The sequence below is a fragment of the Micromonospora sp. WMMD712 genome (genome assembly GCF_029581295.1).
In the GTDB taxonomy this organism is placed as follows: domain Bacteria; phylum Actinomycetota; class Actinomycetes; order Mycobacteriales; family Micromonosporaceae; genus Micromonospora; species Micromonospora carbonacea.
Genome location: NZ_CP120743.1, coordinates 3121828 through 3178795, shown reverse-complemented (window position 1 = coordinate 3178795; position 56968 = coordinate 3121828). Strand labels below are relative to the sequence as shown.

The following is a 56968-nucleotide window of genomic DNA, read 5'->3' as shown; positions in this document are numbered from 1 at the left end:
CTGGTCGCGCAGCGCGAGGGCCACCTGGTGCGCGGTGGGCCGGTCCCGTGGCTGCCGGGACAGGCAGCGCAGACAGATCCGGACCACCTCGGGCGGCAGGCCCGGCACCTCCAGCGGCGGGGGCTCGTCGCCGCCGGCCAGGGCCGCGCCGAGCTGCTCCCAGGTGTCCGCCGGGTACGGCACCTGCCCGGTCAGGGTCTCGTAGAGCAGCACGCCGAGCGAGTAGATGTCGGTGGCCGGCTGCGCCGGGGCCCCGTCCAGCCGCTCCGGCGCGACGTACGCGGGCGTGCCGAAGGTGCCGCCGTCCTCGTCCTCGTCCGGTGCGCCGACGTGGGTGGCGATGCCGAAGTCGAGGACCTTCGCGCCGACCGGGGTCATCATCACGTTGGCCGGGGTGATGTCCCGGTGCACGATGCCGAGCCGGTGCGCGGCGGCGAGCGCCTCGGCCACCTGGGCGCCGATCTCCACCGCCTCCGGCCAGGGCAGCGGGCCCTCGGTCAGCCGGTATTCCAGCTCCTCCCCGGCGAGCAGCTCCATCACCACGAACGAGGTGATGCTGCCGTCCGGGGCGAGCGTCTCGCCGTAGTCGTGCACCGACGTCACGTGCGGGTGGACGAGCTGCGCGGCGGATCGGGCCTCCTCGCGGACCATGTCGCGGAACCGGGCGTCCGCCGCGAGCGAGGGCGCGAGCACCTTCAGGGCGACCGTGCGGTCGAGAACCTCGTCGCGGGCCCGCCAGATGACCGACATGCCACCCGCGCCGATCTGGTCGATGAGTCGGTACCTGCGGGCCAGCAGCCTGCCGGCGTGCAGTGTTGCCATGACGGATCGCACCTGCCTGAGGTCGGGGCGGTATCAGGTTGCGCGAATGTGTCCGGCCTGTCAACGCCCGTCCGGTCTCACCCGACCGGCGCGTGGACGGGCGCGCCCGGGCACCGGACGGCCGGCGTGACCCCGCGTGCCAGGATGAACGGCATGGTCAGCGGTCCGGTGGCGTTCGTGCTCGGCGGCGGGGGAGTCCTCGGCGCGGTCGAGGTGGGCATGCTGCGCGCCCTGTTCCGCGCCGACGTCCGCCCGGACCTGGTGCTCGGCACCTCGATCGGGGCGGTCAACGGGGCGCTCGTCGCGGCCGATCCGACCGAGGCGGTCACCGACCGGCTGGTCCGGCTCTGGGCGTCCCCCGAGGCCAGCGAGGTGTACGGCGACTCCGTCGCCCGGCAGCTGCGCCGCTTCGCCGCCCGCACCCACCTGCACTCGCCCCGGCCGCTGCGCCGGCTGCTGGAGGCCGAGCTGGGCGAGGAGACCACCTTCGCCGACCTGCGGGTGCCGTTCCGCTGCTGCGCGGCGCACATCGAGCGGGCCGCCGAGCACTGGTTCGACGCCGGCCCGCTGGTGCCGGCGGTGCTCGCCTCCGCCTCCGTGCCGGGGCTGCTGCCGCCCACCGAGATCGACGGGCAGCACTTCATCGACGGCGGGATCGTCAACTCCATCCCGATCGGCGCGGCGGTCGAGGCCGGGGCGCGGGAGGTCTTCGTGCTCCAGGTGGGCCGCATCGAGCGGGAGCTGACGCCGCCCCGGCGGCCCTGGGAGATCGCCCAGGTGGCGTTCGAGATCGCCCGCCGGCACCGGTTCTCCCGGGAGATGGCGGCGCTGCCCGACGGGGTGCGGGTGCACGTGCTGCCCACCGGGGGGCCGGGGCCGCGTGAGGACAGCCCGTGGGCGTACCGGGACATGGCGGCGGTGGGGCGGCGGATCAGCCGCGCGTACACGGCCTCCCGCCGCTACCTGGCCACCCACCTGGACCGCTGATGCCGCTGCCGCCCCGATGGGTCCGCCGGTTGCTGCTGGCGCCCGGTGTGGTGCTGCTCGCCGTGGCCGTGGTGACCAGCCTGCCGGTCTGGGCGTTCGCCGCCCTGGCGCTGTCCCCGCTGGTCCCCGGCCGGCTACGGCCGCTGCGCCTGCTCTGGATCGGCTGCGTCTACCTGGTCTGGGACGCGGCGGCGCTGTTGGCCCTGTTCGTGCTCTGGGTGGCCTCCGGCTTCGGGGTGTGGAAGCGGACGCCGCCGTTCCAGCGGGCGCACTACGTGCTCGCCGGTCACTTCCTCCAGGTGTTCTTCTGGCAGGCCCGGTGGACGCTGCGGCTGCGCATCGACGTGGTCGGCACCGACCCCGACACGGCGCTGCCCGGCCGCCCGGAGCTGGTGCTCTGCCGGCACGCCGGGCCGGGCGACTCGTTCATCCTGATCCACGCGCTGGTCAACTGGTTCCACCGGGAGCCCCGGATCGTGCTCAAGGAGAGCCTCCAGTGGGACCCGGCGATCGACGTGCTGCTCAACCGGCTGCCCAACCGGTTCCTCGCCCCGGCCTCCGACCGGCGCGAGCCGGTGACCGAGCAGATCGGCCACCTGGCGACCGGCCTCGACGACGACGACGCCTTCGTGATCTTCCCCGAGGGGGGCAACTTCACCCCGCGCCGCCGGCTGCGGGCCATCGCCCGGCTGCGGTCGCGCGGCCTGGAGCAGATGGCGCTGCGGGCGGAGCGGATGCGGCACGTGCTCGCCCCGCAGCCGGGCGGGCTGCTCGCCGCGCTGGACGCCGCCCCCGACGCCGGGGTGATCTTCGTGGCGCACACCGGCCTCGACCGGATGCTCACCGTCGCCGACGTGTGGCGCGAGCTGCCGATGGACAAGCGGATCATCATGCGGTTCTGGTCGGTGCCCCCGGAGGAGATCCCCGCCGGCCGCCAGGAGCGCGTTGACTGGCTGTTCGACTGGTGGTCACGCATCGACGAATGGATCGCGGCGCACCACGACGGGGACGTCGACGACGCGTAGGGTGCGCTCGTGGAGCAGATCAGCGTGGTGACGACCGTGGTGGACAGCCGCTCGGTCGCGGACGTGCTCGCGGCGGCCGCGGTCGCCGGTCGGCTGGCCGCCTGCGCGCAGGTGGGCGGCCAGGTGGACAGCACCTACTGGTGGCGGTCCGCGGTGGAGACGACCACCGAGTGGTCGGTGCTGTTCAAGACCGCCCCGGACCGGGTTCCGGCGCTGGTCGACCACATCCGCCTCAGCCATCCGTACGAAGTTCCGGAGGTCCTGGTGACCCGGGTGGACAGCGGCAACCCCGACTACACGGCCTGGGTGCACGAGCAGACCCGGCCCTGAGTACGCGCACTCTGGGTGGGTCTTGACCAGGGCACCATGATGGCCGGGTGGAAACGAGTGGCTACCCCTGCCCGGCGTGCGGCGCCCCGGCCGACCTGAGCGTCGGCTGCCGGCGCTGCGGGCGGGCACCCGACCCGACCGCCGCAGAGGTGATCCGGCTCGACCGGGAGATCGTCGTGCTCTCCGGGCAGGCGGAGCAGGCCCGGCGGGCGTACCTCGACCTGGTCGGGTCGGTGCGGTCGGCGCAGGCCCGCCGGGCGGACCTGGCGGCCCGGGTCCGCGCGGCGACCCCGGTCGGCGCCCTGCGCCCGGCCGGGCCGGCTGCCGTGCCGCCGCCCCCCGTCGCGCCGGCCCCCGTGCCGGCGGCCGGGCCTCAGGTGCGGCTGCCCGGCCCCGCGTCGCCGGTGTCCGGCGGACAGGTGCGGCCGCCGGGCCCCGCGGTGCGGCTGCCCGGCCCGGTGCCGGCCGCGCCGGTCGGGCCGGTGCCGCCGCAGCGGCCGGCGTCGGTCGGCGGGGCGGAGACCTCCACCCGCACGGTGCAGGGGCTGCTCTTCGTGCTCGGCGGCCTGCTGCTCGGCACGGCGGCGGTGGTCTTCACGGCGGTCGCCTGGGCCACGGTGGGCGTCGCCGGCCGGGCGCTGATCCTGCTCGCGTTCACCGCGCTCGCCCTGGCCGTGCCGCCGATCGCGGCGCGGCGCGGGCTGCGCGGCACGGCGGAGACGTTCGCCGCCGTGGGGCTGCTGCTGGTGGTGCTCGACGGGTACGCCGCCTGGTCGGTGGACCTGTTCGGGGTGGCCGGCTGGCCCGGTGCCCGCTACGCCGCGCTGGTCGGGGGGGCCAGCGCGGCGCTGGCGGCGGGCTACGGACGGCTGACCCGGCTGACGGTGCCGTGGTTCGCGGCGCTGTGCACCGTGCAGCCGGTGCTGCCGCTGCTGGCCGGCCCGGCCCACCCGTCGGCGGCCGGCTGGACGGTGGTGTTCGTCGGCGTCGCGGCGCTGAACCTCGCCGTGGTCGCCGCCCTGCGCGACCGTGCCCCGGTCTCGACGCCGGCCCCCGCCCCGATAGCGGCCCCGGTTCCGCCGGGGGCACCGGTCCAGCCGGCGGCGGTGTCGGCGACAGCGCCGGTCGGGGGAGCGCCGGTCGGGGCGGGGGCCGCCGGGGGGTCGGCCCCCGCCGCCGGCCGGGTGCTGGCCTGGCTCGGCTACGGCGGCGCGCTCCTCGTCGCGGCCGGCTGTGCGCTGGTGCCGCTCGCCGTGGGCCGGGCCGCCGGGTCGCCGCTGCTGGCCGGCGGGCCCCTGCTCCTGGTCAGCCTGGCCCTGCTCGGCGCGGCGCTGGTCGCCGGTGGCCGGCTGTTCCGGGTCGCCGCGGCCGGGGCGCTGGTCCCGGTGCTCGGCCTGGCGCTGCTGCGGCCGGTGGCGGAGCTGCGCCCGGGGCTGCTGACGGTGGCCACGGCGCTCGTCGCGCTGGCGCTGGCCGGGGCGGTCCGGGCGCTGCCCGGCCGGGTCGGTGCCGGGCCGAGGGCCGGGGCCCTGGTGGTCGCGGCCGGGGCGGCGCAGGTCGGTGCCGTGCTCGCCGTGGTGCTGGGTGCGGTCGCGGTGGGTCGGGTGCTGCCGCCCTGGTCGGGCGTCGCCGTCGGCCCGCACCTGCCCTGGGGGTGGCAGGTCCCGGTCGCCGTGGCGGCGGCGGCCCTCGCCCTGGCGGTGCTGCTGCCCCGGGTGGCGTGGCCGGTGATCGGGGTGGCCGCCGTCGCGTTCGCCACCCTCGGCGTGTCGGGCGTCGGGCCGGTGCCGTGGCCGGTGGTGCCGGCTGCCGGCCTGGTCGTCGGCGCGGGGCTGCTGCTGTTCGCCGTCACCCGGGCCCGGCCCTGGTGGGGCGTGCTGGCGGCGGCGGTCGCCGGCGCGGCGCTGGTCGGGCACGCGCTCCTGGTCGGCCTGGCCTACCCGGCCGGGGAGGCGGCGTTGCTCGGCGCGGTCGTGCCGCTCGGGGCGGCCGTCGCCGCCGTGGGCCGGCGGGCCGGCGGCGTCCGGCGGGGCGTCGCGGGGGTCGCCCTGGCCGCCGCGCTGCTGGCGGTGCCGGCGGCGGTCACCGTCGCGCTCTTCGCCGTCGGGGTGCCGCCCTGGTGGCAGGCGCGGGCCGCCCTCGCCGCCGTCGGGCTGCCGTTGGTCGCGCTGGTCGCCGTCCGCCGCCGGTGGCCCGAGCTGACCGGGTACGCCTCCGTCGCCTTCGCCGCCGGGTCCGTGCTGGTGGCGCTGGCCCCCCTGGTCGTACCGGTCGACGAGCCGGTGGCGCTCTACGCCGCCGTGGCGGTCCTGCTGACCGTGCTCGCCGGGCCGGGCACCCGGCCTGCGGGAGCGCCGCTGGTCAGCGGCCTCGGGCTGCTCGCGGTGGCGCTGTCCGCCTCCGCCGGGGTGCTCGCGCGGGTGCTCGTCGCCCCGTACGGCGAGGTGGCCGCGCCGTGGTCGGGCGCGCCCACCGGCGGCCCGGTCCCGGGGGCCACCCCGGCCGGCGTGGCCCTGCTCGTGCTGACCCTGGCCGCCGCGCTGGCGGGCCGCGCGCCCGGCCGGGCGACGGTCGATCCGGCCGGCGGGCCGCCGCCCCGGGTGGCGGGGCCGGGCGACGCGGTGCTGTTCGCGCTGCCGTTCGCCGCGGCGGCGACGCCGGTGCTGCACGCCGCCGCCGGTGCGCCGTGGCCGGTGGTGCCGGCGGTCCTGCTGGGGATCGGGGTGGCCGCTTTGCTGGCTGCCGCGCTGGCCCGGCCCCGGCCGCTGCTCGTCGCGGTCACCGTGCCGGTGGGGCTGGTGGCCACGGTGGCCGGGCTGGTCGGGCTGCTCGCCACCCGGGCCGGCACGCTCACCGGCCTCGGGACGCTGGTGGTCGCCGCCGTGGTGGCCGCCGTCGCGGGCCGCACGGGCGTGGCCCGGCTGGCCGGTGCCCTGGTGGCGGTCGGTTCGGCGACCGGGTTCGCGGTCACCGCCGCGCGGGCGGCGGGCCTGCCGCTGCGCGGGGCCTCCTTCGCCGTCCTGGCGGTGGCGGTGCTGGTCCTGGCCGCCGCCGCCCTGCCGGCCGCCGACCGGCTGCGGGGCCGGGTGCTCGACGTGGCCGCCCAGGCCGTCGCCCTGCTGGCGGTGCTGCTCGCCGTCGGGTCGCCCCGTTACGCCGCCGCGGTCTGCGTGCTCTGGGGGGCCGCCGTGGGGCTGCGGCTGCTGCGCCGGGGCGAGCCGGTGGGCTGGCGCTGGGCGTTCGCGGGCGTCGCCGGGGGCAGCGAACTGCTCGGCGCCTGGCTGCTGCTGGCCGCGGGCGGGGTGGTGCTGCTGGAGGCGTACACCCTGCCGGCGGCGGGGCTGGCCCTGGCGGCGGGCGCGGTGGCGCTGCGCACCCGGCCGGGCCTGAACAGCTGGCTCGCGCTGGGCCCGGGGCTGGTCGCCGCGCTGCTGCCCAGCGGGGTGTCGGTGCTGTTCGCGCCCGACCCACAGCCCTGGCGGCGGCTGCTGCTCGGGGCCGGCGCGCTGGCCGTGGTGCTGGCCGGCGCGGCCCGCCGATGGCAGGCCCCGGTGCTGCTCGGCGGGGTCACCCTCGTCCTGCTCGCGCTGCACGAGCTGGCCCGCGGTTGGGACCTGCTGCCCCGGTGGATCTTCCTGGCGGTCGGCGGGCTGGCGCTGATCGGCCTGGCCGCGACCTACGAGCGGCGTCGCCGCGACCTGGCCCGGTTCCGGGCGGCGGTGGGACGGATGAGCTGACGGCGGGGCCGGCGGGGGTGGGGAGCACCCCACCCCGGATGCGGGTGCTGCCCGGATTACCCAGAGCTACCGTTGCCGCGAGACTCGACATCAGGGCCCGCCGTCCGGCGCAGCCCGGGTGTCGAGATGCGGGGAGCTCCCATCATGCTTGCAGCGACAGCGGACCCGCCGGCGCGGCGGGGCAGCGACTACGCACGACTGTCCAGACGGATCAACGAGGCGGGCCTGCTCGACCGCCGGCCCGCCGGGTACGCCGCCCGGATCGTCCTGACGCTGGCCGCCTTCGTCGCCGGCTGGGTGGCGGTGCCGCTGGTCGGCGACTCTTGGTGGCAGCTCGCGGTGGCGGCCGGCCTGGCCGTGGCGACCACCCAGGTGGCGTTCCTCGGGCACGACGCCGGCCACCGGCAGATGTTCCGCCGCCGGGGCCCGAGCGAGGTGGCCGGGTTGCTCGCCGGCAACCTCGCGGTCGGCCTCAGCTACGGCTGGTGGGTCGACAAGCACAACCGGCACCACGCCAACCCCAACCACCACGACGAGGACCCGGACGTCGGGGCCGGGGCGCTGGTCTGGTCGTACGAGCAGGCCGCCGCGACCCGGGGCATCGGCCGGCGGCTGGCCCGGCGGCAGGCGTGGCTGTTCTTCCCGATGCTGCTGCTGGAGGGGCTGGCCCTGCACGTGGCGAGCGTGCGGGCGCTGCTGGGGCGCACGCCCGACGGCCGGTACGCCACCCCGGTGCGGCACCGGGCCGTCGAGGGGCTGTTGCTCGCGCTGCACGCGGCCGGCTACCTCGGCCTGCTGTTCGCGGTGCTGCCGCCGGGGAAGGTGCTGGCGTTCGTCGCCGTGCACCAGGGGCTGTGGGGGCTCTACATGGGGTGCGCGTTCGCCCCGAACCACAAGGGCATGCCGATGCCGAGAGCCGGCGAGGAGCTGGACTTCCTGCGCAAGCAGGTGCTCACCTCGCGCAACGTGCGGGGCGGCCGGTTCGTCGACGTCGCGCTGGGCGGGCTCAACTACCAGATCGAGCACCACCTGTTTCCGAACATGCCCCGGGGCAACCTGCGCCGGGCCCGGCCGATCGTGCGGGCGTTCTGCGCCGAGCACGGGGTGCCGTACGTCGAGACCGGGCTGGTCGAGTCGTACCGGCAGGCGCTGGCCCACCTGCACGAGGTGGGCCGCCCGCTGCGGGGCTGAGCCGCCCGGTCGGCCCTGGCAGGTAGGGTCTGGCCATGGCAGACGTGCTCACCGCGGAGGCGGTGCGAGACGGGCTGGGCGGGCTGGCCGGCTGGACGGGGGATCCCACCGGGATCGGTCGCACCGTCGAGCTGGCGAGCTTCCCGGCGGCCGTCGCGGTGGTCGACCGGGTCGCCGAGGTGGCCGAGGAGCTCGACCACCATCCCGACATCGACATCCGGTGGCGGACCCTCACCTTCCGCTGCGTCACCCACTCGGCCGGCGGGGTGACCCACCGGGACCTGGAGCTGGCGCGGCGCATCGACGACATCGTCCGGAGTGCCCGATGAGATTCGAGATCAGCAAGGTGCTCGACGCCATCGAGGGGCGGGTCTGCACCGACCCGTCGCTGGCGCGGGCCGTCCTCGACCTGGCCGAGGTGATCCGCTACCAGGACCTCGACGGCGGCCGTCCGGCGAACCTGCTCCGGCTCGGCATGGTGATCGACGCGCTCGCCCGCGACCTGGAGGAGGACAGCGTCCCGGTGTACGCGATCGTGCACCGCGCCCTGCTCTCCGACCCCGACCTCACCTCCAACGAGCGGATGGTGGTGCGCCGTTGGGCCGACGACGGCCTGGTGGAGGTGCTCGACCACCCGGGCGACCGGATGCTGGAGGTCGCCGACCTGCTGGGGCTGCCGGTGCTCAGCCGGGCCCGCTTCGACGGCCTGCGCGGCCGGTTCCCGTGGACCGTCGAGCAGCCCGGCCGGGTGCTCGCCCCGGTGCCCGGCGCGGGCGGGCCGGTGTTCATCGCCCACGTCGGCGGCGGCAACGTGCCGGTCGCCGGCACGCGCTCGGCGACGGGGGAGAAGCTGCTCGCCCGGCAGTGGCGCTGCCCGGAGCCGGGCTGCGCGCTGTTCGGCGGCGGGGGCGGCGGCGCGTTCGCCGACCTGGCCCGGGTCGAGCGGGCCCCGGCCGGGCAGCCGCCACCCGCCCTGCGCGGCGGCGTGCCGACCTGCCCCCGGCACGGCGCGCGGCTCGGCGACGCCGGGCCCCGGCCCCGCACGGAGGTGCTGGCCGTACGCATCGGCGGGCTGATCCGCCGCCGGTTCGTGCTCACCGAGGAGCAGCCGGTGCTGGTCGGGCGCGCGCCGGAGGAGCGGGGCGGGATCGTGCTCGGCCAGTGGCTCAACGACGAGGCGCGGCGCTGGATCAGCCGCGGCCACGTCCGCTTCGAGCTCCGCGTCGGCGAGGTGATCGTGACCGACGTGAGCACCAACGGGTCGGGGGTGCGCCCCGGCGGCTCGATGGCGGAGGCGGACCGGATCGCGCTCAAGCCGCAGCAGTCGCGGGTGCTGTCCGCCGGCGACATGGTCGAGCTCTATCCGGGGGTGCAGGTCGGTCGCGCCGACGAGCTGCCCTCGGGCGCGCCGTTCACCCCGACCTCGGTGATGGCCGAGGCCCCGACCATGGCGATGCGCCTGCCCCGGCCGTGAGCCGGGCGCGTCGCGGGGGCGTGGGGCAGTGGCCCGGCGCCCCCGCGACGTCGTACGGTCAGTCGGTCAGCACGGCGGCGAGCTGGGCGACCGCGTGGTCGATCTCCTCGGCGGTGACGACCAGCGGCGGGGCGAGCCGGATCGTGGAGCCGTGGGTGTCCTTGGCCAGCACGCCGCGGGCCATCAGCCGCTCGCACGCCTGCCGGCCGGTCATCAGCGCCGGGTCGATGTCGAGGCCGGCCCAGAGCCCCCGGCCGCGCACGGCGACGAGGCCCCGGCCGACGAGGCCGTGCAGCCCGGCGTGCAGCCGCTCGCCCAGCTCCGCCGAGCGGCGCTGGAACTCGCCGGTGGCCAGCAGCCGGACGACCTGGGTGGCCACCGCGCAGGCCAGCGGGTTGCCGCCGAACGTCGAGCCGTGCTGGCCGGGCTGGAGCACCCCGAGCACGTCGGCGTTCGCGGCGACCGCGGAGACGGGCACGATGCCGCCGCCCAGCGCCTTGCCGAGCAGGTACATGTCGGGCACCACGTCCTCGTGGTCGCAGGCGAACGTCGCCCCGGTGCGGCCCAGGCCGGACTGGATCTCGTCGGCGAGGAACAGCACGTTCCGCTCGGTGCAGACCCGCCGTACGCCCGGCAGGTAGCCGGCCGGCGGCACCACGACGCCCTGCTCGCCCTGGATCGGCTCCAGCAGCACGGCCACGGTGTCGTCGTCGATCGCCGCCTCCAGCGCCGTCAGGTCGCCGTAGGGGACCACGGTGAAGCCCGGCGTGTACGGCCCGAAGTCGGCCCGCGCGTCCTCATCCGTGGAGAAGCTCACGATGGTGGTCGTACGCCCGTGGAAGTTGCCCTCGGCCACCACGATGTTCGCCCGCCCGGCCGGGACGCCCTTGACCCGGTAGCCCCACTTGCGGGCCACCTTGATCCCGGTCTCGACGGCCTCCGCGCCGGTGTTCATCGGCAGGACCAGGTCCTTGCCGCACAGCTCGGCCAGCTCCCGGCAGAAGTCGGCGAACTGGTCGTGGACGAACGCCCGGCTGGTGAGGGTCAGCCGGTCGAGCTGGGCGTGCGCGGCGGCGATCAGCCGGGGGTGCCGGTGACCGAAGTTGAGCGCCGAGTATCCGGCGAGGCAGTCCAGGTAGCGCCGCCCGTCGACGTCGGTGAGCCAGGCGCCCTCGGCGGAGCTGACCACCACCGGCAGCGGGTGGTAGTTGTGCGCGGTGTGGCGCTCGGCGTCCCGGACCGCCCCCGGCGTCCGCAGCATGTCTTCCACGATCACTTGCTCGCCTTTCCCTGACGGAGTCGCAACGTGCAGCACTTCGGTCCGCCGCCGGCCTTGCGCAGCTCGGACAGGTCGACCCCGATGGTCTCGTAGCCCCGGTCGCGCAGCCGCGCGGCCAGGTCGGTGGCCTGCTCCGGCAGCACCACGTGCCGGCCGTCGCTGACGGCGTTGAGGCCGAGCACCTCGGCGTCGGCGGCGGTGGCGTGGACGGCGTCCGGGAAGAGGCGGCGCAGCGCGGCCCGGCTGCCGGGCGAGAACGCCTCCGGCAGGTACGCCACGGTGCGCTCGTCGAGCACGGTGAGCGCGGTGTCCAGGTGGTAGAAGCGGGGGTCGACCAGTTGCAGGGTGACCACCGGGTAGCCGAAGACCTCCTGGAGCTGGGCGTGTGAGGCGTGCGCCGTGCGGAACCCGGTGCCGGCGAGCAGCACGTCCCCGGCGAGCAGGACGTCGCCCTCGCCCTCGTTGACGTGCTTCGGGTCGTGCAGCTCGAAGCCGGCGGCGGCGAACCAGGCCCGGTAGGCCGGGGCCTCGTCGGCGCGCTGCGGGTCGCGGAACTGCACGGACATCGCCTTGCCGTCGATCACGGTGCCGCCGTTGGCGGCGAAGACCATGTCGGGCAGGCCGGGCACGGGCACGATCTCCTCGACGGTGTGGCCCAGCTCGCGGTAGACCTGCCGCAGCCGCTCCCACTGCCGCACGGCCAGGCCGGCGTCGACGGGGGCGGTCGGGTCCATCCAGGGGTTGATCGCGTAGTCGACGGCGAAGTACGTCGGCCGGCACATCAGAAAGCGCTGGCTGGTGGCGTCCATCGTCACTGTCCTGCTCCCATGGGTCGGGCGCGCCCGGCCACCTTCGGCCCACGGGCTGGCGCCGTTGCCCAACGGTATGCGGGGGCAGCGACGACATCCACCGCCGGAAGTTGCGTCGCCCGACGATTCGTTGCGTCTCGGATCCCGACGTCGGCGATGTGTTGCGTAGTCGCCGCCCCCGCGCTTGTCCGGCGGTCTCCTCCCCGCCGCTGGCGACTACCGCCGTCACACGTGGGGCGTCGTGCCCTCTACGCCCAGGTGCACCCGGTGATGGCGGGGCGCGTCGATCTCGTCGAGCAGGGCGAGGGCGAGATCGGGGTAGGTGATCCGGCTCGCGCCGTCCGCCGTGGCGAACCGGTAGCCCCCGGCGGGCTGGCCGGTGTGGTCGAAGTCGCCGGCCGGGCTGAGCACCAGCCAGTCCGGCGCGTCCCCGGCCCGGCGCAACTCGTCGGTGCCGGCGCCGTGCCCCAGGCAGAACGACCGGAACTCCGGCGGGAAGCCCGGGGTGTCCAGCAGCGGGGTCCCGGCCGCGGTGGGCAGGACGGCGGCCAGCCCGACGACCACCAGCCGGCCCACCCCGGCCCGCCCCAGCCCGGCCGCGAGCGCGCGGGCGGCGGCGGGGAAGAAGACGTCGGCCGGCACGCCGAGGTCGACGGCGGCGTGCACCGCCGCGTCGTGCCCGGCCGCCAGCTCGGCGACCTGTCCCGCGTCGGTGACGTCGCCGGTGGCGACCCGGACGCCCGGCTCGGCCGCCAGGGCGGGGTGGCGGGCCGGATCCCGCACCACGGCGGTCACCTCGTGGCCGCGCGCCCGCGCCTCGGCCAGCACGGCCCGGCCGGCCCGGCCGCCGGCCCCGAAGACGACGATCCCGCTCATCGACGTACCCCCTCGCTCCGGTCGCCCCGTCGGCGACCCCGCGGCGACGCTAGCCGGGGGGCCGGTTACCGCCCGGATACCGATTACGGTGAGTGCCATGGTGACGCCGCTGGATCCGGAGATGTTCGATCCGCTCTGCCCGTCGGACCTGTCGCCGTTCCGGTTCGGCGACAAGTGGGGCGGCATGGTGATCCGCTGCCTGGAGGGCGGCCCCCGGCGCTTCTCCGAGCTGCGGGTGCCGCTGCGCGGCGTCAGCGCCAAGGCCCTCACCGCCTCGCTACGCCGGCTGGAGGCCAGCGGCCTGGTGCGCCGCGCGGAGCAGCCCGGCCCGCCGCGCCGCGTCGAGTACGCTCTCACGCCGCTCGGCCGCAGCATGCTCGGCCCGATCGAGGCCGTCTGCGCCTGGAACCGCGAGCACTGGGACGAGCTTCTCGACGCCCGGGAGGGCGTCGCCCGACCGGACTGAGGCGGGACCGAGGGCGGGGCCCACCCCCGGAGACGCCACCCGCACCTGCTCGCCGGACCGGCTCGCCGGACATGCTTCGGGGGCGGCGAATCGCCGCCCCCGAAAAGGGTGTGCCCGGCCGGTGAACCACCGGATCCGTCGGGCTGCCGGCGGGTTCGCCGGGTCGCACAAGTCCCGGTGCACCACCGGGTTTCACCGCCCCGGCGCACCACCGGGGTCGAGCAGCCCGGCGAACCGCCGGGTCGATCAGGGCCGGCGCATCGCCGGTTCGAGCGGTGCCGGCGAACCGCCGGCGGGGTCCAATGTGCCCGTCAGAGGCGGTCGACAAACTGTGAGTCGAGCCACTCGCGCAGCCGCTGCACCCAGTCGCCGTCGGTGGTGGGCCAGACGAACTGCCCGGTCATCGCCAGCACGCCGAGCACCACGGCGGCCACGCCGAAGGCCATGCCCAGCAGCGCGTCCGTCTTGCCCGCGATGTGCCGGCGGCGGGTGGCGAGCAGGCCGAACACCGACAGCACCGCGCCCAGCGCGCCGACCGCGATGCCGTAGCCGGCGAGGGTGCCGGTCAGCACGGCGGCCAGCCCGGCGACGCCGACGACCAGGCCGAGGCTGGCGAGCAGGCTGGCCCGTGGCTTCGGCCCGGCCGGCACCGGCACCGGCTCCCGCCGGGCCTCGTCCCCCGCCTCGACCCGGCCGGCCGGCAGCGGGCGTTCGGCGGCGCGGTCCCGCTCGGCCGGCAGCGGGCGCTCGGCCGTCCGGTCCGTCGCCGGTGCGGCCGTGCGGTCCGTTGCCGGTGCGGCCGTGGGGGCCGCCGGCAGGGTCCGGGTGACGCCGTGTTCCCGCTCCGGGCCCGGGGAGTCGACCGTGGGCGCGGCGGTGGCCGGGCGGCGCAGCTCGCCGTCCGGGGTGCGGGCGGTGGCCGCGCGGGCGGTGGCGGCGCGGGCCAGCGCCCCCCGCTCGGCGGCCCGGCGCTCCACGTCGGAGGCACGCTCGCCGTCGGTGGCGGTCGCGCTGCTGCGGTACGTCGTCTGCTCCCCGCCCCGGTCGGTGACGACCGGCTGCCCGTCGGGGCGGCCGTCGGCGCCGGACGCGACAGCACCGTCGCGCTCGTCGACCCGGCCGTCGCCGTTGCTGTCGTACGTCGTCGCCGGCTCGTTCCGGCGGGACAACAGCGAAGGAATCTTCACCTCTTCACCTCCTGATGAACGCGTGGAGACCTCGGAAGCGCCGGCGGCAGCCACGCGGTAACGCCACCGAGGTACCCAGCCGCCGATCCGGCGACACCCGGTTCACCCGATCGGGGGCCGCGTGTGCCCCCGGTGGCCCGCCCCCGCCGTTGTCTATGCTTGGCGCCCGTGCCAGAGGGACACACCATCCACCGTCTCGCCGCCCGGCACGCCGAGCTGTTCGCCGGGGCCGAGGTGCGGGCCACCAGCCCGCAGGGCCGCTTCGCCGACGGCGCGGCCCGGCTCTGCGGCACCGTCCTGGAGAGCACCGAGGCGTACGGCAAGCACCTGCTGCACCACCACGCGAACGGGCTGACCCTGCACGTGCACCTCGGCCTGTACGGCAAGTTCGCCGACGGGTCGGGCGAGCCCCCGCCGCCCGTCGGTCAGGTGCGGCTGCGGCTGACCGGCGACGGTTCGCGTACGCGCTCCGGGCCGGCGGCGTCGCACCACGCGCACTGGCTGGACCTGCGCGGCCCGAACGCCTGCGAGCTGCTCACCCCGCCCGAGGTGACGGCGCTGCGCGACCGCCTCGGCCCCGACCCGCTGCGCGCCGACGCCGACCCGGCCCGCGCTTACGCCCGGATCTCCCGCAGCGCGACCCCGCTCGCGGCGCTGCTGCTCGACCAGTCGGTGGTGGCCGGCACCGGCCTGATCTTCGTCACGGAGGCGTTGTTCCGGGCCGGCCTGTCGCCGCTGCTGGCCGGCCGGGAGCTGACCCCGGCCCGGTGGCGGGAGCTGTGGGCGGACCTGGTGCACCTGATGACCCGGGCCGTCGAGGCGGGCCGGATCGACACCGTGCGGGACGCCCACCTGCCGGAGGTCACCGGCCGCGCGCCCCGGGTGGACCGGCACGGCGGCGAGGTCTACGTCTACCGCCGGCCCGGCCAGCCGTGCCACGTCTGCGGCGACGAGGTGCGCCGGGGCGAGCTGGCGGGCCGCAACCTCTACTGGTGCCCCAGCTGCCAGCCCGGTCGGCCCTGACCCGCCGGCAGCTCAGGCGAGGTCGAGCAGCCAGCGGACGGTGTCGGCCTGGCCGGCGAACACCATGTCGTCGGTCATGCTCCAGGCCAGCGTGTGCCCGATCGCCCAGCCCAGCACGCGTTCGCGGTCGAGGCTGAGCGCGTCGGTGAGCCGGTCCAGCCGCCGCCGCACCGCCGCCGGGGAGTGGCCGAGCTCCTGGCCCCGGACGATCGCCACCACGCCGAACTCGCGCTCCCCGGCCAGCGGCTTCGGGTCGATCACCAGCCACGGCTCGCGGGTGGCCCGCAGGATGTTGCCCGCGTGCATGTCCTGGTTGACCAGCACCTGCTCGCCCTGCGTGTCGACCAGCTCGGCGAGCCGGCCGAGCGCGGCGTCGAGCAGCCGGCGCTCGAACGGCCGCCCGAGCCGCTCCCACCGCGCCGGCAACTGCTCCGACCAGACGGCGGCCTCCTCGGCCAGCGGCGTGAACGGCGCGCCGACGGGCCGCCACAGCCGGGGCAGCAGCCCGGCGACGACGTCCAGCGCCTCGTCCAGCGGCACCGCCGGCGCGCCGTCCCGACCGGGGGCGTGCAGCTGCGTGCCCGGGTCGCAGCGCTCCACCAGCAGCGCCCGCCGGCCCGGATCGTGCGCCAGCAGCCGGGCGGCCCCGTCGCCCGCCCAGCACGCCAGGGCCGTGGCCTCGTGCACGCTGTCGGCGTCGGGAAGCGGGAGCTTGAGCACCGCCCGGGTGCCGTCGGGCAGCTCGACCGGCCGCGCCAGCGAGGCGAACGCGTACGGAAACGGCGGGCCGGTGAGCCGCAGCCCCCACTGCGCGACGCAGTCGGTGAGCCGGCCCGGCAGCGCCGCCAGCCAGGCCCGGCCGGCGGGTGTCCGCCGCACCCAGCTCAGCCGCTCGGGGATCGCCAGCTCCGTCTCCATCGGACCATCCTGCCGCAGCGCGGCCGCGCGCCGCGGACCGCTCAGCGCAGCCGGCGGATGTCGCCGTACGCCCGGTAGAAGCCGCCCCGGCCCGCCTCGCGGACCTCGGTGACCAGGTAGCGCGCGCCCGGCTCGCGGATGCCCTTGGGGAACTGCACCGACCAGTCCCGCCGGTAGCCGTCGGAGAGCACGCGGACGCGCAGCCGACCGCCGTCGTCGCGCCAGCGACGGAACCCCCGCCGTCGCGCCCAGCCGCCGTCGCGCCCAGCGGTGTTAGGAAGGGGCCCTTCCTATACAGAAAGCGTTAACAGGGGGCCCTTCCTTACCCCTGGTGCAGGGCGTCGACCGCCTTGCGGGCGGCGATGAGCACCGGGTCCCACACCGGCGCGTACGGCGGGGCGTAGCCGAGGTCGAGGGCGGTCATCTCGTCCACCGTCATCTCGTTCCACAGCGCCACGGCCAGCGTGTCGATCCGCTTCGCCGCCTCCGACCAGCCGACGATCTGCGCCCCGAGCAGCCGCCCGCTGGACCGCTCGGCGATCAGCTTCACCGTCATCGTCCGCGCCCCCGGGTAGTAGCCGGCCCGGTTCGTCGACTCGGCCCGCACCGACACGAACTCGAAGCCGCTGGCCGCGGCGTCCCGCTCGCGCAGACCGGTGCGCCCCACCTCCAGCTCGCAGACCTTCGTCACGGCCGTGCCGATGACGCCCGGGAAGGTGGCGTACCCGCCGCCGATGTTGATCCCCGCGACCCGGCCCTGCTTGTTGGCGTGGGTGCCGAGCGGCACGTGCACGGGCAGCCCGCTGACCCGGTGCAGGGTCTCCACGCAGTCGCCGGCCGCCCACACCCCGGGCGCCCCGGGCACCCGCATCCGCCGGTCCACCCGGATCCCCCCGGAGAGGCCGACGGGCAGGCCGGCGGCCTCGGCGAGGGCGGTGTCGGGGCGTACGCCCAGGCCCAGGACCACGACGTCGGCCGGCAGCGGCCCGTCGGCGGTGACCACCGCCGACACCCGCCCGTCGCGGCCGTCGAGACCGATCACCTCGACCCCGGTGCGGATGTCGATGCCGATGCCGCGCATCGCGTCGGCGACCAGCGCCGCCATGTCCGGGTCGACGGTCGACATGGGCTGGTCGGCCTGCTCGACGAGGGTGACGGCCAGCCCGCGCTGGATCAGGGCCTCGGCCATCTCCACCCCGATGTAGCCGCCGCCCACCACCACGGCACGGCGGGGCGCGGGCTCGGCGTCCAGCCACTCGCGCAGCGCCGAGGCGTCGCCGAGGGTCTGCACGCCGAAGACGCCGCGCACCGCGGGGTCGGCCCAGTCGGGCTGCTTCGGCACCGCGCCGGTGGCGTATACCAGCTCGTCGAAGCGCTCGCGGACCTCGCCGCCGCCGTCGAGGTCGTGGGCGACGACCTCCCGGCGGTCCAGGTCGATCGCGGTGACCTCGTGCCGCAGCCGGACGTCGATGTCGAAGTCGGCGCGGAAGGTGGCCGGGTCGCGGGCGATGAGCTGGTCCCGTTCCGGGACCAGCCCGCTGATCCAGTACGGGATGCCGCACGCCGAGTACGACGTGAAGCACCCCCGCTCGAACGCCACGATCTCCAGGTCGGACCGGTCGCGGCGGCGGCGCGCCTGGGAGGCCGCCGCCATGCCGGCGGCGTCCCCGCCGACGACGATCAGCCGTTGCGCCACGCCGACCATCCTGTCACGCCGCGCCCCGCCCCGGGCCGGTCCCGGCGGCGCGGGCGGCGGGCATCCCGGCGCGGGAGAAGCGGGCGTTCACCCTGGCCGGGGGCGGGAGCCCGGCCGCCGCGCTCAGCCACGGGTCTGCCGGGCCACGTCCCGCACCACGTCGACCAGGCTGCCGGTGCGCGCGAAGACGGCCCGCTGCCGGGCCGCCCCGGTGCCCTGCCGGCGTAGCCCGCCCAGCAGGTCGGTCACCTCGGCCAGGTCGCCGTGCCGTTCGAGGGCGGGGGAGAGCCGCTCGACGAGGGAGTCCAGCAGCTCCCACGCCGGGCGCAGCTCGCCGTCGGTCAGGTCGACGCCCTGACCCTCCAGGCCGTCGTGGGCGGCCCGCCAGTGCGCGGCCACCAGCAGGTGGTGGTCGGTGCGGACGGGCGGTCGGCCCGCGGCGATGTCGGTCATCGCGGTCGCCACCAGGGCCCGCACCAGGGCGGCGATCAGCACCGCGTCGTCCACCGAGGGGCAGACGTCGCCGATGCGCAGCTCCACCGTCGGGTACTTCGCCGACAGCCGGGCATACCAGTAGAGCATCCCCTCGTCGAGCATCACCCCGCTGGCGATGAGCTGCCGGATCAGCCGCTCGTAGTGCTCGTGCGACTCCAGGTACGGCGTCGGGGCCACCGAGGGCCAGCGCTCCCACTCCACCGAGCGCCAGCTCGCGTAGCCGGTGTCCGCCCCGGCGGAGAACGGGGAGTTCGCCGTGGCCGCGTGCAGGATCGGCAGCCAGGGCCGGACGTGGTTGAGCACCCGCACCCCGGTCTCCGCGTCCGGCACCCCGACGTGCACGTGCATGCCGTTGTTGCCGGGCCCCGGCACCAGCAGCCGGAACCGCTCGATCATCCGGTCGAAGCGGGGCTTGTCGACCACCGGTGGGACGGGACCCTCGACCGGGCCCGTGCCGATCGCCAGCACCCGTACGCCGGCCCGCTCGGCGGCGTCGGCCAGCGCCCGGCGCAGCACCCCGAGGGAGTGCCGGATCGACGACAGCTCCAGCCCCGGCGGGCTGCCGATCTCGATCTGGCTGGTCTGGAACTCCCGCTCGACCTGCCCGCGCAGCTCCGCCGGCACCTGCTCCATGACCAGGTCGACGGCCGGCACGGCGGTGCCGGTGTGCGGGTCGACGAGCAGGAACTCCTCCTCCACGCCGACGGTGAGCAGGTCGGTGCCGCCCTGGGCGGCGTCCCGCTCCCGCTCGACCACTGACCCGCTCATCGCCCTCACCGTCCGTCCCGTGCCGGTCGCGGCACCGTGCCACGACGTCGACGGCGCATTACCCACCGTGTCGGCGCGGGAAAACGCCCACCCGCGTGTCGGGCCGGCGCGTCGCGCGCAAGGAAGGGCCCTTGTTAACGCTTTCGGTAGAGAAGGGAACCCCTCTCACCGGAGGTGTTAACAGGGGGCCCTTCCTTCGAAGCGGGTGGACGGCACCTCCTACCCTGGCCGGCGTGACGGGGCTGCTGCTGGCGGTGACAGGGGCGTGGACGTACGCGCTCACCCACCTGACCCTGCTCGCGGACCGCCCCGCCGAGCTGCTCGCCGGGGCGGCCGTGGTCGCCGTCGTGCTGCTCGCCGTGCTGCTGGCGGGGCGTCCGTCGGCGGCGGCCGGCCCGCCGGGGCGGGGCACCGGCCGGGGCGTGGGCCTGCGGGAACGCGCCCGCCGCCGGGGCGTGCCCCGGCAGGTCGACCCGGACGCCGACGGCCGTCCCCGCCCCCGCGCGCCGGGCCTGGTCCTGCCGGCCGGGTAGCGCTCCCCGGGCGGCGTCCGCCCCCCGCCCCGCCCGCCGGTGGGCCGGGGCGGCAGCCGTCGTCCCCTGCCGCCGCCCGGCCGGTTCCGCCGTGATCCGTCCCGCCGCGCCCGTCCCCGGGCCGGCCGGGGATCACGGGATGTCGTCCGTGCCGCCGCGCCCGTCCCCGGGCCGGTCGCAGGTCACGGACAGTCCTCCGTCCCGCCGCGCCCGTTGCCGGGCCGGCCGGACGCCACCGGAAACCGGACCGAGGGGTCACCCATGCTCGCCTTCGCACCGCTGCACGCCGCCGCCGGCGTCGCCGCCGACGCCGTCACCTGGCTCGCCGGCACGCTGCAACCGCTGACCGGCGGGGCCGCCACGGCCGCCGCCATCGTCGTGTTCACGATCGCCGTCCGCCTGCTGATCTCGCCGCTCACCCTGGCCCAGGTCCGCGGGGAGCGCCGCCGCGCGGCCCTCGCCCCGCAGGTCCGCGACCTCCAGCGCCGGCACGCCGACGACCCCGCCCGGCTACAGGCCGAGCTGTTCGGGCTGTACCGGTCGGCCGGGGCGAGTCCGGTCGCGGGCTGCCTGCCGGCGCTGCTCCAGGCCCCCTTCTTCCTGGTGATGTACCGGCTGTTCAGCACCGGCGAGGGCAGCACGGGCGACGGCGGGACCGGCGCCGGGGGCACCGGCGCCGGGCTGTTGGCGGAGCAGTTGGCCGGGGTGCCGCTGGGCTGGCACCTCTCCGACGGGCTGGCCGGGGCGGCGGGTCCGCTGTTCGGGGCGCTGCTGGCGGCGCTGGTGGCGTTGGCCTGGTGGTCGTCCCGGCGTGCCCGGCGCGCGGCGACGGCCGGCGCTGCCACGGCCGCCGGCACCCCGGCCGGCACCCCGGCCGACGGGGCGGTGCCGGCCGTGCTCGGCCGGGTGCTGCCGCTGCTGCCGTACCTGACCGTGGTGGCGGCGCTGGTGGTGCCGCTGGCGGCGGTGCTCTACCTGGTCACCACGACGGCGTGGACGGCTCTCGAACAGGCGGTGCTGCGCCGCCCGCAGGTTCGGACCGGGCAACCTCTGGACAGAAACAGTTAACAGTCCTAATAATAAGCGCCAACGTTGACGGATGTGAATGCCGTCCGGGCGTGGAGGGCTGCATGAGGCGTACCCGATCCCTGATCCTGACGCTGGTGACCGCCTTGGCGGCGACCGTCGGCGCGGCCTGGGTGGCCCTGCCGGCGTTCGCCGCCGGGGCCACCGCGACCTTCGTCAAGACCGCCGACTGGGGCACCGGCTGGGAGGGCAAGTACACGATCACCAACGGCGGGGCCAGCACCATCTCCGGCTGGGCGGTCACCTTCGACCTGCCGGCCGGCACCACCCTCGGCAGCTACTGGGACGCCCTGCTGACCTCCTCCGGCCAGCGGCACACCTTCACCAACCGGTCCTGGAACGGCACCCTCGCCCCGGGGGCGAGCACCTCGTTCGGCTTCCTCGCCGCCGGCTCCGGCAGCCCGGCCAACTGCCAGCTCAACGGCGCGCCGTGCGGCGGGGGCCCCACCCCGACCCCGACCCGCACCACGCCGCCGGCCACCACCGCGCCCCCGACGACCCCGCCGGCCACCACCCCGCCGGCCACGACACCCCCGCCCACCACCGCCCCGCCCACCGGTGACCTGCCGAAGCACCTGCTCACCGGCTACTGGCACAACTTCGACAACCCGGCCGTCGAGCTGCGGCTGCGCGACGTGCCCGCCGACTACGACCTCGTCGCGGTCGCCTTCGCCGAGGCCACCGCGACGCCCGGGGCGGTCACCTTCGCCGTCGACCCCGGCCTGTCCGCCGCCCTCGGCGGCTACTCCGACGCCGAGTTCACCGCCGACGTGCAGGCGCTGCGCTCGCGCGGCAAGAGGGTGATCCTCTCCGTCGGCGGCGAGACCGGCCGGGTCGCCGTGAACGACGCCGCCTCGGCCACCGCGTTCGCCGACAGCACGTACGCGCTGCTGCGCCGGTACGGCTTCGACGGCGTCGACATCGACCTGGAGAACGGGCTCAACCCGACGTACATGGCGCAGGCGCTGCGCGCCCTGCGGGCCAAGGCCGGCCCGTCCCTGATCATCGCCATGGCGCCGCAGACCATCGACATGCAGTCACCGGCCGCCGGCTACTTCAAGCTGGCCCTCGACATCCGCGACATCCTCACCGTCGTCAACACCCAGTTCTACAACTCGGGGGCGATGCTCGGCTGCGACCAGAACGCCGCCTACCCCCAGGGCAGCGTGAACTTCATCGTCGCGCTCGCCTGCATCCAGCTGGAGGCCGGGCTGCGCCCCGACCAGGTCGGCCTCGGCCTGCCCGCCGGTCCCGGCGCGGCCGGCGGCGGCATCGTCGCCCCGAGCGTCGTCAACGCCGCCCTCGACTGCCTGGCGAGGGGCACCAACTGCGGCAGCTTCCGCCCGCCGCGCACCTACCCGGGCATCCGTGGCGCGATGACCTGGTCGGTCAACTGGGACGTCAGCAACGGCAACGGCTTCGCCCGCACCGTCAAGCCGCACCTCGCCACCCTGCCCTGAGCTCCTGCCCCGCCCCACCCCCACCCCCATCCCCGGTCCCTGGAGGCCACCGTGAAACTGCGCACCCCCCGCGTGGCGACGTTCGCCGCCGCGCTCGCCGCCGCCGTCGTCGCGGCCACCCTCGTGGCCCCGCCGGCCGCATCGGCGGCCACCGCCGCGTTCGTCCGCACCGCGAGCTGGAGCAGCGGGTACGAGGCGAGGTTCACCGTCACCAACAACACCTCGGCCGCGATCGGCTCCTGGAACGTCCAGTTCGACCTGCCCGCCGGCACCACCCTCGGCTCCTTCTGGGACGCCTCGATGACCACCTCCGGCCAGCACGTCACCGCCGTCAACGCGTCCTGGAACGGCGCGCTCGCCCCGGGGGCGAGCACCTCGTTCGGCTTCGTCGCCGCCGGCACCGGCGACCCGACCAACTGCACCGTCAACGGCGGCTCCTGCACCGGCGGCGGCACCCCGTCCGGCCCGGCCACCCCGGGCGGGCTGCGGGTCACCGGCACCACCGCCTCGTCGGTGTCGTTGGCCTGGAACACCGTCTCCGGCGCGACCGGCTACCGGGTGTACGAGGGCAGCGCCCTGCGGGCCACCGTCACCGGCGCCTCGGCGACGGTCTCCGGGCTGGCCACCTGCTCCGCGCACAGCTACACCGTCGCGGCGTACAACTCCTCGGGCGAGTCGGCGAAGTCGGCCGCCGTGTCCGCCACGACCTCCGGCTGCACGGGCGGGAACGGCCCGATGGCCGCCGCGCCGTACCTCTACCCGGGCTGGGGCGACCCGCCCGCCCCGGCCACCGTGATGGGCGCGACCGGCGTCAAGTGGTTCACCATCGCGTTCGTCCTCTCCGGCGGCGGCTGCACCCCGGCGTGGGACGGCAGCGGCCCGCTGACCGGCGGCGCGCACGCCGCCACCATCGCCGCGATCCGGGCGGCCGGCGGCGACGTCATCCCGTCCTTCGGCGGCTGGAGCGGCAACAAGCTGGGCCCGAACTGCTCCTCGGCCAGCGCGCTCGCCGGGGCGTACCAGCAGGTCATCAACGCGTACGGGCTCAAGGCCATCGACATCGACATCGAGAACAGCGACGAGTTCGAGAACGAGGCGGTGCAGGACCGCATCCTCGGCGCGCTGAAGATCGTCAAGCAGAACAACCCAGGGATCAAGACGATCGTCACGTTCGGCACCTCGACCACCGGGCCGTCGTACTACGGCACCCGGCTGATCAACCAGGCCGCCGCGCTCGGGGCGAACATCGACACGTTCACGATCATGCCGTTCGACTTCGGCGGCGGCGCGAACATGTACCAGAACACCGTCAACGCGTCCGAGGGGCTGAAGACCGCGTTGAAGAGCGCGTTCGGCTGGTCCGACGCCACCGCGTACGCGCACATGGGCATCTCCGGCATGAACGGCCTGTCCGACCAGCAGGAGCTGACCTCCCCGGCCACCTGGACGCAGATCCGCGACTGGGCGAAGGCGCGCGGCCTGTCCCGCTTCACCTTCTGGTCGGTCAACCGCGACCGGCCGTGCCCCGGCGGGGGAGTGGTCGCCAACTGCTCCGGCATCGCCCAGAACACCTGGGAGTTCACCAACATCACGGCCCGGTACTGAGCCGCCCGGTACTGAGCACCGGGACGCGGACACCGGACCCGCGCGCGGTCAGCGGCCGGCGGTCACCGACTGCCGGTCGCGCCGCGCGCGGCGGCGGCGCACCTTCTTCGCCGCCCAGCTCACGACCATCACCCCGAACACGGCGAAGATCGCGTAGTTGAACCAGCTGCTGTAGCGGTCCACCTCCTCCCAGCGCGACCCGAGCGCGAAGCCGGCCCCCACGATCAGCGCGTTCCACACCCCGCTGCCCAGCGTGGTCAGCAGCACGAACTCGCCCAGCGGCATCCGGTCGGCCCCGGCCGGGACCGACACCAGGCTGCGCACCACCGGCACCACCCGGCCGATCAGCACCGCCCACCGGCCGTGCCGCTCGAACCAGCGGTCGGCCTTCTCCAGGTCGTCGCGGTCGACCAGCGGGATGCGGTCCAGCCACCGCTTCAGCCGCTCCTCGCCCAGCGCCGCGCCGAGCCAGTAGAGCACCAGCGCCCCGAGCAGCGAGCCGACCGTCGCGGCGACGACGATCAGCACCACGTTGAACTGGCCCTGCGAGGCGAGGTAGCCGGCCATGGCCAGCACGATCTCGCTCGGGATCGGCGGGATGATGCTCTCCAGGGCCACCAGCAGGGCCACCCCGACCGCGCCGAGCGCCCCGATGACGTCGGCCACCCACCCGGTCAGCCCGGTGAACTGCGACGGTTCGACGTCCTGGGCGAGGGCCATGGGTGTCCTTCCGTGGAGCCGGGGGAGCGGACCGGGTGGGGCCGCCGGGGGATCGGGAGGTGTTACCCACTCCGCGGCCGATCACACCCGCCGGTGACCGGGCCCACCCGGAGAGGGCTCAGTGCAGGGCCGCGTCCGCCGGGCCGCGCCGCCAGCCGGTGAACGTCACGGCCAGCCCGCCCCGCGTCGGCGAGCAGCAGAACGGCCCGGCCGCCGCCTCGGCGTCCGGCGCGAGCGGGGCCACCCGGACCAGCCGCCACGGCTCGTCGCCCGCGCGGGCCCGCACGGTCAGCGCGTCGCCGGCCCGGCTCACCCGCACGGTCACCGCGCGCCCCGACCACTGCGGCACCGGGGCCACCGACCAGTCGGAGACCTCCCGGGTGACCACCGCGCCGACCTGCGGCTCGCCGTCGCTGACCTCCACCCCGGCCTTGACCCAGTTGCGCTCGTCCACCCGGACCAGCACGCCCGCCTGGTCGAACTGCTCGGTGAAGTCGAGCCGGAAGTCGACCTCCACGGCGCTGCCGGCCGGCAGCGGGGCGAGCAGGGCCGGGCCGTCGTCGTGCACGAAGCCGTAGCTGGTGTGCCGCCAGAAGTCGCTGCCCGCGCCCGGCTCCACGACGAGCCCGCCGTCGGGCGTCGGCTCGGCCCGCACCGGCCGGTGCAGCCATCCACCCTGCGCCCAGTCGACGTCGCGCAGCCCCGTACCCGATCCGATGCTCATGCCCGGACGGTACCGCCCCCGCGACCCGGAGGGTTCTCGCGTTTGCCGGCGGGCCGGATCGGAGAAGGTACGCCGGCATGGGTGACAGGTGGTACTCCGAGGCCGTCGTCTACTGCCTCGACATCGACACGTACGCGGACTCCGACGGCGACGGGGTCGGCGACATCCGGGGGCTGATCGGCCGGCTCGACTACCTCGCCCGGCTCGGGGTGACCTGCCTGTGGCTGCACCCGATCCACCCGTCGCCCAACCGGGACGACGGCTACGACGTCACCGACTTCTACAACGTGGACCCCCGCTTCGGCACCCTCGGCGACTTCGCCGAGCTGCTGCACCAGGCGCAGAACCGGGGCATCCGCGTGATCATCGACCTGGTGGTCAACCACACCTCCGACCAGCACCCGTGGTTCGTCTCCGCCCGGTCCTCGCCCGACTCGCCCTACCGCGACTGGTACGTCTGGGCCGACCACGAGCCCGCCGACCGGCACCAGGGCATGGTCTTCCCGGGCGAGCAGAACGAGACGTGGACGTACGACCGAACGGCGAAGGCGTGGTACTACCACCGGTTCTACAAGTACCAACCGGACCTCAACTTCGCGAACCCGCAGGTGCGCGCCGAGGTCAAGAAGATCGTCTCGTTCTGGCTCCAGCTCGGCGTCTCCGGCTTCCGGATGGACGCCGTCCCGTTCATCATCGAGCTGACCGAGCCCGGCAACCCGGACTCCCCGAAGGACTTCGAGTTCCTCACCGAGCTGCGCCAGCACGTCCAGTGGCGGCGCGGCGACGCCGTCCTGCTCGCCGAGGCCAACGTGGAGCCCGACGAGCTGCCCACCTTCTTCGGCGACGGCAGCGGCTCCGGCAACCGGATCCACATGCTGTTCGACTTCATGCTCAACGGCCGGCTCATGCTCGCCCTGGCCCGGCGGGACCCGGAGCCCGTCATCGAGGCGCTGCGCGACACCCCGACGCTGCCGACCGGCGGCCAGTGGGCCACGTTCCTGCGCAACCACGACGAGATCGACCTGTCCCGGCTCACCGCCACGCAGCGCGACCAGGTGTACGCCGAGTTCGGCCCCGAGGAGCGCATGCGCATCTACGACCGGGGCATCCGTCGCCGGCTCGCCCCGATGCTCGGCAACGACCGCCGCCGCGTCGAGCTGGCGTACGCGCTCCAGTTCTCGCTGCGCGGCACGCCGGTGCTGCGCTACGGCGAGGAGATCGGCATGGGCGAGGACCTGTCGCTGCCGGGGCGGGAGGCGATCCGTACCCCGATGCAGTGGTCGTTCAAGCCGAACGCCGGCTTCTCCACGGCGGACCCGGAGAAACTGGTCCGCCCCGTGATCGACTCGGGCGACTACTCGTACGAGAAGGTCAACGTGACCGCCCAGCGCGGCGACCCGGGCTCGCTGCTGTCGTGGTTCGAGCGGATGATCCGCACGCTGCGCGAGGCCCCGGAGATCGGCTCCGGGTCGACCACCCACATCGACGTGCCGATGCCGGCCGGGGTGCTGGCGCACCGGGCCGACGGCCCGACCGGGACGATGGTCTTCCTGCACAACCTCGGCACCGACGACGTGGAGGTCGACCTGGGCATGCTCGCCGCCGAGGCGGACCTGCCGATGGACGTGCTCGCCGACCGGCGGTACGGCGAGGTGGGCAAGCTCGACTCGCTGAAGCTCGCCGGCTACGGCTACCGCTGGATCCGGCTCTGCCGCGGCGACACGTTCTGACCCCGGGCCGGTGGGTTAGGCTCCCCGGGTCGCCAGAGGTTACCGGGAGGTAGGCATGTCGGAGGAGCAGCGGGTCGCCATCGTGACCGGGGCCGCGCGGGGGATCGGGGCGGCCACCGCCCGCCGGCTGGCCGCCGACGGGCTGGCCGTCGCCGTGGTCGACATCGACGAGGCGGCCACCGCCGACACCGTCGACGCGATCGTGGCAGCCGGCGGCCGGGCGCTCGGCGTCGGCGCGGACGTCGCCGACCGGGCCCAGGTCACCGCCGCCGTCGAGCGGGTCGCCGCCGACCTGGGCGCGCCCACCGTGCTGGTCAACAACGCCGGCGTGCTCCGCGACAACCTGCTGTTCAAGATGACCGACGCCGACTGGGACACGGTCATGGGCGTGCACCTGCGCGGCGCGTTCCTGTTCAGCCAGGCCGCCCAGCAGCACATGGTCGAGCGGCGCTGGGGCCGGATCGTCAACCTGTCCAGCACCTCCGCGCTGGGCAACCGGGGCCAGGCCAACTACGCGGCGGCGAAGGCTGGCCTGCAGGGCTTCACCAAGACCCTCGCCATCGAGCTGGGCCCGTTCGGGGTGACCGTCAACGCGGTCGCGCCCGGGTTCATCGTCACCGACATGACCGCCGCCACCGCCGCCCGGATGAAGGTGGACTTCGAGGCGTTCCAGAAGCACGCCGAGTCGGAGATCCCGGTGCGCCGCGTCGGCCGCCCCGAGGACGTGGCGCACACCATCTCGTTCCTGGTCAGCGAGGGCGCGTCGTTCGTCTCCGGCCAGGTCGTCTACGTCGCGGGCGGCCCGAAGGACTGAGGTGCAAGGAAGGGCCCCTTGTTAACGCTTTCTGCATAGAGGGGCACCCTTCTCACCCCGTCAGCGGTGAGGTGGGGCGGGGCGTCAGCGGGTGCGGGTGCGGGTGCGCCAGAGCCAGAGCAGGCCGAGCACCGGCAGCACCAGCGGGACGTAGCCGTACCCGCTGCCGAACCCGGACCAGACCGTCTCGTCGGGGAACAGCGCCGGGTCGGCGAGGCTGAGCAGGCCCACGCCGACCACCCCGACCAGCTCCACCGAGCAGCAGGCCAGGGCGACCCGCCGGCCGGCGTGCCCGGCGCGGGCCAGCCCCACGGCGGCCACGATGTAGACCAGCGCGGCCAGCGCCGACAGCAGGTACGCCACCGGGGCCTCGGCGAACCGTGTGGCGATCTGCAGGCCCGCCCGGGACGTCGCGGCGATGGCGAACAGCAGGTACACGGCGATCAGCAGCCGGCCGGGCCCGGTGTTGGTGGCGGGCGGGTGCGTCTCGGTCTCAACCACCGACGACCTCCCAGGTCTGCTGGAGCCGGACCACCACGACCGGCGTGACCACGCAGATCGCGCAGACGATCGCCGAGCCCCACCGGGTCGGCTCCATCCGGGCCAGCACCCAGGCCAGCGGCGGCAGGCAGACCAGCGTCACCAGGTAGCCGAAGAACGCGCCCGGCTCGCCCGGCCGCTCGCCGCCGCCGAGGGCGACCAGCGCCACCACGGCCAGCGCGAGCAGCGCCAGCTCCAGCAGGGCCAGGCCGGCGACCTGCGCCCGGTCCGGCGGCCGGTTGCGCACCGCCGCCACCAGCGCCCACCCGGCGAGTACGAGCGACAGCACGATCGTCGCCGTCGCCAGCACCCCGTCCACCGGGGAGCCGGCCGCCGCGCTGGTCATCGACGCCAACGGCGTCGCAGTCTCGGTCACCGGGACAGCCTACTAACCGGCGTAGTACACGCCCCCGGCCCGGTCCGTCCGCTGCCGCGTCCCGCCCCGTGCCCGTCCGGCCGCGTTCGGCGTTCCCGACGCGTCGACTGCGTCGGGTGGGGGCGGGCGGGCTAGCGTGGATCACGGCTCCGGGCTCGCCGGCGCCGACGACGGACACCGGGGGTGGACCGTGTTGCGGTTCGGCTTGTTCGGCACCGGCCACTGGGCGGCCGAGACGCACGCGGCGGGCATCGGCGCGCACCCCCGCGCCGAGCTGGCCGGTGTCTGGGGCCGCAACCCCGAGCGCGCCGCCGCGCTGGCCCGACGGCACGGGGTGCCCGCGTTCACCGAGGTCGACGCGCTGCTCGACGCGTGCGACGCGGTCGCCGTGGCGCTGCCGCCGGACGTCCAGGCCGACGTCGCCGTCCGCGCCGCCACGGCCGGGCGGCACCTGCTGCTGGACAAGCCACTGGCGCTGACGGTCGCCGACGCCGACCGGGTGGTCGCCGCCGCCGCGCAGTCCGGCGTCGCCTCCGTGGTCTTCTTCACCAGCCGCTTCCAGCCGAACATCGCCGGCTTCCTCGCCTCGGCCGCCGCCGCGGGCGGCTGGCACACCGCCAAGGCGGTCCGCTTCGGGTCGATCTTCCAGCCCGGCAGCCCGTACGGCGGCTCCCAGTGGCGTCGCGACCGGGGCGCGCTGTGGGACATCGGCCCGCACGCCCTGTCGATCATCCTGCCGGTGCTCGGCCCGGTGACCCGGGTCGCCGCGATGGACGGCCCGCGCGGCCTGGTCCACCTGCTGCTCACCCACTCCGGCGGCGCGACGAGCACGGTCTCGCTGACCCTCGACGCCCCGCCCGAGGCCGTCGCCACCGAGTTCGCCTTCTACGGCGACGGCGGCGTCGAGCCGGTCCCGCCCGGCGACGGCAGCTCGCTGACCGCGTTCGGGGTGGCCATCGACCAGCTCCTGGAGGAGATCGACGCCGGCACCCGGGACCACCGGTGCGACGTGCGGTTCGGCCGCGACGTGGTGGCCGTCCTCGCCGCCGCAGAGACGGCCCGCGCCGAGGGCCGCACCGTCACGGTGCCCGACTGAGACCGCACCGCCGGGTGTGCGGCGTCCCGGTCGTCACAGGGCGTCATAGACGTCGCTTCGGTGGCCGAGGTGGACCACGAGCACGATCAGCTCCTCGTCGCGGACGGTGTAAACGATCCGGTAACTACCCGAGCGGATGCGCAGGAGGCCGGGATGTCCGGTCAACGCCCTAACCCCGGTGGGCCGGGGCTGGGTGGCGAGTCCGGCGATGGCGGCAAGAAGACGGGCCTGCACCGGGCGGTCGAGCTTGCGCAGCCGCTTGGCGGCTGCCCGGTCAACCTGAACGGTGTAGACCTGCGGCGGAGTCAGTGCGCTCACAGTCCGAGTTCGCTCCGCAGCTCGGCCAGCGGGATCGGCGCGTCGCCGGCGTCGATGCGGGCCAGCGCCTCGCGTGCGGCTGCCACGTCGGCGGCGTCCTCGGCCCGTTCGATCGCCTCGGCCAACTCGACTGGCACGATCGCCGCGAGTCGTTGTCCGCGCCGCGTGACGTAGGTGATGCGCCCGGCGTAATGGGCGCGGGACACCACATCCGCGAGGCTTTCGCGGGCTTCGGAGATCGGCAGCTCTGCTGCGGGTTCGCTCATGCCCTCCAGCGTACGACTCGTACAACTCGTACGACAGGGTTGTGCCTGGGTGGCCGGCAAATGGGTCGCGTGAGCGGGGTCGCCCGGCCTGATCTGCCCACATGTTCACGCACGCCCTGATCGACGTGGCCGCTTCGCCGGCCGCGCGGGCCCCGCTGCTGGTGGCCCGCCCGCGAGTCCGGCGTCCGGCCCCGGCCGGCCGGGACGCGACCCGCGCCTGATCGTCTCCGTCGATCCGACCCCCGCTCGACGACCTGCTCGTGGAGGTGGGCGCCGGCCGGGGCCGGCTGACCCGCGCGCTTGCCGGCCGGTGCGGGCGGCTCGTCGCGTACGAGATCGACCCGGTCGCCGCCGCGGACCTGGCCGTGACCTGCGCCGACCTGCCCGGGGTGACCCTGCGCCGGGCCGACTTCCTGGCGGCGGACCCGCCCGCCGAGCCGTTCGCGGTCGTCGGCAACATCCCCTGGTCGCTGACGGCGGCCGTGGTCCGCTGGTGCCTGGCCGCCGACCGGCTGCGCTCGGCGACCCTGCTCACCCAACTGGAGTACGCCCGCAAGCGCACCGGCGGCGGCGTCGCGGCCTCGCTGAGCCGGCACCGCCCCTGCGCCCGGGTGGACGCGGCGCTGCGCGCGGTGCGCCTCGACCGGGACGCCCTGCCCGGCGAGGTCTGGCCGGAGCAGTGGATCGCCCTGCACCGCCTGCTCCGCTGAGGGTCACACCCCCGCCGGGTACGTCTCCATCTCGCCGAACGAGGTGAGCGCCGGCAGCGGATGCAGGCCCCGGGTGTCGTCGCACCAGACGAACGCGTCGTAGCGCTCGCCCAGCCGGGTCGGCACGTAGTTGCCCCACGATTCGAAGCTCGGGTCGTACACGACGCCGACCGCCCGGTGGTCCTGCTCCTCGGTGACCCAGCCGGGCTGGTCGGCGCCGCCGAAGACCAGCACCGCCCGCTCCGGCAGTAGCTCGTGCAGCCGCCGCTCGACCGAGCCGGGGCGGGCCGGCGGCACCACCATCTCCTCGGCGGGGGAGCCCCAGCGCGGCGCGGCGACGACGGTGCCCCGGTAGCTGCCGAAGCCGACCAGCACCACGGCGTCCGCGCCGTGCCGTTCCCGGGCGAGCTGGCCGATGTTGACCATCCCGTCGGCGGCCATGTCGGTGGCCCGGGCGTCGCCGACGTGGGTGTTGTGCGCCCACACGATCCCCCGCGAGCCGGGGCCGTGGAAGTCCAGCAGCCGGTCCAGGGTGTCCGCCATGTGGATGTCCCGGACGTTCCACGAGTGCGGACCGCCGCCCATCATCGCCCGGTAGTAGCGTTCCGCGCCGGCCACCACCTCCGCGTTCTGCCAGGCCGAGAAGCGGTCCGGGCCGTCCGCGGTGGCCTGTTCCCGGGTACGCGCCAACAGCCGCACCACCTCCTCCTCGCAGCGGGCCGAGACGAACCGGCTGGCCGCCCCGTACTCCTCGATGCGCCGCCCGTACGGCTCGAAGCACCGGTACGCCTCCTGCGCGGCCTCCAGCGAGGCCGGTTCCTCCTCGCCCAGGTAGTCGAAGATCGCCTGCATGGACTCCCAGAGGCTGTAGACGTCGAGCCCGTGGAAGCCGGCGCGCTGCTGCGGGGGGCGCTCCTGGTTCCAGGCGCGCAGCCAGCGGCAGAAGCGCGCCACCTCGGCGTTGGACCACATCCAGGTCGGCCAGCGGGTGAAGCGTTCCAGCGCGGCCTGCGGGTCGGCGAGCCCGCCGGGCGCGGCGGTGACCGACCGGTGTACGCGCTCGCAGTCCGGCCAGTCCCCCTCGACGGCGACGAAGCGGAAGCCCTGCTCGGCGATGAGCCGCCGGGTGAGCTGCTCGCGGAGGCGGTAGTAGTCGTGGGTGCCGTGGGTCGCCTCGCCGATCATGACGATCCGGGCGCCCCGGATCCGGTCCAGCAGGGGATCGAAGTCGCTCGGCGCGCCGAGCCGCTGTACCAGCATGTCCGCGGCTACCCGGCCCCCGCCGGGACAAACCGCCCGACGTCCCCGCCGGGGCGGGGCTGCCGGGCGGGGCCGCCGGGGCGGGCATGGAGCGGGGCCGAACGGGTAGCCGGCAGCCATGACCGTCAGTGGGGTGGAGTTGCAGGAGCACCTGGCCGGGCTCGACTACCCGGTCTCCCGGGAGGACCTGGTCCGCTGGGGCCAGGAGAACGGGGTCGGCACCGAGGTGTTGCAGATGCTGCGCGCGCTGCCGGCGGAGGAGTTCTCCTCCCCGGCGGAGCTGACCGAGGCGCTGGGCACGCTGGCCTGACCGTGCCCGCTCAGGTGATTGCAGGGGCCCCCTGTGCAACAGAAAGCGTTAACAGGGGGCCCCTCCTTGCACCGCTCAGACGTTGGCCGGTTCCTTCTCGGCCAGGTGGGTGCGCAGGCCCTCGCCCTCGACGTCCACGTTGGGCAGGACCTTGTCCAGCCAGCGGGGGATCCACCACGCCGCCGTGTTGAGCAGCGACATCACCGCCGGCACGATGGTCATCCGGACCACGAAGGCGTCGATCGCGACCCCGGCGGCGAGCGCGAAGCCCATCGACTTGATCACCGGGTCGTCGAGGAACACGAAGCCGCCGAAGACCGAGATCATGATGAGCGCGGCGGCGGTGACGACGCGCGCGCCGTGGCCCATGCCGTTGATCGTCGCCTGGCGCGCGGTGTCGCCGTGCACGTAGTCCTCCCGCATCCGGGAGACCAGGAACACCTCGTAGTCCATGGCCAGGCCGAACAGGATGCCGATGAGCAGGATCGGCAGGAAGCTGACCAGCGGCCCCGGGGTGTCGAGGCCGACCAGCCCGGCCAGCGTCCCCTCCTGGAACACCGCCACCGTGATGCCGAACGTCGCGGCGACGGTGAGCAGGAAGCCCAGCGCCGCCTTGACCGGCACCAGGATCGACCGGAACACCAGCATCAGCAGCAGGATCGACAGGCCGACGACCAGCAGCAGATAGACCGGCAGCGCGTCCGAGAGCTTCTCCGACACGTCGATGCCGATCGCGGTCGCGCCGGTCAGCAGCACGTCCGCCCCGTCGACGTCGGCGACCTGGCGGCGGATGTCGTGCACCAGATCCTCGGTCGCCTCGTCGGTCGGGCCGCTGCGGGGGATCACCCCGAGCAGCGCGGTCCGTCCGGTCGGGTCGGTCTGCGGCGGGGCCACCGCGAGCACCCCGTCGGTGGCCTGGACCAGCTGGGCGACCTGCGGGGCCGCGGCGGCGGTGGCCTGCGGGGAGTCGGACGTGACGAGCACCGCGAGGCGGCCGGTGAAGCCGGGGCCGAAGCCCTCCCGGACCAGGTCGTTGTTGACCCGGGCCGGCGAGCCCGCGGCGGCGGTGCTGGCGTCCGGCAGGGCCAGCCGCATGTCGGGGGCGGGCACCGCGAGCAGGCCCAGGCCGAGCAGGGCCACCAGGATCACCGGTACGCGCAGCCGGGTGACCAGACGGGCCCAGCGGAAGCCGAAGCCGGACCGGTCCTCGGCGCCTTCCGGTCCGGTGGGCTCACCGGCTGCGGCGCCGTTCGCGGGCGCGGCGGCCGCGGTGCTGCCGGCCCGGCGCAGCCGGCGGGGGAGCACCCGGTGGCCGGCGAAGCCGAGCAGCGCGGGGGCGAGGGTGATGGCGACCAGCACGGCGATGCTCACCGTGCCGGCGGCGGCCAGGCCCATGACGGTGAGGAACGGGATGTCCACCACGGCGAGACCGGCCAGCGCGATGACCACGGTGGCCCCGGCGAAGACCACGGCGGAGCCGGCGGTGCCGACGGCGCGGCCGACCGCCTCCTCGGGGGAGAGCCCCTCGATCAGGTGCTGCCGGTGGCGGGAGGTGATGAACAGCGAGTAGTCGATGCCGACCGCGAGGCCGAGCATCAGGGCCAGGATCGGCGCGGTGCTGGTCAGCTCAATGGTGCCGGAGAGCGCGTACAGGCCGGCCATGCCGACGCCGACGCCGATCAGCGCGTTGAGCATGGTCATCCCGGCCGCGACCAGCGACCCGAACGTGATGACCAGGACGATCGCCGCCACCAGGACGCCCAGCGCCTCGGTGGAGCCGACCTCCGGCTCGCCGCCGAGCACCTCGCCGCCCGGGGCGATCTGCCACCCCTGCGCCTCGGCCTGCGCCCCCACCTGCTCGTACGCGTCGCGCTGGTCGTCGGTGACGTCGTCGGCGCGGCCGGCGAACTGCACCTGGATCAGCGCGTACCGGCCGTTGGGGGAGATCGCCTGGGACTGGTACGGGTCCACCGCGCCGACCACCCCGGGCAGGGTGGCCGCCTCCTGGGTCACCTGCTTGACCAGCGCCTGCCCCTCGGGCGTGGCGAGCTGGCCGTCCGCCGGCGCCTTGACGGCGATGGTGCCGGTGGCCCCGCTGGCCGCCGGGAACCGCTCGGCGAGCAGGTCGATCGCGCGCTGGGACTCGGTGCCGGGCATGGTGAAGTTGCTCGCCGTCGGGCCGCGCAGCGTCGCCGCGGCGATGCCGAGGCCGACGAGCACGACGAGCCAGACGACGGCGACGAGCCGCCGGTGGCGTAGTGAGGCCCGGCCGAGCCGGTACAACAGGGTCGCCATCAGATCCTTGTCCTCGGTCGTGGGTGGAGTCTGTCGTGGGTCAAACCGTGGTGGTGGAGTCGTCGTGGGGGGAGCCGTCGGGTCGACCGGGCGGCGTCGGGTCGGCCGGCGTCGGATCGGTCGGCGGCACCAGCGCCCGCCGGACGAGGCCGAGCAGCGCGTCGCGCAGCTCGTCGTCGTCGAGGTCGTCGAACTCGCCGCAGGTCTCGGCGATCCCGGCGAGCACCACCAGGGCCGCGACCCGGGCGGCCGGGCGCGGCGAGTGGCCGGCGAAGGCCGCGACCAGCCGTTCGGAGATCTGCTGCACGTGCGCGAAGGCCGGCTGCTGGAGCAGCACGGGGAACTCGCCGCGCAGCAGCGCGATCTGCCGGCGGAAGCGCACCGCGAGGTCGACGAAGCCCTCGGCGGCGACCCGCTGGGCCCGGTCGCCGGCGAGCCCGGCGATCCGCTGGTCGAGCTCGACCACCGCCGCCAGCTCCGGGGCCATCAGCTCGCTGAGCAGGGCCTCCTTGTTGGCGAAGTGGTAGAGCACGGTGGCCTTCGAGACGCCCACCTCGCGGGCGATGTCCTGCAACGAGGTGCCCTTGTAGCCGGTGACGGCGAACCGCCGCCCCGCCGCCGCGAGGATCTCCGCGTGTGTCTCCGGTACCGCCCGTGCCATGCCGGCCACCTCCCGCCCACCAGCATGCCTGACCGATCGGTCAGACCCTGACCGATCGGTCAGAGGAATCGGGTGGCGTTGGCCACAGCGCCGCCGGCCGGTAACGGAACCGGCGCCGGCCGGGGTCGGACCGAACCGGTCGGGGTCGGGTCGGACCGAACCGGTCGGGGGCGGACGGCGCCGGCGGGGGGCGGACCGAACCGGCCGGCGGCGACGCCGGACACGGCCCGCTCGAAGAACCGGGCCCACACCCCGGGGTGCCATGATGCGGGGATGACCGAGAACCCATCGACCCCCGTCGAGCGCGCGGACGCGCTGCGCGCCCTGCACAAGTCCGGCGACCCGCTGGTGCTGCCCAACGCCTGGGACGCCGGCTCGGCCCGGGCGGTCGTCGCGGCCGGCTTCGCGGCCGTCGCCACCAGCAGCGCCGCCGTGGCCGAGTCCCTCGGGTACGCCGACGGCGAGGACACCCCGGTCGAGGAGATGTTCGCCGCCGTCGCCCGGATGGTGCGCGCCGTGCCCGTCCCGGTCACCGCCGACCTGGAGCGGGGATACGGCCTGCGCCCCGCCGAGCTGGTCGAGCGGATGCTCGCCGCCGGGGTCGTCGGGTGCAACCTGGAGGACTCCGACCCGCGCACCGGCGCGCTGTACGACGCCGAGGAGCAGGCCGACCTGCTGGCCGCCGTGCGGGCGGCGGCCGACACGGCCGGGGTGCCGCTGGTGCTCAACGCGCGCATCGACCTCTACCTGCGCGGGGCCGGCGACCCGGCGGGCCGCACCGCCGAGGCGATCCGCCGGGGGCAGCTCTACCGGGCCGCCGGGGCGGACTGCGTCTATCCGATCTTCCTCGCCGAGCCGGAGGGGATCGCGGAGCTCGTGTCCGCCGTGCCCGTCCCGGTGAACGTCGGCTTCAAACCGGGCGGGCCGAGCCTGGCCGAGTTGGCCGCGCTGGGCGTGTCCCGGGTGAGCTTCGGCCCCGGCCCGTACCGGGTCAGTCAGGCGCGGATCGCCGGCCTGCTCGATGCCGTCCGCTCCGGCGCCAACCCCTACGCATAAGGAAGGGCCCCTGGTTAACGCTTTCGGTATAGGAAGGGCCCCTTCCTAACCAGCCCGGCCCGGGGGGCCTGTTCCGGTTGCCGGCCGGCGTGCGGGGGGCGAGGGTGGGACGATGAGCAGCGCGGAGCAGACCCGCGACGGGGTGTCGCTGACCAACCTCGACCAGCCCCTCGCCCCCGGGGTCGGGGCGAGCAAGCGGGACCTGGTCGACTATCTCGACGCCGTCCACGGGCGGCTGGTGCCGTGGCTGCGGGACCGGCCGCTGTCGGTGGTGCGGGCGCTGCGCGGGCAGGCGCCGTTCATGCAGAAGAACCTGCCGAAGTACACCCCCGACTGGGTACGCCGGACGTCGGTCTGGGCCGAGGCGTCCCACCGCGACGTGTCGTACGCCCTCTGCGACGACCGGCGGACGCTGCTCTGGTTCGCCAACCAGCGCGCGGTGGAGTACCACCCGACCCTCTCGACGGCCGACCACCCGGGGCACCCGACCCACCTGGTGCTGGACCTGGACCCGCCGGAGGGGGCCGACTTCGGCGTGGCCGTGGCCGCCGCCCGGCTGGTGCGGCAGGCGCTCGCCGACGCCGGGCTCGCCGGTGCGGTCAAGACCAGCGGGGCGAAGGGGCTGCACGTCCTCGTCCCGGTCGACGGGGCGACGAGCGCCGAGGAGGCCGCCGCCGCCACCCGGGCCCTCGCCGTCCGGGCCGAACGGCTCGACCCGGCGCTGGCCACCACCGCCTTCATCCGCGAGGACCGGGGCGGCCGGGTGTTCGTCGACTCGACCCGGGCGGGCGGGGCGAGCCTGGTGGCCGTGTTCAGCCCCCGGCTGCGCCCGGGGCTGCCCGTGTCGTACCCCGTGGGGTGGGACGACCTCGGCGCGGTCGCCCCCGCCGACTTCACCGTGCGGACGGTGCCCGCGCTGGTCGCCGACCGCGACCCGTGGGCGGGGCTGCTGCCGCCGCCGCAGCGCCTCCCCGACGACCTGGTCGAGCAGGGGCGCGGCATCCCGGTCGCCCGCGTGCAGGCGATGCACGAGGGCCGCCGCCGGGCGCGGGCCCGCCGCGCCGCGCAGTCGCCGTAGCGGCCGGGCGACCGGCACGCCGATCCCCGTCGTCACGTCGCCGATCCCCGCCGGCCCGCCGCGGAGCCCCCGTGTGCCCGACGGCCGTCAGCGGGCCTCGCCGTACGCGGCGAAGCGGTCGACGAGGCCGTTCGGTGCGTCGTCGCGGAAGCAGATCTCCAGGTTCGCGGCGGAATCCCGGGCAGCTTCCTCGGCGCGGGGGAACAGCGCCCGTTCGTATTCCGCCAGCGCGCTTTCGACGTCGTCCGGGTGGGCGGCGAGGGCCCGGCCGAGTTCGGCGCCGTCGAGCATGGCGAGGTTGGCGCCCTCCCCGGCGAAGGGCGACATGAGGTGGGCGGCGTCGCCGAGCAGGGTGACGCCGGGCACGCGGTCCCAGCGGTGGCCGACCGGCAGGGCGTGGATGGCGCGCGGCACCAGGGGGCCGTCGGCGTCGGTGATCAGCGCCCGCAGCTCGGGCGCCCAGCCGGCGAACCGGTCGAGCAGGAACGACCGGGCCGGTTCGTCGCCCGGCCGCCGGTGTCCCGGGGCCGCGCCGGTGCCGAGGCCGGCGAGTCCGCCCTCGGGCACCCGGAGGGCGACGTAGACGTGCAGGCCGCCGTCGGTCTCCCGGTGGGCCAGGAAGCCCCGCCCGGGGCCGAGGGCGAACAGCATTCCGGGCCCGACGAGCGCGGCGTGCGCGGGGTGTCGGCGGTCGGCGTCGCGCAGGGTGACCTCGACGAACGACAGCCCGGCGTAGGCGGGCGTGGCGGCGGAGAGCAGCGGTCTGATCCAAGACCAGGCGCCGTCGGCGCCCACGAGCAGGTCGGTGGTGGCGGTGCCGCCGTCGGCGAGGGTCAGCTCGTGCCTCCCACCGCCGAGGGGGCGGGCGGCGGTGACCCCGCCGCCCCAGCGGACGGTGCCCGCGGGCAGGGAGTCCAGCAGCAGCCGGCGCAGGTGGCCCCGGTTGACCTCGGGACGGTCGCCGTCGGCGTCGTCGGCCTCGTCCAGGTGCACGGTGCCGTGCCGGTCGAGCACCCGTACGGCCTGCCCGCCGGGGTGGACGAGGCGCAGGAACTGCTCGTGCAGGCCGGCGGCCCGCAGGGCGACCTGGCCGTTCTGCCGGTGGATGTCGAGCATGCCGCCCTGGGTGCGGGCATCCGGTGCGGCGTCGCGCTCGTAGACGATGGCGGGGATGCCGTGGACGTGCAGGACGCGGGCGAGCGTGAGGCCGCCCAGTCCGCCGCCGACGATGCCGATCGATGGTGTGCGCACGGGGTCTCCTTCAGGTGGGGATGCTGCTGGTCGCGGTCGGCGAACGCGTTCCTGACGAACGCGTTCGAAGTGGTCATGGAAGGCCACCGCGCGGCCGGGCGGCGGTCAGTCGCCGGGGCGGCCGGCGGCGAGGCCGTCGAGCAGTGTGCTGAACGCCCACCGCACCCGCTGCTCGCCCGTGCCGGAGAACAGTTCGCCGCGGGCGCGGTGGAGGTGGGGGTGGTCGTCCGGATCGGCGTCGGCCACGGCCGACACCTGGTGGCGCACCTCGCCGTCGGCGTCGGCCGACTCGCCCCGGGTGCCCTGTTCGGCGGCGGTGGCCGTGGCGTGCTGCAACAGCAGGTCGAGGCCCCAGGCGGCCTGCCGCACGGGGATGCCGCCCGCGTGCAGCAGGCCCAGCACCGCATCGGCCAGCCGCAGGTAGTGCGGCCCGGAGGGGCGCAGCACCAGCGCCGACCGGGCCAGGCCCGGATGGCCCATCAGGATCCGGGTGTACGCGTCGAGCAGGTCGATCAGGTCCTCCCGCCAGCGCCGGGGATCGTCGCCGGACGGCAGCGGAAGATCCGCGATCAGCGCGTCGAGCAGGGCGGCGTGCATCTCGGCCAGGTTGTCGACGTAGACGTACAGGGAGGCCGGGCCGGTGTCGAGCTCCGCCGCCAGCCGGCGCATCGTGACCCGCTCCAGCCCCTCCTCGTGCATGACGCGCAGGGCGACGCTCACCACCCCGTCCCGGCTCAGCGGCGGCTTGGCGGGGCGGTCGCGGCGACTCACGGGAACGCGCCGAGGACTCATGAACGCGATCGTAACGAACGCGTTCGTCGACTGCAAGGCGAGACCGGCCTCGTGCGGCGACCACGACCCCACGCGAACGGGGAGAGCGCCGACGACCGGGGGCCGCCGGGCACACGATAAAGGCCGCTGACCGGGTCTACCCTGGTCGGCGGCCTTTTCGTGCTGGTCTGCTCAGGTGCCCCCGGCAGGATTCGAACCTGCGCCCCCGCCTCCGGAGGGCGGTGCTCTATCCCCTGAGCTACGGGGGCTCAGCGACGGGAGAAGACTAGCAAACGTCGTCACCGAACGCCGAATCGGTATCGGGCCCGGCGGGTCAGGCCGCGATCGCCCGTCCGCAGCTCGGTAGCGGGTGCAGGGCGATCCGCCGGGGCAGCCGGCGCGGCCACTCGTTCTTCGGCCAGGAGCCGTCGACGATGAGGTGCACCGGGTTCTCCTCGGCCCCGCTGAGCCGCAGCACGAAGTCGCGAGGCAGCGGCGGGTCGACCGACGGGGTGGTGATCATGAAGCGGACCCGGCCCCGGGACGACACGGCGGAGACCACGTCGGCCGCCGGCATCGTGCCGCGCAGCCGCACCCGGCCGAGCCAGTAGACCTCGGCGAGGTGCTCCTGGGCGGCCCGGGTGATCGCCGGGTACTCCAGGCGTACCCAGCGCTCGACCGCGCCGACGCAGAGCCCGCAGGCGCGCTCGCGCGGCTCGCGCGGACCCAGCCCCCAGGCCCGCAGGTACGCCCCGACGGCGCCCGCGTCGGCCCGGGGGTCGAAGCGGCGCTGGACGAGCGTGGTGAGGCTCTGCCGCGTCCACAGCTCCTCGTCCAGGCCGAACTCGTCGGGGTGGACGCCGCGCAGGACGTCGATCAGCTCCAGTTCCTGTTCGCGGCTGAGGGCTCCCGGCTCGCCCTGCCGCTGTCCGCGACGGACGGCTGCCACCGTCCCGTCACCGCCGATGGTGTGGCGTCGGCACCAGCTGGTGACCGACCGCCGTGCGTCTCTGAGTGCAACCCCCACGTCCTGCGCAACGAGCCCGAATCGCAACTGGTCACGATATGTAGGTAGAAAACTCTCTCAAGCTGGCCAAAGGGTCAGACGCCATCTAAACGGACATGAGGTGCCGACGAGGGCGGAGAGGCCCGGAAAAGGCCGGCGCCCCGCCGGGGTCGGCGGGGCGCGGGCCTTCGATGCCGGAATCCGGCGGGTCAGCCCTTCGAGAGCCGGTCGCGCGCGGCCGTGAGGTTGGTCAGATCGGTCTGCTGCGTGTTCTTCATCGTCTGGGCCACCCGCACGACCTCGGAGTCGTCGCTGGCCTTGAGGATGCCGTCGATCATGTGCACGCCGCCCAGGTGGTGCTGGATCATCATCTCCAGGAAGAGGACGTCCTTCTCCCGGCCCCGGGGGGTGTCCCGCAGCTTCGCCATCTGCTCCGGGGTGGCCATCCCCGGCATCAGGCCGTTCTTCATCGACGCCGCGCCGTCGGGCATCCACGCCATCCGCGGCTGCGACCCGGTCGGGTCGAGGCCCCAGGAACGCAGCCACGTCTGCATGGTGCCGATCTCGCCCTGCTGGCCGGTGGCGATGTCGCCACCGATGCTGACCACCTCGGCGTCGGTGCCCTGCTGGAACGCGATCAGCCCCATCTCCACCGCCTGGGCGTGGTGGGTGGTCATGTCCCGGGCGAAGCCCGCCTCGGCCGAGGCGTCACCCGGGCGGGTGAGCTTCGGGGTGAGCAGGCCGCCCGCGTACCCGAGGAGGAGGCCGACCACGACGGCGACGACCACCGCGAGGGTGCCGAAGCGTCGGCGCGCGCCCGTCGCGCCGCCGTCGTCGCCGGTCGCCGGGCCCTCGGCCGTGTCGGGTTCCGTCGTCGTGGGTGCGGTCATCGGTGTCCTCGTCCTCGGTGGTCTCGGTCCCGGGTCACTGGGTGGGCATCGCGGCGCCGTCACGCGGCGTGGTGCCGGTGGCGGTGATGCCCGGCTGGCCGCAGTTGGCGGTGGGACCCTCGATCGAGGCGTTCACCCGCAGCGTCTTGATGAACTCGTCGATCCGGCTGTCGTCGGCGTTGTCGACCTTGAGCTGGTAGCCCCACGCCTGGAGGGAGATCGGCTTGTCCAGCCCCTCGTACGGGCTGAGCATCAGCTTCTCCTGGCCCTGGACCCGCTCCTTGAGCTTGGTCACCTGGTCGGCCGGCAGGTCGGGGCGGTAGGTGATCCACACCGCGCCGTGCTCCAGGCTGTGCACCGCGTGCTCGTTGGCGATCGGGGCGTCGTAGACGTCGCCCATGCAGTTCTGCCAGGTCGCGTTGTGCGGGCCGGCCACCGGCGGGGCCTGGGCGTACTTGATCGAGCCCTGCTGGTGGTTGCTGCCCTTGACCAGATCCGGGTCCGTCTTGCGGAAGTTGACGATGCCGCTGATGTCGGCGGCCCGGTCCTCCCACGGCTTCGAGCCCTGGAACGTCGCCCAGGCGCCGAAGCCGATGATGGCGACGGCCAGCACGCCGACCGCGGTGAACAGCGCGATCGGGCCCCACGAGCGGCCCTGGCTCACCTTCACCGGTGCGATCGGCTTGCGGGGGCCCTTGCCCTTGCCGCCCGCCGAGGGTCGTGGGGCGTCGCCCGTCGACTTGCCGGCCCCGGCCTTGGCGCCGGCCGCCGGCCGGCCCGCCGCCGGCTTCTTGCCGGTGGTGACCACGGTCGGACGGCGCTCCGGGCCGCCCGGGGTGCTGATGCTCATCGTGCCTCGTCAGGTCGGTCGGTCAGAGTGGGTGGCGGACGGTGTTCACGCGCAGGGTGGCCGCCGAGTGACCGAGTCTACCCCCGATAACATGGTTCGGTGACTCCCGCAGAACTGGCCGAGGTCGTCCTCTCCGCAGCCCACGCAGTCTTCGCCGACCGGGGCCTGGACAGCTCCGCGCTCCCGGGGCGCACCGCCGTCGAGCGACCGCGCAACCCGGAGCACGGCGACTACGCCTCGACGCTCGCGCTCCAGCTGAGCAAGAAGGTGGGCGTGCCGCCGCGCGAGCTGGCCACCGCGCTGGCCGAGCAGCTCGGCCGGGCCCCCGGGGTCAAGTCGGTGGAGATCGCGGGGCCGGGCTTCCTCAACATCCGGCTCGACGCCGCCGCCGCCGGCCAGCTCGCCCGGTCGATCGTCGAGGCCGGCGCGGCGTACGGCACCGGCACGGCCCTCGCCGGCCAGAAGATCAACCTGGAGTTCGTCTCGGCGAACCCGACCGGCCCGGTGCACATCGGCGGGGTCCGCTGGGCCGCCGTCGGCGACGCGCTGAGCCGGCTGCTGCGCGCGACCGGCGCCGACGTGGGCACGGAATACTACTTCAACGACGCCGGCTCCCAGATCGACCGGTTCGCCCGGTCCCTGCTCGCCGCCGCCAAGGGCGAGCCCGCCCCGGAGGACGGCTACGGCGGCGCGTACATCGCGGAGATCGCCACCGAGGTCCGCAGCCGCCGGCCCGACGTGCTGGAGCTGGGCGACGCCGCCGCGCAGGAGGTGTTCCGGGTCGAGGGCGTCGAGCTGATGTTCGAGGAGATCAGGTCCTCGCTGCGCGACTTCGGGGTGGAGTTCGACACCTACTTCAACGAGAAGGACCTGCACGACCGGGGCGAGCTGGACCACGCCCTGGCCCGGCTGCGCGAGCAGGGCCACCTCTACGAGGCCGACGGGGCCACCTGGCTGCGCACCACCGACTTCGGCGACGACAAGGACCGGGTGCTGCGCAAGTCCAACGGCGAGTGGACGTACTTCGCCGCGGACTGCGCGTACTACCTCGACAAGCGTGAGCGCGGCTTCGACCGCGTGGTGATCATGCTGGGCGCCGACCACCACGGCTACATCGGCCGGATGAAGGCGATGTCCGCCTGCTTCGGCGACGACCCCGCCGTCAACCTGGAGATCCTGATCGGCCAGCTGGTCAACCTGGTCCGCGACGGGCAGCCGGTGCGGATGAGCAAGCGGGCCGGCACCGTGGTCACCCTGGAGGACCTGGTCGACGCGATCGGCGTGGACGCCTCCCGGTACGCGCTGGCCCGCTACTCCAGCGACTCGCCGATCGACATCGACGTGGAGCTGTGGACCCGGGCCACCCGCGACAACCCGGTCTACTACGTGCAGTACGTGGCGGCGCGCACCGCCAGCGTGGGCCGCAACGCGGCCGAGGTGGGGCTGACCCGGGGCGACGCCGAGGCGTTCCGCCCCGAGCTGCTCTCCCACGACAAGGAGAACGACCTGCTCAAGGCGCTCGCCGAGTTCCCGGCCGTGGTCGCCACCGCCGCCGAGCTGCGGGAGCCGCACCGGGTGGCCCGCTACCTGGAGGAGCTGGCCGGGGCGTACCACCGGTTCTACGACAACTGCCGGATCCTGCCGCGCGGCGACGAGGAGGTCACCGACCTGCACCGGGCCCGGCTCTGGCTCAACGACGCCACCCGCACGGTGATCGCCAACGGGCTGCGGCTGCTCGGCGTGTCCGCCCCGGAGAGGATGTGACATGCGAGCGCGAGGAGTGAGCTTGCGAGCCCCGCAGCCGCGAAGCGGAGACCGGCGCATGCGAGCGCGAGGAGTGAGCTTGCGAGCCCCGCAGCCGCGAAGCGGAGAACGCTGATGCGGGCGCACGAGGCCGGCGCGCTGCACGGCGACATCGGCAGCCGGGGGCCGGCGTGGCTGCGTACCCCGGTCGACGTCAACGCCCTGGTGCCGCAGCTCTGGCCGCGCACGGTGACCCGGGCCGCCGACGGCGCGCTCGCCGTCGGCGGGCTCGGCGTGCGCGAGATCGCGGCCGAGTTCGGCACCCCGGTGTACGTGCTCGACGAGGACGACCTGCGCTCGCGCTGCCGCGACTTCCGGGCGGCCTTCCCCGACGCCGACGTCTACTACGCGGGCAAGGCGTTCCTGTGCCGGGCGGTGGTGCGGATGATCGCCGAGGAGGGCCTCTTCCTCGACGTCTGCACCGGCGGCGAGCTGGCCACCGCGCTGTCGGCCGGGATGCCGGCGGAGCGGATCGGCTTCCACGGCAACAACAAGTCGGTGGCGGAGCTGACCCGGGCCCTGGACGCGGGGGTGGGGCGGATCGTCCTCGACTCGTTCACCGAGATCGACCGGCTCACCGCGCTGGCCCGCGAGCGCGGGGTCCGCCCCGCCGTGCTGATCCGGGTCACCGTCGGCGTGGAGGCGCACACCCACGAGTTCATCGCCACCGCGCACGAGGACCAGAAGTTCGGCTTCTCGCTGGCCGGCGGGGCGGCGGCGGCCGCCGCGTTCAAGGTCATCGACGACGGCGTGCTCGACCTGCGCGGGCTGCACTCGCACATCGGCTCGCAGATCTTCGACGCCAGCGGGTTCGAGGTCTCCGCCCGCCGGGTGCTCGCCCTCCAGGCGCAGATCCGCGACGCCCGGGGCGTCGAGCTGCCCGAGCTGGACCTGGGCGGCGGCTTCGGCATCGCGTACACGACCCAGGACGACCCGGCGACCCCGCAGGAGCTGGCCAAGCGGCTGCGCAAGATCGTCGACGGGGAGTGCGCCGCCGAGCGGCTGGCCGTGCCGCGCCTGTCCATCGAGCCCGGCCGGGCCATCGTCGGCCCGGCGGTGTTCACGCTCTACGAGGTCGGCACGGTCAAGGACGTCGACGGCCTGCGCACCTACGTGAGCGTGGACGGGGGGATGAGCGACAACATCCGCACCGCCCTCTACGACGCGTCGTACTCGGCGACGCTGGCCTCGCGGGCCTCGACGGCCGAGCCGCTGCTCGCCCGCGTGGTGGGAAAGCACTGTGAGTCCGGGGACATCGTGGTGAAGGATGAATTCCTGCCCGCTGACGTGCAGGCCGGAGATCTTGTCGCGGTGCCCGGGACGGGTGCCTACTGCCGGAGCATGGCCAGCAACTACAACCACGTGCCCCGCCCCGCGGTGGTGGCGGTGCGCGCCGGCCGGGCGCGACTGATCGTCCGGCGGGAGACGGAAGAGGACCTGCTCGCATTGGACGTCGGATGACCTCACCTGTGCGCTTGGCGCTGCTCGGCTGCGGAACGGTCGGCAGCGAGGTGGTGCGGCTGCTGCACGAGCAGTCGGCCGACCTCGCGGCCCGCATCGGCGCGCCCCTGGAGATCGCCGGCATCGCCGTGCGCCGGCTCGGCCGGGACCGGGGCGACCTGCCGGTCGACGAGGCGCTGTTCACCACCGACCCGCTCGGCCTGATCAAGCGGGACGACGTCGACGTGGTGGTCGAGGTGGTCGGCGGGATCGAGCCGGCCCGGGGCTGGCTCGTCGAGGCGCTGCGGGCGGGCAAGAGCGTGGTCACCGCCAACAAGGCGCTGCTCGCCGAGGACGGCCCGGCCCTGCACGACGCGGCGGCCGAGGGCGGCGCCGACCTCTACTACGAGGCGTCGGTCGCCGGGGCCATCCCGCTGCTGCGCCCGCTGCGCGACTCGCTGCACGGCGACCGGGTCAACCGGGTCACCGGCATCGTCAACGGCACCACCAACTTCATCCTCTCGGCGATGGACGCCACCGGGGCCGGCTTCGCCGAGGCCCTGGAGGAGGCCACCGAGCTGGGCTACGCCGAGGCCGACCCGACGGCCGACGTGGAGGGCTTCGACGCGGCGGCCAAGGCGGCGATCCTCGCCTCGCTGGCGTTCCACACCCGGGTCACCGCCGCCGACGTGCACCGCGAGGGGATCACCGAGGTCACCGCCGCCGACGTCGCCAGCGCCAAGGCGATGGGCTGCACGATCAAGCTGCTCTGCATCGCCGCCCGGGGCCGCGACGCCGCCGGCCGGGAGACGGTCAGCGTGCGGGTGCACCCGGCGATGATCCCCCTGACCCACCCGCTGGCCAGCGTCGGCGACGCGTTCAACGCGGTCTTCGTCGAGGCCGAGGCGGCCGGGCAGCTCATGTTCTACGGCCGGGGCGCGGGCGGCGCGCCGACCGCCAGCGCCGTGCTCGGCGACGTGGTGGCGGTGGCCCGCAACCGGCTCGCCGGGGTGCGCGCGCCCAGCGAGTCGGCGTACGCGGACCTCGCGGTGCGGCCGATGGGGGAGGCGCTGACGCGCTACCACATCAGCCTCGACGTGGCCGACCGTCCGGGCGTGCTCGCGGCGGTGGCCGGGGTGTTCGCCCGGCACGACGTGTCCATCGCCACGGTCCGGCAGGGCTCGGCGGACGGTCCGGCCGGTTCCGGCGACGCCGAGCTGGTCATCGTCACCCACGTCGCGCCGGACGCCGCGCTCGCCGCCACCGTGGAGGAGCTGCGCGGGCTGGACATCGTGCGGTCGGTGGCGAGCGTGCTGCGGGTCGAGGGCGGGGCCTGACGCGGCTGCCCGCCGGCTCCCGCGCGGGCGGCGCGCCCACCACGGCGTGCGCGTGGGCGTCTCGCCTGGTGGTTACGCTCAGGTGCGGCGCGCGCCGGTCGGCGAGGCTGGTCCACGCTGGGTGTGCCCGGCCTGTCGGCGGGGCGGTAGAGGTGAGGAGAGCGACATGTGGCGGGGTCTGATCGAGACGTACCGGGACCGGCTGCCGGTCACCGACGCCACCCCGGTCGTCACCCTGCACGAGGGGAACACCCCGCTGCTGCCCGCGCCGGTGCTCTCCGCCCGGCTCGGCTGTGACGTCTATCTCAAGGTCGAGGGGGCCAACCCGACCGGCTCGTTCAAGGACCGGGGCATGACGCTCGCGGTCTCCAAGGCCGTCGAGCACGGCGACAAGGCCATCATCTGCGCCTCGACCGGCAACACCAGCGCCTCCGCCGCCGCGTACGCGGCCCGCGCCGGGATCACCTGCGCCGTGCTGGTGCCGCAGGGCAAGATCGCGCTGGGCAAGCTGGCCCAGGCGCTGGTGCACGGCGCGCGGCTGCTCCAGGTCACCGGCAACTTCGACGACTGCCTGGCGCTGGCCGCCAAGCTCGCCCAGGACTACCCGGTGGCGCTGGTCAACTCGGTCAACCCCGACCGCCTGCACGGGCAGAAGACGGCCGCGTTCGAGATCGTCGAGGCGCTCGGCGACGCGCCCGACATCCACTGCCTGCCGGTCGGCAACGCGGGCAACATCTCCGCCTACTGGATGGGCTACTCGGAGGACCTGCGCGACGGCAACGCCACGAAGGCCCCGAAGATGTACGGCTTCCAGGCCGCCGGGGCCGCTCCGATCGTCACCGGCCAGGTGGTGCACGAGCCGTCGACCATCGCCACCGCCATCCGGATCGGCAACCCGGCGAGCTGGACGAAGGCCGTCGACGCCCGGGACGCCTCCGGCGGCCTGATCGCCGCCGTCAGCGACCGGGAGATCCTGGCCGCCTACCGGCTGCTGGCCCGCGAGGTCGGCGCGTTCGTGGAGCTGGGCAGCGCGGCCAGCGTCGCCGGGCTGCTCCAGCAGGCCGCCGCCGGCAAGGTGCCGGCCGGCTCGACGGTCGTCTGCACGGTCACCGGGCACGGCCTCAAGGACCCGGAGTGGGCCATCTCCACGGCCCCCGCCCCGATCACCATCGGCAACGACGCCCTCGCCGCCGCCCGCTCCCTCGATCTGGCCTGAGCCCGCGCCGGGCGACGGCCCGCCGAGCGCCGACGTGGCCGGGCGGGCCGGTGACGGGGGGTGACGGGCCGTCGGGTCCACGGGCGACGGGCGCGGCCCGTGCGGCGACGGGCGGGACACGCCGTCGGGCGGGGCAGCGCGACCCCTGGACCAACCGGGATGATGGGGTCGGGCACACTCTTCGTTACCGAGTCGTCCCATCCTTCTCTTCCCAGGAGTTGAGCCACGCCGATGTCGCTGCTCGCCAGATTCAGCCTCGCCAACCGAGGGCTGGTCGCCCTCATCGCGGTGGTCACGACGCTGTTCGGTCTGTTCGCCGTCCCGTCGTTGAAGCAGCAACTCCTGCCGTCGCTGGAGTTCCCGGGCGCGTTCGTCGTGGCCGTCTACCCCGGCGCCGCGCCCGAGATCGTCGAGTCGCAGGTGACCGAGCCGATCGAGAACAGCATCCAGGGCATCCCCGGGCTCGAGAAGGTCACCTCCACCTCCCGCGAGGGCTCGGCCACCGTCCAGGTGGAGTTCACGTTCGGCACCGACCTGGACAACGTGGTCAACAAGATGGAGACCGCGCTGAACCGGATCGACAGCCTGCTCCCCGAGGGCGTCGACCCGCAGATCCTCACCGGCACCACCGACGACCTCCCGGCCGTGGTCATCGCTGCTTCGGGCGGCGGCGGCGACGAGCGGGCGCTGGCCGACCGGCTGCGCGACACCGTCGTGCCGGAGCTGGAGGGCATCGACGGGGTCCGCACCGTCGCGGTGACCGGCACCCGGGAGCAGGTCGTCACGATCACGCCGGACCCGGCGAAGCTGGCCGCCGCGAAGCTCGCGCCGACCGCGATCGGCACCGCCCTGAAGACCAACGGCGTCGCCGTGCCGGCCGGCGCGGTCAGCGACGGCTCGCGGGCCCTCACCGTCCAGGTGGGCACGCCGATCCGCTCCGTCGACGACCTCAAGGGCATCGTGCTCGCCTCCACCGCGCCGAAGACGGCCCCGGTGAAGCTCGGCGACGTGGCGGCCGTGGAGCAGCAGCTCGCCCCGCCCACCTCGTTCACCCGCACCAACGGCCGGGACAGCCTCGGCATCGCCGTCATCGCCGCGCCGGACGGCAACGCCGTCGAGATCTCCCACGAGATCCGCGACCGCCTCGCCGACCTGCGTTCGGCCTCCGGCGCGGACCTGACCGTCGTGTTCGACCAGGCCCCGTTCGTGGAGAAGTCCATCGAGAGCCTCACCACCGAGGGCCTGCTGGGCCTGGTCATGGCGGTCGTGGTCATCCTGGTCTTCCTGCTGTCGGTGCGTTCCACCGTGGTCACCGCCGTGTCGATCCCGCTGTCGGTGCTGGTGGCGCTCATCGCGCTGTGGATCGGCGACTACTCGCTCAACCTGCTCACCCTCGGCGCGTTGACCATCGCGGTCGGCCGGGTCGTCGACGACTCGATCGTGGTGCTGGAGAACATCAAACGCCACCTGGAATACGGCGAGCCGAAGCGGCAGGCGATCCTCGCGGCGGTCCGGGAGGTGGCCGGCGCGGTGACCGCGTCGACGCTGACCACGGTCGCCGTGTTCGCCCCGATCGCGCTGGTCGGCGGCTTCGTCGGGCAGCTCTTCGCGCCGTTCGCGATCACCGTGACGGTGGCCCTGCTCGCCTCGCTGCTGGTCTCGCTCACGGTGATCCCGGTGCTGGCCTACTGGTTCCTCAAGCCGAAGCAGGGCGGGGCGGACGACGAGGCCGCGCGCCGGGCCGCCGAGGAGAAGGAGCTGCGCAGCCCACTCCAGCGGGGCTACCTGCCGGTGATCGGGTTCGCCACCCGCAGCCGGGGCACCCGCTGGATCACCGTCGCGTTGGGGCTGGTGGTGCTGCTCGGCACGTTCGTCCTCTCCGGCGCGCTGAAGACCAACTTCCTGGACGACTCCGGTCAGGACACGCTGACCATCACCCAGCAGCTCCCGGCGGGCAGCGGCCTGGCCGCCACCGACCGGGCGGCCCGCCAGGTCGAGTCGGTGCTCGACCGGGCCGAGGGCGTCGAGACCTACCAGGTCAGCGCCGGGGGCAGCGACCAGCCCTGGGCGGGCGGCGGCGGCAACAACGCCGCCACCTTCTCGGTGACGCTCGACGGCGAGACCGACGTCGCCGAGGTGAAGCGGGAGCTGCGCCGCGAGTTCGACTCCCTCGGCGCCTCCGTCGGCGAGCTGAGCTTCGGCGGGGCCGACGCCGGCGGGTCGACCAACCAGCTCGAGGTCGTCGTGCAGGCGGCGGACACCGAGGTGCTGACCCGGGCCGCCGAGCAGGCGCGGGCCGCCATGGCCGGCACGGCCGACGTCGAGGACGTCTCGACCAGCCTGGCCGAGCGGGTGCCGCGGGTGGACGTGACCGTGGACCGGCTGGCCGCGGCGCGGGCGGGGCTCACCGAGGCGGCCGTCGGGCAGCTCGTGGCCCAGGTCTACCGGGGCACCCCGCTGGGGCAGGTCACCTTCGACGGCGGCCAGCAGGACGTGGTGCTGCGTTCCGGCGCGCAGCCGCCGCTGACGGTGGAGGAGCTGCGGGCCCTGCGCGTCGGCCCGGTCAAGCTCGACGACATCGCCGACATCACGCAGGCCGAGGGGCCGCAGCAGGTGACCCGCATCGACGGGGAGCGCAGCGTCACGGTCACCGGCACGGCGACCGGCGCCAACCTCGGCGCGACCACCGAGGAGCTCCAGCAGAAGCTGGACGACATCGACGTCCCCGGCGCGACCATCAGCATCGGCGGCGTCAGCGCCGACCAGGCGGACGCGTTCGCCGACCTGGGGCTGGCCGTGCTCGCGGCCATCGCGATCGTGTTCCTGATCATGGTGGCGACGTTCCGCAGCCTGACCCAGGCGCTGATCCTGCTGATCTCCGTGCCGTTCGCGGCGACCGGCGCGATCGGCCTGCTGCTGGCCACCGGCACCCCGCTGGGCGTGCCGGCGCTGATCGGCGTGCTGATGCTGGTCGGCATCGTGGTGACCAACGCCATCGTGCTGCTGGATCTGATCAACCAGTACCGGGCGCAGGGCATGGGCGTCGGCGAGGCGGTGGTCGAGGGCGGCCGGCGGCGGCTGCGCCCGATCCTGATGACGGCCGTCGCCACGATCTTCGCGCTGCTGCCGATGGCGTTCGGCCTGACCGGGGAGGGCGGCTTCATCTCCAAGCCGCTGGCGATCGTGGTGATCGGTGGCCTGCTCAGCTCCACCATGCTCACCCTGATCCTGGTCCCGACCCTGTACACGATGGTGGAGAACACCAAGGAGTCGCTGCGGGCCCGCCGGCAGCGTCGCCGGGGCATACCGCCGGCGGAGCCCGTCGAGTCCGGCCCGACGGCGGCCGACGAGCCCGGGCCCGCCGCCGAGCCCGTGCCCGCCGGTGCCGCGCCGTCGGCGGCCCTGGTGGACGGCACCGACCAGTTCGAGGTGCTGCGCCTGCCGAAGAGCCGGCAGTCGCCGCTGCCGCCGCCGGCCGAGTAACCGCCGCGACCGCGCACGCCCCCGCCGGGTCCCACTCCGGCGGGGGCGTGCGCGCGTCCGGCCGGGTCGCGCATCCGACCGGTTGCGCTGCGTCGGAGGTCGCATACTGACGGTGTCGGGTCGCGGCGGGTGACCTGCTGTCGCGCGGGAGCGGGCATGGCGGACGGCGCGGGCCGGTGGGGGCGGCGGACGGTGTTGCGCCGGGCCGGGCTGCTCGCCGGGGGCGCGCTCGTCGGGGCCGGCGTCACGACCCAGTCCACCTGGATCGCCGACCGGCGGCTGCCCCTGGCCGGCGGCCCGGCCAGCGCCACCGTGGGCGGCGACGCGCAGCAGGTCGGCGACGGCGAGGTGTCGGTCGTCTGGGGCGCCCGCACCGGTCAGCGGCTGGTGGCGCTCACCTTCGACGACGGTCCCCGCCCACAGTGGACCCCGATGGTGCTCGACACCCTGGAGCGGTATGCCGTGCCGGCCACGTTCTTCCTGGTCGGGCAGCGCGTCCGGCAGCACGCGGACCTGCTGCGCGGCCGGCTCGGCCGGCACGAGGTGGGCAACCACAGCTGGGCGCACCACGACCTCGCCCGGCACGACGCCGACGAGGTCCACGACGACCTGAGCCGGGCGCACGACGCGATCGCCGAGGCCGTCGGGGTCGCCCCCCGGCTGCTGCGTCCCCCGTACGGGCACCTCGGCGGCGCGGTGCTGCACGCCGCCGCCCGGCTGGACTACCGGCTCGTGCTCTGGTCGTTCCAGATGGCCGAGGCACGGTTCCCGGACGACCCGGCCGGGCACGCCCGGCGGGTCGTCGCCGGGGTGCGACCGGGCATGATCCTGCTCGCGCACGACGTCGGGGACGCCCGCCGGCTGGTCGCCCTGCGCGGCCTGCCCGACATGATCACGGGCCTGCGGGGCCGGGGCTTCACCTTCGTCACCGTCTCCGAGCTGCTGCGGCAGGCGGGCGCGCCGCAGCCCGGCGGGTAGGCTTCCCGTACGTGTCTCCCACCCTCTCGGTCCTGGTCCGCAACCGCAGCTTCCGCAACCTCTTCCTGGCCGAACTGGTGGTCTTCGGCGCGGACTGGTTCGTCATGGTGCCGCTGCTCGTCCTGCTGCCGAAGCTGACCGGCAGCGGGGTCTGGGGCGCCCTCGTGCTCGCCCTGGACACCGGCGTGGTGGCGCTGCTGCTGCCGTACACGGGGACGATCGCGGACCGGTTCGACCGCAAGAAGATCATGATGGCGGCCAACGTCGCCGCGCTGCTCGGCGTGCTCCTGCTGCTGGGCGTCCGGGGCGCGGGCACGGCGTGGCTGGCGATGGTGGCGATCGCCGTGGTGGCGGTGGCGAAGGCGTTCTACTCGCCGGCCGCCCAGGCCGCCCTGCCCAACGTCCTCGACCCGCAGGACCTGGCCGCCGGCAACGCGATCGCCGGCTCGGCCTGGGGCACCATGACCGTCGTCGGCGCGTCGCTGGGCGGCGTGCTCAGTGCCGCCGCCGGGCCGTACGTCTGCTTCTGGGTGGCCGCCGGCGGCCTGGCGCTGGCGGCGGGCCTCGCCGGGCTGATCCGCCGCCCGTTGCAGGCCCCCCGCGACGCCGCCCTGCCCGCACAGCGCACCTGGGCGGCGATCCGGGAGGCCCTCGGCTACATCGGGCACCGGCCCCGGGTGCTCGGCCTGGTCACGGTGAAGTCGGCGGTCGGGCTCGGCAACGGGGTGCTGACCGTCTTCCCGCTGCTCGCCGGCGTCTACGGGGTGAGCGCGATCGGCGTCGGCCTGCTCTTCGCGGTACGCGGCGCGGGCGTGCTGGTCGGGCCGCTCCTGATGCGCCGGGTGCTGACGAACCGCGCCTGGCTGCTCCCCGGCCTCGCGCTGTCGATGTCGCTGTACGGCCTGGCCTACCTGGGCACGGCGGTGGTGAACTGGTTCCCGCTGGTGCTGGCGCTGGTGTTCGTCGCGCACTTCGCCGGCGGGAGCAACTGGGTGATGTCGAACTTCGCCCTCCAGGGCGAGGTGCCGGACCGGCTGCGCGGGCGCGTCTTCGCCACCGACATGATGCTGGCCACCCTGGCGATCTCGGTGAGCCAGCTGGTGGTGGCCGGGGTGGTGGACCTGGTCGACGAGCGGGTGGTGCTGGCCGGCTGCGGCCTGGTCACCCTGGTCTACGCGCTCGGCTGGCGGGTCGCCACCCGGCGGCTGTCGCTGACCGACCCGGTCGCCGAGGCCACTGCGACGGGGGCGGCGTGAGGGGCGCGCCCGGTCAGCGCCCCGGCGATCACCAGACCCAGCCCGATGGGGTGCAGCAGGGCGAAGACCACCCCGACCGCCGCGCTGTAGCGGGCGACCGTGCCGGCGGGCAGCGACGACCACGCGGAGGAGTAGAGCTGGGGCAGGGCGACCAGCCAGGCGATGTTGAGCAGGGCGGTGACCAGCAGGACAATCACGCCGGCCAGCAGCAGGGCCCGCGAGGGGCCCCGCAGGCGGTGGCGGCTCACGGCGGCCAGGACCAGCCCGGTCACCAGCACCAGCACGGTGGGCAGTCGGGTGGCCGTCTGCACGGCCGCGTACCCCAGGAATTCCACGCCGTTCCCCTCCCTGCGGACCTGTCGGCCGTCAGGCTAGCGAGGGGCGTCACGTCCCACGGGCCGGGCGGGACGCCGCGGGGCCGGTGCCGGGCCGGTGCGGCGGCCTAGCATGAGCGTCGTGCCGACGACATTCGTGTCCGGGCCGGTGAAGGTCCGGGTCCCCGCCACCAGCGCCAACCTCGGGCCGGGGTACGACGCGCTGGGGCTGGCGCTCGGCCTGCACGACGACGTGGCCGCCGAGGTGGTGCCCGACGGCGTCCGGGTCACGGTGTCCGGGCAGGGCGCGGGCGAGCTGCCCGCCGACGAGTCGCACCTGGTCGTCCAGGCCATGCGGGCCACCTTCGACGCGTTGGGCGCGCAGCCGCCGGGCCTCGCGGTGGAGTGCGTCAACCGGATCCCGCAGGCCCGTGGGCTGGGCTCCTCGTCGGCCGCCATCGTGGCCGGCGTGCAACTGGCCCGGTCCCTGGTCGTCGACGGCGCGACCCGGTTGGACGACGCGGGCGCGCTGCGGCTGGCGGCCGAGATCGAGGGGCACCCCGACAACGTCGCGCCCTGCCTGCTCGGCGGCTTCACGATCGCCTGGACGGAGCCGACCGGCGCCCGGGCGGTCTCGCTGGCCGTGGCCGAGGGGGTGCGCCCGATCGTCTTCGTGCCCGCCGAGCGCGGGCTGACCGCCGTGGCCCGGGCCGCGTTGCCGGCGGCGGTCCCGCACGGCGACGCCGCGCTCAACGCCGGCCGGGCGGCGCTGCTGGTGCACGCCCTGACCGCCGAGCCGGCGCTGCTGCTGCCCGCCACGGTCGACCGGCTGCACCAGGACTACCGCGCCGCCGGCATGCCGGGCTCGTCTGCGCTGGTGTCAGCGCTGCGTGCGGCCGGTGTGGCGGCGGTGGTCAGTGGGGCCGGGCCCACCGTGCTGGCGCTCACCGAGCCCGCGGAACATTTCGCGCCCGGGGCCGGTTGGCAGGTCTGGTCGTTGGGTATAGACAGCCGCGGAGCGCGTGTCGCGCGGGGTACACTTGAACACGCCGAGCGGGACCCTGTTGCCGCAGGTCGGAAGAGTTGATTACGCTCTAGACTTAGCACAGCCGCGAAGCATGCGATCCTCCTGCGGGTCGGCGCACCCCCGAAGCTATCGGCGGTCAGCCCGTCACCCCTGCCTAAGGCCCACGCCGCACCGCAGTTTCCGCAGGTCGCCGCAGACGGCGAGACCTGCTCACCGAGGTTGGTGAGTCGGGGAAACCGACCGGCTGCTGTGTCACAGTCTCCCGCGACGCGTCATGCGAGGCGGGTGCACCGAGGCCGCCCGGCCACCTGCTTGTCGACTCCGGGCAGTCCCGGCCTATCGAGGGAAGGAATCCATTGAGCGACACCACCGACGTGACGTCGGATGTTTCCAACGTCGCTGGCGATGCCACCGCGGCTGCCCCCACCCGTCGTCGGCGTAGCGGCACCGGGCTGTCGGCGATGCTCCTGCCGGAGCTCCAGAGCCTTGCCGCGTCGCTCGGCATCTCCGGCACGGCTCGCATGCGCAAGGGCGAGCTGATCAGCGCGATCTCCGAGCGGCAGGGCGGCGCCGCCGCCGGGACCCCTCGTCCACGGGCCGAGGCCACGGCCGCCGCCGCTCCGACCCGCGAGGAGGTGCGCGCCGAGGTCACCCAGGCCCCGTCGGGCGCCGAGCGGGCCCCGGCCGAGCCGACCGCCGCCCCGGCGGAGGGCCGGACCCGGACCCGGCGCAGCCGGGCCGTCTCGGCGGCCGAGTCCCGGCCCACCGAGGCCGAGACCCGGCCGGCGGAGCCCCGGGTCGAGGAGCCGCCGGCCGCCGCCACCGTTGTCGCCGAGCCCGCCGAGCGGGTCGAGGGGCGTCGGGAGCGGGGCAGCCGGGACCAGGCCGAGCGCGGCGAGCGGGTCGAGCGGACCGAGCGCGGCGAGCGGGCCGACCGCGGCGAGCGGGCCGAGCGCGGTGACCGGGCCGAGCGCGGTGACCGGGCCGAGCGCACCGACCGCACCGACCGCGGCGGGGACCGCAACGAGCGGGGCGACCGGTCCGAGCGGGCCGAGCGTGACCGCAACGACCGTGGCGAGCGGGCCGAGCGCGGCGACCGCAACGAGCGGGCCGACCGCAACGAGCGGACCGACCGTGGCGACCGCAACGACCGCAACGACCGGGGTCAGCGCGCCGAGCGGGACAACGGCGACGACGACGACGAGGGCGGCGGCCGGCGGGGCCGGCGCAGCCGCTTCCGCGACCGCCGCCGGGGCCGGGGCGAGCGCGGCGAGGGCGACGGCGCCGCCGGTGGCGGTGGCGGCGGGCGCGAGCCGCAGGTGAGCGAGGACGACGTGCTCGTCCCGGTCGCCGGCATCATCGACGTGCTCGACAACTACGCCTTCGTCCGGACCACCGGCTACCTGGCCGGCCCGAACGACGTCTACGTCTCGATGTCCCAGATCAAGAAGTACGGCCTGCGCCGGGGCGACGCGATCACCGGCGCGGTGCGGGCGGCCCGGGACGGCGAGCAGCGGCGGGACAAGTACAACCCGCTGGTGCGGCTCGACACGATCAACGGGATGGAGCCGGAGGAGGCCCGGCGGCGGCCGGAGTTCTACAAGCTCACCCCGCTCTACCCGCAG

General features: G+C 75.2%; 51 protein-coding genes, 1 tRNA gene and 2 pseudogenes (2 of these 54 running past the window's edge). 29 read left to right on the top strand and 25 right to left on the bottom strand.

From position 1 onward, the window contains the following. Window positions 1-822, bottom strand: partial view of a serine/threonine-protein kinase gene (locus O7633_RS13470; RefSeq protein ID WP_282328070.1) — the 5' portion only. Its footprint begins 741 nt before the window's first position; 822 of the gene's 1563 nt are visible here — the first part of the coding sequence; its start codon is at window positions 820-822; its stop codon lies off the left edge, out of view. A 153-nt stretch (window positions 823-975) separates the two neighbouring features. Here O7633_RS13470 and O7633_RS13465 point away from each other — a divergent pair, with 153 nt between their 5' ends. The 7 genes from O7633_RS13465 to O7633_RS13435 all read left to right on the top strand — a co-directional run bounded on the left by O7633_RS13465 (window position 976) and on the right by O7633_RS13435 (window position 9566). Next, window positions 976-1809, top strand: coding sequence for a patatin-like phospholipase family protein (locus tag O7633_RS13465; RefSeq protein WP_278129165.1), 834 nt, complete (start codon window positions 976-978; stop codon window positions 1807-1809). After that, window positions 1809-2834 carry a 1-acyl-sn-glycerol-3-phosphate acyltransferase gene (locus O7633_RS13460; protein WP_282328069.1) on the top strand — a complete coding sequence of 342 codons (1026 nt, stop codon included), beginning with the start codon at window positions 1809-1811 and terminating at the stop codon, window positions 2832-2834. The genes O7633_RS13465 and O7633_RS13460 overlap by 1 nt, the downstream gene beginning before the upstream one ends. Before the next feature lie 9 nt (window positions 2835-2843). Continuing rightward, window positions 2844-3164, top strand: coding sequence for a divalent-cation tolerance protein CutA (gene cutA / locus O7633_RS13455; protein ID WP_074472721.1), 321 nt, complete (start codon window positions 2844-2846; stop codon window positions 3162-3164). Between the two features lie 47 nt (window positions 3165-3211). Beyond that, the gene (locus O7633_RS13450) at window positions 3212-6901 is read left to right on the top strand and encodes a hypothetical protein (protein ID WP_282328068.1); all 3690 of its coding nucleotides are present in this window, start codon (window positions 3212-3214) and stop codon (window positions 6899-6901) included. A 144-nt stretch (window positions 6902-7045) separates the two neighbouring features. Further along, on the top strand, window positions 7046-8092 hold the full coding sequence (locus tag O7633_RS13445; protein ID WP_282328067.1) for an acyl-CoA desaturase: 1047 nt from the start codon (window positions 7046-7048) through the stop codon (window positions 8090-8092). A 35-nt stretch (window positions 8093-8127) separates the two neighbouring features. Further along, window positions 8128-8421, top strand: coding sequence for a 4a-hydroxytetrahydrobiopterin dehydratase (locus O7633_RS13440; protein WP_074472724.1), 294 nt, complete (start codon window positions 8128-8130; stop codon window positions 8419-8421). Further along, complete coding sequence (locus O7633_RS13435) at window positions 8418-9566, top strand: FHA domain-containing protein (protein ID WP_282328066.1); 1149 nt, start codon at window positions 8418-8420, stop codon at window positions 9564-9566. The genes O7633_RS13440 and O7633_RS13435 overlap by 4 nt, the downstream gene beginning before the upstream one ends. A 58-nt stretch (window positions 9567-9624) precedes the next feature. On the opposite strand, the gene rocD is transcribed toward O7633_RS13435, so the two are convergent. From rocD to O7633_RS13420, 3 genes are all read right to left on the bottom strand, one after another. Continuing rightward, window positions 9625-10839 carry an ornithine--oxo-acid transaminase gene (gene rocD, locus O7633_RS13430; RefSeq protein WP_282328551.1) on the bottom strand — a complete coding sequence of 405 codons (1215 nt, stop codon included), beginning with the start codon at window positions 10837-10839 and terminating at the stop codon, window positions 9625-9627. Continuing rightward, entirely contained in the window at window positions 10839-11654 is an 816-nt protein-coding gene (gene ddaH, locus O7633_RS13425) for a dimethylargininase (RefSeq protein WP_282328065.1), read from the bottom strand. Before ddaH ends, rocD begins: the two co-directional genes overlap by 1 nt. A gap of 225 nt (window positions 11655-11879) precedes the next feature. Beyond that, entirely contained in the window at window positions 11880-12530 is a 651-nt protein-coding gene (locus tag O7633_RS13420; protein ID WP_282328064.1) for an NAD(P)H-binding protein, read from the bottom strand. Between the two features lie 97 nt (window positions 12531-12627). On the opposite strand from O7633_RS13420, the gene O7633_RS13415 reads away from it, so the two are divergent. After that, entirely contained in the window at window positions 12628-12996 is a 369-nt protein-coding gene (locus tag O7633_RS13415) for a helix-turn-helix domain-containing protein (RefSeq protein ID WP_178066280.1), read from the top strand. A 311-nt stretch (window positions 12997-13307) separates the two neighbouring features. Here O7633_RS13415 and O7633_RS13410 read toward each other — a convergent pair whose 3' ends face one another. After that, complete coding sequence (locus tag O7633_RS13410) at window positions 13308-14183, bottom strand: thrombospondin (RefSeq protein WP_282328063.1); 876 nt, start codon at window positions 14181-14183, stop codon at window positions 13308-13310. Between the two features lie 168 nt (window positions 14184-14351). Between O7633_RS13410 and O7633_RS13405 the strand changes: the two genes are divergently transcribed. After that, the gene (locus O7633_RS13405; protein ID WP_348776329.1) at window positions 14352-15206 is read left to right on the top strand and encodes a DNA-formamidopyrimidine glycosylase family protein; all 855 of its coding nucleotides are present in this window, start codon (window positions 14352-14354) and stop codon (window positions 15204-15206) included. A gap of 12 nt (window positions 15207-15218) precedes the next feature. Here the strand turns inward: O7633_RS13405 and O7633_RS13400 are convergent, their stop codons facing one another. The 4 genes from O7633_RS13400 to O7633_RS13385 all read right to left on the bottom strand — a co-directional run bounded on the left by O7633_RS13400 (window position 15219) and on the right by O7633_RS13385 (window position 19092). Then, a complete protein-coding gene (locus tag O7633_RS13400) occupies window positions 15219-16124 on the bottom strand; it encodes an aminoglycoside phosphotransferase family protein (RefSeq protein ID WP_282328061.1) in 906 nt (301 codons plus the stop codon). 41 nt (window positions 16125-16165) lie between these two features. Then, a complete protein-coding gene (locus O7633_RS13395) occupies window positions 16166-16315 on the bottom strand; it encodes a hypothetical protein (protein WP_282328060.1) in 150 nt (49 codons plus the stop codon). A 131-nt stretch (window positions 16316-16446) separates the two neighbouring features. Further along, window positions 16447-17820 carry an FAD-dependent oxidoreductase gene (locus O7633_RS13390; protein WP_282328059.1) on the bottom strand — a complete coding sequence of 458 codons (1374 nt, stop codon included), beginning with the start codon at window positions 17818-17820 and terminating at the stop codon, window positions 16447-16449. A 123-nt stretch (window positions 17821-17943) separates the two neighbouring features. Then, window positions 17944-19092 (bottom strand): glutamate--cysteine ligase, encoded by a 1149-nt coding sequence (locus tag O7633_RS13385; protein WP_282328058.1) that lies wholly within the window; start codon window positions 19090-19092, stop codon window positions 17944-17946. A 224-nt stretch (window positions 19093-19316) separates the two neighbouring features. On the opposite strand from O7633_RS13385, the gene O7633_RS13380 reads away from it, so the two are divergent. The 4 genes from O7633_RS13380 (at window position 19317) to O7633_RS13365 (ending at window position 23767) form a co-directional block, all read left to right on the top strand. After that, window positions 19317-19616 carry a DUF6412 domain-containing protein gene (locus tag O7633_RS13380; RefSeq protein WP_282328057.1) on the top strand — a complete coding sequence of 100 codons (300 nt, stop codon included), beginning with the start codon at window positions 19317-19319 and terminating at the stop codon, window positions 19614-19616. Window positions 19617-19877: 261 nt separating this feature from the next. Beyond that, window positions 19878-20684, top strand: coding sequence for a membrane protein insertase YidC (yidC, locus tag O7633_RS13375; protein ID WP_282328056.1), 807 nt, complete (start codon window positions 19878-19880; stop codon window positions 20682-20684). Between the two features lie 62 nt (window positions 20685-20746). Continuing rightward, window positions 20747-22162, top strand: a complete 1416-nt coding sequence (locus O7633_RS13370; RefSeq protein ID WP_282328055.1) for a cellulose binding domain-containing protein — start codon at window positions 20747-20749, stop codon at window positions 22160-22162. 51 nt (window positions 22163-22213) lie between these two features. Then, a complete protein-coding gene (locus tag O7633_RS13365) occupies window positions 22214-23767 on the top strand; it encodes a cellulose binding domain-containing protein (protein ID WP_282328054.1) in 1554 nt (517 codons plus the stop codon). Between the two features lie 48 nt (window positions 23768-23815). On the opposite strand, the gene O7633_RS13360 is transcribed toward O7633_RS13365, so the two are convergent. Further along, a complete protein-coding gene (locus O7633_RS13360; RefSeq protein WP_282328053.1) occupies window positions 23816-24487 on the bottom strand; it encodes a DedA family protein in 672 nt (223 codons plus the stop codon). A 118-nt stretch (window positions 24488-24605) separates the two neighbouring features. Next, window positions 24606-25211: a DUF1349 domain-containing protein gene (locus tag O7633_RS13355; protein WP_282328052.1), complete on the bottom strand. Its 606-nt coding sequence runs from the start codon at window positions 25209-25211 to the stop codon at window positions 24606-24608. 77 nt (window positions 25212-25288) lie between these two features. Here O7633_RS13355 and O7633_RS13350 point away from each other — a divergent pair, with 77 nt between their 5' ends. Continuing rightward, the gene (locus tag O7633_RS13350; protein ID WP_282328051.1) at window positions 25289-26941 is read left to right on the top strand and encodes an alpha-amylase family protein; all 1653 of its coding nucleotides are present in this window, start codon (window positions 25289-25291) and stop codon (window positions 26939-26941) included. 55 nt (window positions 26942-26996) lie between these two features. Then, window positions 26997-27755: a 3-oxoacyl-ACP reductase FabG gene (gene fabG, locus O7633_RS13345; protein ID WP_178066269.1), complete on the top strand. Its 759-nt coding sequence runs from the start codon at window positions 26997-26999 to the stop codon at window positions 27753-27755. Window positions 27756-27839: 84 nt separating this feature from the next. Here the strand turns inward: fabG and O7633_RS13340 are convergent, their stop codons facing one another. Both O7633_RS13340 and O7633_RS13335 read right to left on the bottom strand, forming a co-directional pair. Continuing rightward, the gene (locus O7633_RS13340) at window positions 27840-28256 is read right to left on the bottom strand and encodes a hypothetical protein (protein ID WP_074472740.1); all 417 of its coding nucleotides are present in this window, start codon (window positions 28254-28256) and stop codon (window positions 27840-27842) included. Continuing rightward, entirely contained in the window at window positions 28249-28641 is a 393-nt protein-coding gene (locus tag O7633_RS13335) for a hypothetical protein (RefSeq protein WP_282328550.1), read from the bottom strand. The genes O7633_RS13340 and O7633_RS13335 overlap by 8 nt, the downstream gene beginning before the upstream one ends. Before the next feature lie 220 nt (window positions 28642-28861). On the opposite strand from O7633_RS13335, the gene O7633_RS13330 reads away from it, so the two are divergent. Further along, a complete protein-coding gene (locus tag O7633_RS13330) occupies window positions 28862-29767 on the top strand; it encodes a Gfo/Idh/MocA family oxidoreductase (RefSeq protein WP_178067788.1) in 906 nt (301 codons plus the stop codon). A 33-nt stretch (window positions 29768-29800) separates the two neighbouring features. On the opposite strand, the gene O7633_RS13325 is transcribed toward O7633_RS13330, so the two are convergent. Both O7633_RS13325 and O7633_RS13320 read right to left on the bottom strand, forming a co-directional pair. Continuing rightward, complete coding sequence (locus tag O7633_RS13325; protein WP_282328050.1) at window positions 29801-30085, bottom strand: type II toxin-antitoxin system RelE/ParE family toxin; 285 nt, start codon at window positions 30083-30085, stop codon at window positions 29801-29803. Continuing rightward, window positions 30082-30351, bottom strand: coding sequence for a type II toxin-antitoxin system prevent-host-death family antitoxin (locus tag O7633_RS13320; protein ID WP_282328049.1), 270 nt, complete (start codon window positions 30349-30351; stop codon window positions 30082-30084). The genes O7633_RS13325 and O7633_RS13320 overlap by 4 nt, the downstream gene beginning before the upstream one ends. A 236-nt stretch (window positions 30352-30587) precedes the next feature. Here O7633_RS13320 and O7633_RS13315 point away from each other — a divergent pair. Continuing rightward, a pseudogene (locus O7633_RS13315) lies at window positions 30588-31061 on the top strand (rRNA adenine N-6-methyltransferase family protein); the annotation flags it as partial. 3 nt (window positions 31062-31064) lie between these two features. Here O7633_RS13315 and O7633_RS13310 read toward each other — a convergent pair. Continuing rightward, a complete protein-coding gene (locus O7633_RS13310) occupies window positions 31065-32321 on the bottom strand; it encodes an erythromycin esterase family protein (protein WP_282328048.1) in 1257 nt (418 codons plus the stop codon). Between the two features lie 118 nt (window positions 32322-32439). Here O7633_RS13310 and O7633_RS13305 point away from each other — a divergent pair, with 118 nt between their 5' ends. Further along, complete coding sequence (locus O7633_RS13305; protein WP_074472745.1) at window positions 32440-32631, top strand: DUF2795 domain-containing protein; 192 nt, start codon at window positions 32440-32442, stop codon at window positions 32629-32631. A gap of 75 nt (window positions 32632-32706) precedes the next feature. Here O7633_RS13305 and O7633_RS13300 read toward each other — a convergent pair whose 3' ends face one another. Both O7633_RS13300 and O7633_RS13295 read right to left on the bottom strand, forming a co-directional pair. Continuing rightward, the gene (locus tag O7633_RS13300) at window positions 32707-34926 is read right to left on the bottom strand and encodes an MMPL family transporter (RefSeq protein WP_282328047.1); all 2220 of its coding nucleotides are present in this window, start codon (window positions 34924-34926) and stop codon (window positions 32707-32709) included. Between the two features lie 124 nt (window positions 34927-35050). Continuing rightward, window positions 35051-35587 (bottom strand): annotated as a pseudogene (locus O7633_RS13295) (helix-turn-helix domain-containing protein); the annotation flags it as partial. A gap of 273 nt (window positions 35588-35860) precedes the next feature. Between O7633_RS13295 and O7633_RS13290 the strand changes: the two are divergent. Beyond that, window positions 35861-36643, top strand: coding sequence for an isocitrate lyase/phosphoenolpyruvate mutase family protein (locus tag O7633_RS13290; RefSeq protein ID WP_282328046.1), 783 nt, complete (start codon window positions 35861-35863; stop codon window positions 36641-36643). A gap of 112 nt (window positions 36644-36755) precedes the next feature. Next, the gene (locus tag O7633_RS13285) at window positions 36756-37721 is read left to right on the top strand and encodes an ATP-dependent DNA ligase (RefSeq protein WP_282328045.1); all 966 of its coding nucleotides are present in this window, start codon (window positions 36756-36758) and stop codon (window positions 37719-37721) included. A gap of 87 nt (window positions 37722-37808) precedes the next feature. Here O7633_RS13285 and O7633_RS13280 read toward each other — a convergent pair whose 3' ends face one another. From O7633_RS13280 to O7633_RS13255, 6 genes are all read right to left on the bottom strand, one after another. Continuing rightward, the gene (locus O7633_RS13280) at window positions 37809-38972 is read right to left on the bottom strand and encodes an NAD(P)/FAD-dependent oxidoreductase (protein WP_282328044.1); all 1164 of its coding nucleotides are present in this window, start codon (window positions 38970-38972) and stop codon (window positions 37809-37811) included. 105 nt (window positions 38973-39077) lie between these two features. Next, window positions 39078-39764 carry a TetR/AcrR family transcriptional regulator gene (locus O7633_RS13275; protein WP_282328043.1) on the bottom strand — a complete coding sequence of 229 codons (687 nt, stop codon included), beginning with the start codon at window positions 39762-39764 and terminating at the stop codon, window positions 39078-39080. Window positions 39765-39940: 176 nt separating this feature from the next. Beyond that, window positions 39941-40012: transfer RNA gene (locus O7633_RS13270), tRNA-Arg, on the bottom strand. A gap of 65 nt (window positions 40013-40077) precedes the next feature. After that, the gene (locus tag O7633_RS13265) at window positions 40078-40770 is read right to left on the bottom strand and encodes a winged helix-turn-helix domain-containing protein (RefSeq protein WP_282328549.1); all 693 of its coding nucleotides are present in this window, start codon (window positions 40768-40770) and stop codon (window positions 40078-40080) included. A 188-nt stretch (window positions 40771-40958) separates the two neighbouring features. After that, entirely contained in the window at window positions 40959-41639 is a 681-nt protein-coding gene (locus O7633_RS13260; RefSeq protein WP_282328042.1) for a DUF305 domain-containing protein, read from the bottom strand. Window positions 41640-41673: 34 nt separating this feature from the next. Next, on the bottom strand, window positions 41674-42489 hold the full coding sequence (locus tag O7633_RS13255; protein WP_282328041.1) for a DUF3105 domain-containing protein: 816 nt from the start codon (window positions 42487-42489) through the stop codon (window positions 41674-41676). 99 nt (window positions 42490-42588) lie between these two features. On the opposite strand from O7633_RS13255, the gene argS reads away from it, so the two are divergent. The 7 genes from argS to O7633_RS13220 all read left to right on the top strand — a co-directional run bounded on the left by argS (window position 42589) and on the right by O7633_RS13220 (window position 54002). Then, window positions 42589-44253, top strand: a complete 1665-nt coding sequence (gene argS, locus O7633_RS13250; RefSeq protein ID WP_282328040.1) for an arginine--tRNA ligase — start codon at window positions 42589-42591, stop codon at window positions 44251-44253. A gap of 114 nt (window positions 44254-44367) precedes the next feature. After that, entirely contained in the window at window positions 44368-45753 is a 1386-nt protein-coding gene (gene lysA / locus O7633_RS13245; protein WP_282328039.1) for a diaminopimelate decarboxylase, read from the top strand. Between the two features lie 8 nt (window positions 45754-45761). Next, a complete protein-coding gene (locus O7633_RS13240; RefSeq protein WP_282328548.1) occupies window positions 45762-47069 on the top strand; it encodes a homoserine dehydrogenase in 1308 nt (435 codons plus the stop codon). 166 nt (window positions 47070-47235) lie between these two features. After that, the gene (gene thrC / locus O7633_RS13235) at window positions 47236-48285 is read left to right on the top strand and encodes a threonine synthase (RefSeq protein WP_043966016.1); all 1050 of its coding nucleotides are present in this window, start codon (window positions 47236-47238) and stop codon (window positions 48283-48285) included. 231 nt (window positions 48286-48516) lie between these two features. Continuing rightward, window positions 48517-51768, top strand: a complete 3252-nt coding sequence (locus O7633_RS13230) for an efflux RND transporter permease subunit (RefSeq protein WP_282328038.1) — start codon at window positions 48517-48519, stop codon at window positions 51766-51768. Window positions 51769-51924: 156 nt separating this feature from the next. Then, the gene (locus O7633_RS13225) at window positions 51925-52746 is read left to right on the top strand and encodes a polysaccharide deacetylase family protein (RefSeq protein ID WP_282328037.1); all 822 of its coding nucleotides are present in this window, start codon (window positions 51925-51927) and stop codon (window positions 52744-52746) included. 11 nt (window positions 52747-52757) lie between these two features. Further along, on the top strand, window positions 52758-54002 hold the full coding sequence (locus O7633_RS13220; RefSeq protein ID WP_282328036.1) for an MFS transporter: 1245 nt from the start codon (window positions 52758-52760) through the stop codon (window positions 54000-54002). Here the strand turns inward: O7633_RS13220 and O7633_RS13215 are convergent. Next, entirely contained in the window at window positions 53918-54337 is a 420-nt protein-coding gene (locus O7633_RS13215; RefSeq protein WP_282328035.1) for a hypothetical protein, read from the bottom strand. The two genes, O7633_RS13220 and O7633_RS13215, sit on opposite strands and share 85 nt — an antisense overlap. Before the next feature lie 121 nt (window positions 54338-54458). On the opposite strand from O7633_RS13215, the gene thrB reads away from it, so the two are divergent. Together thrB and rho are read left to right on the top strand one after the other, a co-directional pair. Further along, window positions 54459-55403 carry a homoserine kinase gene (thrB, locus tag O7633_RS13210; protein WP_282328034.1) on the top strand — a complete coding sequence of 315 codons (945 nt, stop codon included), beginning with the start codon at window positions 54459-54461 and terminating at the stop codon, window positions 55401-55403. 296 nt (window positions 55404-55699) lie between these two features. After that, window positions 55700-56968 carry the 5' portion of a transcription termination factor Rho gene (gene rho, locus O7633_RS13205; protein WP_282328033.1) on the top strand. 837 nt of this gene lie beyond the right edge of the window, so only the first 1269 of its 2106 coding nucleotides appear in the window; its start codon is at window positions 55700-55702; its stop codon lies beyond the right edge, outside the window.

Bases quoted from the DNA above. Each gene is read 5' to 3' on its own strand.
- O7633_RS13445 (WP_282328067.1), top strand. From the start codon at position 7,046: ATGCTTGCAGCGACAGCGGACCCGCCGGCGCGGCGGGGCAGCGACTAC.
- O7633_RS13415 (WP_178066280.1), top strand. From the start codon at position 12,628: ATGGTGACGCCGCTGGATCCGGAGATGTTCGATCCGCTCTGCCCGTCG.
- yidC (WP_282328056.1), top strand. From the start codon at position 19,878: ATGCTCGCCTTCGCACCGCTGCACGCCGCCGCCGGCGTCGCCGCCGAC.
- O7633_RS13465 (WP_278129165.1), top strand. From the start codon at position 976: ATGGTCAGCGGTCCGGTGGCGTTCGTGCTCGGCGGCGGGGGAGTCCTC.
- O7633_RS13440 (WP_074472724.1), top strand. From the start codon at position 8,128: ATGGCAGACGTGCTCACCGCGGAGGCGGTGCGAGACGGGCTGGGCGGG.
- O7633_RS13335 (WP_282328550.1), bottom strand. From the start codon at position 28,641: ATGACCAGCGCGGCGGCCGGCTCCCCGGTGGACGGGGTGCTGGCGACG.
- ddaH (WP_282328065.1), bottom strand. From the start codon at position 11,654: ATGGACGCCACCAGCCAGCGCTTTCTGATGTGCCGGCCGACGTACTTC.
- O7633_RS13225 (WP_282328037.1), top strand. From the start codon at position 51,925: ATGGCGGACGGCGCGGGCCGGTGGGGGCGGCGGACGGTGTTGCGCCGG.
- O7633_RS13400 (WP_282328061.1), bottom strand. From the start codon at position 16,124: ATGGAGACGGAGCTGGCGATCCCCGAGCGGCTGAGCTGGGTGCGGCGG.
- O7633_RS13360 (WP_282328053.1), bottom strand. From the start codon at position 24,487: ATGGCCCTCGCCCAGGACGTCGAACCGTCGCAGTTCACCGGGCTGACC.
- lysA (WP_282328039.1), top strand. From the start codon at position 44,368: ATGCGGGCGCACGAGGCCGGCGCGCTGCACGGCGACATCGGCAGCCGG.
- O7633_RS13310 (WP_282328048.1), bottom strand. From the start codon at position 32,321: ATGCTGGTACAGCGGCTCGGCGCGCCGAGCGACTTCGATCCCCTGCTG.
- O7633_RS13370 (WP_282328055.1), top strand. From the start codon at position 20,747: ATGAGGCGTACCCGATCCCTGATCCTGACGCTGGTGACCGCCTTGGCG.
- O7633_RS13435 (WP_282328066.1), top strand. From the start codon at position 8,418: ATGAGATTCGAGATCAGCAAGGTGCTCGACGCCATCGAGGGGCGGGTC.
- fabG (WP_178066269.1), top strand. From the start codon at position 26,997: ATGTCGGAGGAGCAGCGGGTCGCCATCGTGACCGGGGCCGCGCGGGGG.
- O7633_RS13420 (WP_282328064.1), bottom strand. From the start codon at position 12,530: ATGAGCGGGATCGTCGTCTTCGGGGCCGGCGGCCGGGCCGGCCGGGCC.
- O7633_RS13230 (WP_282328038.1), top strand. From the start codon at position 48,517: ATGTCGCTGCTCGCCAGATTCAGCCTCGCCAACCGAGGGCTGGTCGCC.
- O7633_RS13285 (WP_282328045.1), top strand. From the start codon at position 36,756: ATGAGCAGCGCGGAGCAGACCCGCGACGGGGTGTCGCTGACCAACCTC.
- thrC (WP_043966016.1), top strand. From the start codon at position 47,236: ATGTGGCGGGGTCTGATCGAGACGTACCGGGACCGGCTGCCGGTCACC.
- O7633_RS13305 (WP_074472745.1), top strand. From the start codon at position 32,440: ATGACCGTCAGTGGGGTGGAGTTGCAGGAGCACCTGGCCGGGCTCGAC.
- O7633_RS13300 (WP_282328047.1), bottom strand. From the start codon at position 34,926: ATGGCGACCCTGTTGTACCGGCTCGGCCGGGCCTCACTACGCCACCGG.
- O7633_RS13320 (WP_282328049.1), bottom strand. From the start codon at position 30,351: ATGAGCGAACCCGCAGCAGAGCTGCCGATCTCCGAAGCCCGCGAAAGC.
- O7633_RS13290 (WP_282328046.1), top strand. From the start codon at position 35,861: ATGACCGAGAACCCATCGACCCCCGTCGAGCGCGCGGACGCGCTGCGC.
- O7633_RS13260 (WP_282328042.1), bottom strand. From the start codon at position 41,639: ATGACCGCACCCACGACGACGGAACCCGACACGGCCGAGGGCCCGGCG.
- O7633_RS13460 (WP_282328069.1), top strand. From the start codon at position 1,809: ATGCCGCTGCCGCCCCGATGGGTCCGCCGGTTGCTGCTGGCGCCCGGT.
- O7633_RS13275 (WP_282328043.1), bottom strand. From the start codon at position 39,764: ATGAGTCCTCGGCGCGTTCCCGTGAGTCGCCGCGACCGCCCCGCCAAG.
- O7633_RS13355 (WP_282328052.1), bottom strand. From the start codon at position 25,211: ATGAGCATCGGATCGGGTACGGGGCTGCGCGACGTCGACTGGGCGCAG.
- O7633_RS13350 (WP_282328051.1), top strand. From the start codon at position 25,289: ATGGGTGACAGGTGGTACTCCGAGGCCGTCGTCTACTGCCTCGACATC.
- O7633_RS13255 (WP_282328041.1), bottom strand. From the start codon at position 42,489: ATGAGCATCAGCACCCCGGGCGGCCCGGAGCGCCGTCCGACCGTGGTC.